Origin of the sequence: Deinococcus malanensis (assembly GCF_014647655.1) — a bacterium.
In the GTDB taxonomy this organism is placed as follows: Bacteria; Deinococcota; Deinococci; order Deinococcales; family Deinococcaceae; genus Deinococcus; species Deinococcus malanensis.
In genome coordinates this window covers 54,468-110,504 of record NZ_BMPP01000012.1, presented here as the reverse complement: position 1 = coordinate 110,504, position 56,037 = coordinate 54,468, and the positions used below count along the sequence as shown (strand labels likewise).

56 protein-coding genes and 1 pseudogene (2 of these 57 running past the window's edge) are annotated in these 56,037 nt (G+C 65.0%); 40 read left to right on the top strand and 17 right to left on the bottom strand.

Annotation, left to right across the window (positions count from 1 at the left end):
- The 6 genes from IEY49_RS14365 to IEY49_RS14340 form a co-directional block, all read left to right on the top strand.
- A protein-coding gene (locus IEY49_RS14365) for a rod shape-determining protein (RefSeq protein ID WP_012693071.1) crosses the window boundary here: on the top strand, positions 1 to 51 show its final stretch. Its footprint begins 993 nt before the window's first position; 51 of the gene's 1,044 nt are visible here — the last part of the coding sequence; its start codon lies off the left edge, out of view; its stop codon occupies positions 49 to 51.
- A 78-nt stretch (positions 52 to 129) separates the two neighbouring features.
- Positions 130 to 558, top strand: coding sequence for a 3-hydroxyacyl-ACP dehydratase FabZ (gene fabZ, locus IEY49_RS14360; RefSeq protein ID WP_189010022.1), 429 nt, complete (start codon positions 130 to 132; stop codon positions 556 to 558).
- Positions 559 to 655: 97 nt separating this feature from the next.
- Entirely contained in the window at positions 656 to 1,801 is a 1,146-nt protein-coding gene (locus IEY49_RS14355) for an LptF/LptG family permease (protein WP_189010021.1), read from the top strand.
- Positions 1,798 to 2,940 carry an MGDG synthase family glycosyltransferase gene (locus IEY49_RS14350; protein ID WP_229780817.1) on the top strand — a complete coding sequence of 381 codons (1,143 nt, stop codon included), beginning with the start codon at positions 1,798 to 1,800 and terminating at the stop codon, positions 2,938 to 2,940. Before IEY49_RS14355 ends, IEY49_RS14350 begins: the two co-directional genes overlap by 4 nt.
- Positions 2,941 to 2,960: 20 nt before the next feature.
- Positions 2,961 to 4,142: a polysaccharide deacetylase family protein gene (locus IEY49_RS14345; protein ID WP_229780816.1), complete on the top strand. Its 1,182-nt coding sequence runs from the start codon at positions 2,961 to 2,963 to the stop codon at positions 4,140 to 4,142.
- A gap of 19 nt (positions 4,143 to 4,161) precedes the next feature.
- Entirely contained in the window at positions 4,162 to 4,902 is a 741-nt protein-coding gene (locus IEY49_RS14340; protein ID WP_189010019.1) for a class I SAM-dependent methyltransferase, read from the top strand.
- A 54-nt stretch (positions 4,903 to 4,956) separates the two neighbouring features.
- Here the strand turns inward: IEY49_RS14340 and IEY49_RS14335 are convergent, their stop codons facing one another.
- Together IEY49_RS14335 and rsmA are read right to left on the bottom strand one after the other, a co-directional pair.
- The gene (locus IEY49_RS14335) at positions 4,957 to 5,889 is read right to left on the bottom strand and encodes a carbohydrate kinase family protein (RefSeq protein ID WP_189010018.1); all 933 of its coding nucleotides are present in this window, start codon (positions 5,887 to 5,889) and stop codon (positions 4,957 to 4,959) included.
- Positions 5,890 to 5,958: 69 nt separating this feature from the next.
- Complete coding sequence (gene rsmA, locus IEY49_RS14330) at positions 5,959 to 6,837, bottom strand: 16S rRNA (adenine(1518)-N(6)/adenine(1519)-N(6))-dimethyltransferase RsmA (RefSeq protein ID WP_189010017.1); 879 nt, start codon at positions 6,835 to 6,837, stop codon at positions 5,959 to 5,961.
- 129 nt (positions 6,838 to 6,966) lie between these two features.
- Here rsmA and IEY49_RS14325 point away from each other — a divergent pair, with 129 nt between their 5' ends.
- From IEY49_RS14325 to IEY49_RS14290, 8 genes are all read left to right on the top strand, one after another.
- Entirely contained in the window at positions 6,967 to 7,845 is an 879-nt protein-coding gene (locus tag IEY49_RS14325) for a tetratricopeptide repeat protein (RefSeq protein ID WP_189010016.1), read from the top strand.
- An 18-nt stretch (positions 7,846 to 7,863) separates the two neighbouring features.
- Positions 7,864 to 9,366: an NAD(P)H-hydrate dehydratase gene (locus IEY49_RS14320; protein WP_189010014.1), complete on the top strand. Its 1,503-nt coding sequence runs from the start codon at positions 7,864 to 7,866 to the stop codon at positions 9,364 to 9,366.
- Positions 9,367 to 9,377: 11 nt separating this feature from the next.
- Positions 9,378 to 10,088: a DUF4388 domain-containing protein gene (locus IEY49_RS14315; protein ID WP_189010012.1), complete on the top strand. Its 711-nt coding sequence runs from the start codon at positions 9,378 to 9,380 to the stop codon at positions 10,086 to 10,088.
- 90 nt (positions 10,089 to 10,178) lie between these two features.
- Positions 10,179 to 11,852: a glycerol-3-phosphate acyltransferase gene (locus IEY49_RS14310; protein WP_189010010.1), complete on the top strand. Its 1,674-nt coding sequence runs from the start codon at positions 10,179 to 10,181 to the stop codon at positions 11,850 to 11,852.
- 182 nt (positions 11,853 to 12,034) lie between these two features.
- Positions 12,035 to 13,039 (top strand): 4-hydroxy-3-methylbut-2-enyl diphosphate reductase, encoded by a 1,005-nt coding sequence (gene ispH, locus IEY49_RS14305; RefSeq protein WP_189010008.1) that lies wholly within the window; start codon positions 12,035 to 12,037, stop codon positions 13,037 to 13,039.
- 32 nt (positions 13,040 to 13,071) lie between these two features.
- The gene (locus IEY49_RS14300; RefSeq protein WP_189010006.1) at positions 13,072 to 13,365 is read left to right on the top strand and encodes a DUF1294 domain-containing protein; all 294 of its coding nucleotides are present in this window, start codon (positions 13,072 to 13,074) and stop codon (positions 13,363 to 13,365) included.
- Between the two features lie 43 nt (positions 13,366 to 13,408).
- On the top strand, positions 13,409 to 14,212 hold the full coding sequence (locus IEY49_RS14295; protein ID WP_189010004.1) for a [LysW]-aminoadipate kinase: 804 nt from the start codon (positions 13,409 to 13,411) through the stop codon (positions 14,210 to 14,212).
- A gap of 83 nt (positions 14,213 to 14,295) precedes the next feature.
- Positions 14,296 to 14,604: a hypothetical protein gene (locus tag IEY49_RS14290; RefSeq protein ID WP_189010002.1), complete on the top strand. Its 309-nt coding sequence runs from the start codon at positions 14,296 to 14,298 to the stop codon at positions 14,602 to 14,604.
- Positions 14,605 to 14,729: 125 nt separating this feature from the next.
- On the opposite strand, the gene IEY49_RS14285 is transcribed toward IEY49_RS14290, so the two are convergent.
- Both IEY49_RS14285 and IEY49_RS14280 read right to left on the bottom strand, forming a co-directional pair.
- The gene (locus IEY49_RS14285; protein ID WP_189010000.1) at positions 14,730 to 16,019 is read right to left on the bottom strand and encodes a S1C family serine protease; all 1,290 of its coding nucleotides are present in this window, start codon (positions 16,017 to 16,019) and stop codon (positions 14,730 to 14,732) included.
- Positions 16,020 to 16,141: 122 nt separating this feature from the next.
- Positions 16,142 to 16,522 (bottom strand): S1 RNA-binding domain-containing protein, encoded by a 381-nt coding sequence (locus tag IEY49_RS14280; protein WP_189009998.1) that lies wholly within the window; start codon positions 16,520 to 16,522, stop codon positions 16,142 to 16,144.
- Between the two features lie 125 nt (positions 16,523 to 16,647).
- On the opposite strand from IEY49_RS14280, the gene IEY49_RS14275 reads away from it, so the two are divergent.
- From IEY49_RS14275 to argC, 8 genes are all read left to right on the top strand, one after another.
- Positions 16,648 to 17,265 (top strand): septum site-determining protein MinC, encoded by a 618-nt coding sequence (locus tag IEY49_RS14275; protein ID WP_189009996.1) that lies wholly within the window; start codon positions 16,648 to 16,650, stop codon positions 17,263 to 17,265.
- A 186-nt stretch (positions 17,266 to 17,451) separates the two neighbouring features.
- A complete protein-coding gene (gene rimP, locus IEY49_RS14270; protein WP_189009994.1) occupies positions 17,452 to 17,916 on the top strand; it encodes a ribosome maturation factor RimP in 465 nt (154 codons plus the stop codon).
- A 37-nt stretch (positions 17,917 to 17,953) separates the two neighbouring features.
- Positions 17,954 to 19,141 carry a transcription termination factor NusA gene (gene nusA / locus IEY49_RS14265; protein WP_189009992.1) on the top strand — a complete coding sequence of 396 codons (1,188 nt, stop codon included), beginning with the start codon at positions 17,954 to 17,956 and terminating at the stop codon, positions 19,139 to 19,141.
- Positions 19,142 to 19,147: 6 nt separating this feature from the next.
- The gene (locus tag IEY49_RS14260) at positions 19,148 to 19,444 is read left to right on the top strand and encodes a YlxR family protein (protein WP_189009991.1); all 297 of its coding nucleotides are present in this window, start codon (positions 19,148 to 19,150) and stop codon (positions 19,442 to 19,444) included.
- A gap of 68 nt (positions 19,445 to 19,512) precedes the next feature.
- A complete protein-coding gene (gene infB / locus IEY49_RS14255) occupies positions 19,513 to 21,426 on the top strand; it encodes a translation initiation factor IF-2 (protein ID WP_189009990.1) in 1,914 nt (637 codons plus the stop codon).
- A gap of 337 nt (positions 21,427 to 21,763) precedes the next feature.
- Entirely contained in the window at positions 21,764 to 22,108 is a 345-nt protein-coding gene (locus IEY49_RS14250; protein ID WP_189009989.1) for a hypothetical protein, read from the top strand.
- Positions 22,109 to 22,163: 55 nt separating this feature from the next.
- Positions 22,164 to 24,470 (top strand): protein translocase subunit SecD, encoded by a 2,307-nt coding sequence (gene secD / locus IEY49_RS14245; RefSeq protein ID WP_189009988.1) that lies wholly within the window; start codon positions 22,164 to 22,166, stop codon positions 24,468 to 24,470.
- A gap of 129 nt (positions 24,471 to 24,599) precedes the next feature.
- Positions 24,600 to 25,643 (top strand): N-acetyl-gamma-glutamyl-phosphate reductase, encoded by a 1,044-nt coding sequence (gene argC / locus IEY49_RS14240; RefSeq protein ID WP_189009987.1) that lies wholly within the window; start codon positions 24,600 to 24,602, stop codon positions 25,641 to 25,643.
- Between the two features lie 169 nt (positions 25,644 to 25,812).
- On the opposite strand, the gene IEY49_RS14235 is transcribed toward argC, so the two are convergent.
- The 3 genes from IEY49_RS14235 to IEY49_RS14225 all read right to left on the bottom strand — a co-directional run bounded on the left by IEY49_RS14235 (position 25,813) and on the right by IEY49_RS14225 (position 27,574).
- Entirely contained in the window at positions 25,813 to 26,676 is an 864-nt protein-coding gene (locus IEY49_RS14235) for an MBL fold metallo-hydrolase (protein WP_189009986.1), read from the bottom strand.
- A gap of 64 nt (positions 26,677 to 26,740) precedes the next feature.
- Positions 26,741 to 27,052 (bottom strand): GNAT family N-acetyltransferase, encoded by a 312-nt coding sequence (locus tag IEY49_RS14230; RefSeq protein ID WP_189009985.1) that lies wholly within the window; start codon positions 27,050 to 27,052, stop codon positions 26,741 to 26,743.
- A 93-nt stretch (positions 27,053 to 27,145) separates the two neighbouring features.
- Positions 27,146 to 27,574, bottom strand: a complete 429-nt coding sequence (locus tag IEY49_RS14225; protein WP_189009983.1) for a DinB family protein — start codon at positions 27,572 to 27,574, stop codon at positions 27,146 to 27,148.
- A gap of 361 nt (positions 27,575 to 27,935) precedes the next feature.
- On the opposite strand from IEY49_RS14225, the gene IEY49_RS14220 reads away from it, so the two are divergent.
- On the top strand, positions 27,936 to 28,424 hold the full coding sequence (locus IEY49_RS14220) for a response regulator (protein WP_229780815.1): 489 nt from the start codon (positions 27,936 to 27,938) through the stop codon (positions 28,422 to 28,424).
- Between the two features lie 3 nt (positions 28,425 to 28,427).
- Here the strand turns inward: IEY49_RS14220 and IEY49_RS14215 are convergent, their stop codons facing one another.
- Entirely contained in the window at positions 28,428 to 29,603 is a 1,176-nt protein-coding gene (locus IEY49_RS14215) for a hypothetical protein (protein WP_189009981.1), read from the bottom strand.
- A complete protein-coding gene (locus IEY49_RS14210) occupies positions 29,600 to 30,412 on the bottom strand; it encodes a TrmH family RNA methyltransferase (protein WP_189009979.1) in 813 nt (270 codons plus the stop codon). The genes IEY49_RS14215 and IEY49_RS14210 overlap by 4 nt, the downstream gene beginning before the upstream one ends.
- A gap of 64 nt (positions 30,413 to 30,476) precedes the next feature.
- On the opposite strand from IEY49_RS14210, the pseudogene IEY49_RS21825 reads away from it, so the two are divergent.
- The 6 genes and pseudogenes from IEY49_RS21825 to IEY49_RS14185 form a co-directional block, all read left to right on the top strand.
- A pseudogene (locus IEY49_RS21825) lies at positions 30,477 to 30,548 on the top strand (SEC-C metal-binding domain-containing protein); the annotation flags it as partial.
- Between the two features lie 42 nt (positions 30,549 to 30,590).
- Positions 30,591 to 30,857, top strand: a complete 267-nt coding sequence (locus IEY49_RS14205) for a YchJ family protein (RefSeq protein ID WP_308424668.1) — start codon at positions 30,591 to 30,593, stop codon at positions 30,855 to 30,857.
- A gap of 119 nt (positions 30,858 to 30,976) precedes the next feature.
- Positions 30,977 to 31,837, top strand: coding sequence for a prohibitin family protein (locus IEY49_RS14200; RefSeq protein ID WP_229780814.1), 861 nt, complete (start codon positions 30,977 to 30,979; stop codon positions 31,835 to 31,837).
- A gap of 19 nt (positions 31,838 to 31,856) precedes the next feature.
- Entirely contained in the window at positions 31,857 to 32,411 is a 555-nt protein-coding gene (locus IEY49_RS14195) for a hypothetical protein (protein ID WP_189009973.1), read from the top strand.
- Positions 32,412 to 32,465: 54 nt separating this feature from the next.
- Entirely contained in the window at positions 32,466 to 33,353 is an 888-nt protein-coding gene (locus tag IEY49_RS14190; RefSeq protein ID WP_189009972.1) for an NAD(P)-dependent oxidoreductase, read from the top strand.
- Positions 33,350 to 34,210: a DegV family protein gene (locus IEY49_RS14185; protein ID WP_189009971.1), complete on the top strand. Its 861-nt coding sequence runs from the start codon at positions 33,350 to 33,352 to the stop codon at positions 34,208 to 34,210. The genes IEY49_RS14190 and IEY49_RS14185 overlap by 4 nt, the downstream gene beginning before the upstream one ends.
- 68 nt (positions 34,211 to 34,278) lie before the next feature.
- Here IEY49_RS14185 and nagZ read toward each other — a convergent pair whose 3' ends face one another.
- Complete coding sequence (gene nagZ, locus IEY49_RS14180; protein WP_308424663.1) at positions 34,279 to 35,745, bottom strand: beta-N-acetylhexosaminidase; 1,467 nt, start codon at positions 35,743 to 35,745, stop codon at positions 34,279 to 34,281.
- Between the two features lie 218 nt (positions 35,746 to 35,963).
- On the opposite strand from nagZ, the gene IEY49_RS14175 reads away from it, so the two are divergent.
- The 5 genes from IEY49_RS14175 to IEY49_RS14155 all read left to right on the top strand — a co-directional run bounded on the left by IEY49_RS14175 (position 35,964) and on the right by IEY49_RS14155 (position 43,327).
- Entirely contained in the window at positions 35,964 to 37,193 is a 1,230-nt protein-coding gene (locus IEY49_RS14175) for an ABC transporter substrate-binding protein (RefSeq protein ID WP_189009970.1), read from the top strand.
- 145 nt (positions 37,194 to 37,338) lie between these two features.
- Positions 37,339 to 39,432, top strand: coding sequence for a beta-N-acetylhexosaminidase (locus IEY49_RS14170; protein WP_189009969.1), 2,094 nt, complete (start codon positions 37,339 to 37,341; stop codon positions 39,430 to 39,432).
- 123 nt (positions 39,433 to 39,555) lie between these two features.
- A complete protein-coding gene (locus IEY49_RS14165) occupies positions 39,556 to 41,133 on the top strand; it encodes an ABC transporter substrate-binding protein (protein WP_189009968.1) in 1,578 nt (525 codons plus the stop codon).
- A 159-nt stretch (positions 41,134 to 41,292) separates the two neighbouring features.
- Positions 41,293 to 42,321, top strand: a complete 1,029-nt coding sequence (locus tag IEY49_RS14160) for an ABC transporter permease (protein ID WP_189009967.1) — start codon at positions 41,293 to 41,295, stop codon at positions 42,319 to 42,321.
- Positions 42,322 to 42,325: 4 nt separating this feature from the next.
- A complete protein-coding gene (locus IEY49_RS14155; protein WP_189009966.1) occupies positions 42,326 to 43,327 on the top strand; it encodes an ABC transporter permease in 1,002 nt (333 codons plus the stop codon).
- A 169-nt stretch (positions 43,328 to 43,496) separates the two neighbouring features.
- Here the strand turns inward: IEY49_RS14155 and IEY49_RS14150 are convergent, their stop codons facing one another.
- From IEY49_RS14150 to argJ, 4 genes are all read right to left on the bottom strand, one after another.
- Positions 43,497 to 44,891, bottom strand: a complete 1,395-nt coding sequence (locus tag IEY49_RS14150; protein WP_189009964.1) for an alpha/beta hydrolase family protein — start codon at positions 44,889 to 44,891, stop codon at positions 43,497 to 43,499.
- A gap of 368 nt (positions 44,892 to 45,259) precedes the next feature.
- A complete protein-coding gene (locus IEY49_RS14145; protein WP_189009962.1) occupies positions 45,260 to 46,012 on the bottom strand; it encodes a shikimate dehydrogenase in 753 nt (250 codons plus the stop codon).
- A gap of 80 nt (positions 46,013 to 46,092) precedes the next feature.
- On the bottom strand, positions 46,093 to 46,857 hold the full coding sequence (locus IEY49_RS14140; RefSeq protein WP_189009960.1) for a hypothetical protein: 765 nt from the start codon (positions 46,855 to 46,857) through the stop codon (positions 46,093 to 46,095).
- A 112-nt stretch (positions 46,858 to 46,969) separates the two neighbouring features.
- Positions 46,970 to 48,127 carry a bifunctional glutamate N-acetyltransferase/amino-acid acetyltransferase ArgJ gene (gene argJ / locus IEY49_RS14135; RefSeq protein WP_189009958.1) on the bottom strand — a complete coding sequence of 386 codons (1,158 nt, stop codon included), beginning with the start codon at positions 48,125 to 48,127 and terminating at the stop codon, positions 46,970 to 46,972.
- Between the two features lie 103 nt (positions 48,128 to 48,230).
- Here argJ and IEY49_RS14130 point away from each other — a divergent pair, with 103 nt between their 5' ends.
- The 5 genes from IEY49_RS14130 to IEY49_RS14110 all read left to right on the top strand — a co-directional run bounded on the left by IEY49_RS14130 (position 48,231) and on the right by IEY49_RS14110 (position 53,478).
- The gene (locus IEY49_RS14130) at positions 48,231 to 49,799 is read left to right on the top strand and encodes a GMC family oxidoreductase (protein WP_189009956.1); all 1,569 of its coding nucleotides are present in this window, start codon (positions 48,231 to 48,233) and stop codon (positions 49,797 to 49,799) included.
- A 98-nt stretch (positions 49,800 to 49,897) separates the two neighbouring features.
- Positions 49,898 to 50,422 carry a hypothetical protein gene (locus IEY49_RS14125; RefSeq protein ID WP_189009954.1) on the top strand — a complete coding sequence of 175 codons (525 nt, stop codon included), beginning with the start codon at positions 49,898 to 49,900 and terminating at the stop codon, positions 50,420 to 50,422.
- 42 nt (positions 50,423 to 50,464) lie between these two features.
- Entirely contained in the window at positions 50,465 to 51,295 is an 831-nt protein-coding gene (locus IEY49_RS14120) for a serine/threonine-protein kinase (RefSeq protein WP_229780822.1), read from the top strand.
- 25 nt (positions 51,296 to 51,320) lie between these two features.
- On the top strand, positions 51,321 to 52,223 hold the full coding sequence (holA, locus tag IEY49_RS14115) for a DNA polymerase III subunit delta (protein WP_189009950.1): 903 nt from the start codon (positions 51,321 to 51,323) through the stop codon (positions 52,221 to 52,223).
- Positions 52,224 to 52,341: 118 nt separating this feature from the next.
- A complete protein-coding gene (locus IEY49_RS14110) occupies positions 52,342 to 53,478 on the top strand; it encodes an acyl-CoA dehydrogenase family protein (RefSeq protein WP_189009948.1) in 1,137 nt (378 codons plus the stop codon).
- 209 nt (positions 53,479 to 53,687) lie between these two features.
- Here the strand turns inward: IEY49_RS14110 and IEY49_RS14105 are convergent, their stop codons facing one another.
- Positions 53,688 to 54,440, bottom strand: a complete 753-nt coding sequence (locus tag IEY49_RS14105) for a fumarylacetoacetate hydrolase family protein (RefSeq protein ID WP_189009946.1) — start codon at positions 54,438 to 54,440, stop codon at positions 53,688 to 53,690.
- Positions 54,441 to 54,524: 84 nt separating this feature from the next.
- On the bottom strand, positions 54,525 to 55,220 hold the full coding sequence (locus tag IEY49_RS14100) for a Crp/Fnr family transcriptional regulator (protein WP_189009944.1): 696 nt from the start codon (positions 55,218 to 55,220) through the stop codon (positions 54,525 to 54,527).
- Positions 55,221 to 55,289: 69 nt separating this feature from the next.
- On the opposite strand from IEY49_RS14100, the gene IEY49_RS14095 reads away from it, so the two are divergent.
- Positions 55,290 to 55,979, top strand: coding sequence for an ABC transporter ATP-binding protein (locus IEY49_RS14095; RefSeq protein ID WP_189009942.1), 690 nt, complete (start codon positions 55,290 to 55,292; stop codon positions 55,977 to 55,979).
- 11 nt (positions 55,980 to 55,990) lie between these two features.
- On the opposite strand, the gene IEY49_RS14090 is transcribed toward IEY49_RS14095, so the two are convergent.
- A protein-coding gene (locus IEY49_RS14090) for an NADH:flavin oxidoreductase/NADH oxidase (RefSeq protein WP_189009940.1) crosses the window boundary here: on the bottom strand, positions 55,991 to 56,037 show its 3' end. Its footprint extends 1,054 nt past the window's final position; only the last 47 of its 1,101 coding nucleotides appear in the window; the start codon falls outside the window, past its right edge; the stop codon is at positions 55,991 to 55,993.

The window sequence follows — 56,037 nt, the reverse complement described above, 5'->3', positions numbered from 1 at the left end:
CCGGTGCTGGGCGACAGCCTGGTGTCCAGCGACAACTACCTGCGCCGCTGATCCGCGTCCCACGCGCCGCGTCAGGCCGGGGCCGCTACAGGCTCCGGCCCTTTTCTTTGCCTTTTCAGGAGGACCCCAATGGACCCGATCATGATTCAGGACGTGCTTAAAACCCTGCCTCACCGCTTTCCCTTTATGCTGGTAGACCGCGTGCTGAGCGTCGAGAACGGTGAAGTACACGCCATCAAGAACGTCACCTTCAACGAACCCTTTTTCCCGGGTCACTTTCCGCAGGAGCCGGTGATGCCCGGCGTGCTGATGATCGAGGCCCTGGCCCAGGCGAGCTTTTTCTGCATGCACGAGAGCCTGGAACCCGGCACGGTCGGGTACCTTGCCGGGATCGAGAGCGCCCGGTTCAAGCGCAAGGTGGTTCCGGGTGACCAGCTTCACCTGCACGCCAAACTGGAGTTCGCGCGCCGTGGCCTGGGCAAGACCACCTGCCGCGCCGAGGTGAACGGTGAGCTGGCCGTAGAAGCTACGATCCTGTTTGCCCTGTCCAAAGGGTGAGACGACTGCCTCGACTGGGCGCTAGGGTAAAGGGAATGCTGTTCTCCACTCTTTTCCCAGCGCCTTCCTCGTGTGTGTGCCTGTGTGGGGCTCTCCAGTGACCCGCCTGACCCGCTACGTGACTGCCGAGCTGATTCCGCCGCTGCTGGCGGGCATCATGTTGTTTACGGCCGTGCTGAGCTTCGGTTATTTTTTCATTTCCAGCCAGTGGCTGGCCGGCGTCCCACTGGGGCTGGTCGGCCGGTGGATCGCCTATCAGGTGCCGGACACGCTGGTCAAGGTCTTTCCCATGGCCATCGTGCTGATGACCGTGGTGGCCTTCGGTCGCATGAGCACCGAACGTGAGCTGGTGGCCGTGCAGTCCGGGGGCATCGGGCTGGGGCGGGTGGCCCGGCCCGTGGGGCTGGTGGCCGGGATAGTGACGGCGTTGGCGCTGTGGCTGAGCCTGTGGATCGCGCCCAAGGCCAATGTGGAAACGCGGGGCCTGTACTGGGACGCGCTGACGGGCGCCGGCCTCTCGCAACTGGTCGGGAAGACCGTGGACCTGGGCGGCGGACTGACACTGGCCCTGGGAGCGTACGACGCCAAGAGCCGGGAGTTGCACCGTGTCCGCGTGGAAAAATGGAGTGCAGATGCTCCGCGGCAGGCCACGCTGATCTTTGCCGACAAGGGAACCTTCGAGAACAACGAACTGGCCCTGAGTGGTTATCAGGTCTATACCGTGGATTATGAGGCGGCTGCCCAGTTGACCCGGGTTCCAGAAAACAACCCGCTGGCGTTTCGTGAAGCGGTACAAAATGTCTTCCCCAGCGTGGTGATTCCGGAAAAAACCACCGACACCCTGAAGGTCGATACCGGCCTGAGCCGCAAGCAGACCCTCGCCCAGTACGCCGACGCCATCGGTGCCGACAGCGAAGGCTGGCCCGAACTGATCACCGCCCTGACCGCACCCGGCGTGAAAGCCAGCGAGCGGCAGGCGGCGCGGGTCAACCTCAACCGCAAGCTGGCACTGCCGTTCGCCAACCTCGTGCTGGCCCTTTCCGCCCTGCCCTTTGCGCTGCGCTTCGGTCGCACCCTGGGGGTCAGTCTGGGCATCGCGCTGCTGATCGCGGTGGCGTACTATCTGCTGTTCTTCGTGGGGCTGACCGTGGCGTCGGCCATGCCGGCCCTTCCGGAGGTAGGGGTGTGGCTGGCCAACATCGTATTTGCCCTGGCGGGACTCTGGATGCTGAGGCGGGCGTGACCCGGCCGGAAAAACCTGACCTGCCCGGGCCCCTGCGGACGCTGTTCGTCACGGCGTCCATCGGCTCGGGGCATCATCAGGCGCAGCTGGCCGTACAGCAGGCGCTGCAGGAGCGCGGCGTGCCCCTTGAAACCCGGCAGGGTGACGCGGTCGCCTACCTGGGGCCGACCGAGCGGATATGGACCGTGGATCTGTACGCCTTCGAACTGCGCTACGCACCGTGGCTGTACGCGTGGTTCTACCACGGGACGGACCACGACCGGCCCTTCAGCCTGATCGTCAGCTTCTGCCGATGGGTCGGCCTGCGCGGCATGCAGCGCGACCTGGAGCAGACCAGACCAGAACTGGTGGTCAGCAGTTACTGGTCCTCGGTTCCGCTGGCAGACACCGTTCGGCGCAGGACCGGACAGTCGTTCGTCAACGCCCTGGTCGTCACGGATTACCGTGCCCACCGCCACTGGATCAGACCAGAGGCGGAACTGACCATGGTGGCCTCCGACGAAACCGCCCGGCAGATGGTGGCCCGTGGCGCGGACCCGGCGAAGGTGGTGGTTACGGGCATTCCCATCCATGCGCGCTTCCGCGGATTGATCGGGGCGGACAAAGCCGCACTGCGAGCGAAACACGGGCTGCGGTCCGACGTGCCCCTGCTGCTGGTCTCGGGCGGCGGAAATGGCGACTACCGCGCCCTGGGTCCATTGCTGGCGGAGTTGAGCAACCTCGGGCGGCGGGTGCAGGTGCTGCTGCTGGCCGGGGCCCGGGGGCGGGGGGTGAAACAGTCTGGAGGCGCGACCATCCACCATCTGGGACACACCACCGATTTTCCCGAACTGCTGGCGGCGTCCGATCTGGTGGTGGGTAAGGCCGGTGGCCTGACGGTGGCCGAGGCGACGGCATTAGGCGTGCCCATGGTGGTGTTCGGGCCGATTCCGGGTCAGGAGGAGCACAACGCCGACTTTCTGGAGCGGCACGACGCCGGCGTGTGGGTCCGCGAGCGCCGCGACCTGCGCGGCACCGTGCTGCGCGCCCTGGACGCAGAGGAACATGAACGCATGAGCCGGTGCGCCCGCGCCGTGGGCCGACCCGACGCGGCCGACCGGGTGGCGGCCGCGCTGCTGCGGCATCTGGGACGCGCGTGAAACGGCGGGTGTCATTTCTGATGAGCGGTGTCCTGCTTCTCTATGTGGGGCTGCCGTATCTGCTGGTGCAGCTGGCCGGCGCTGGTCTGATCCGCGAAGGCCGCCGGGAGCGGCGTGAACTCGCCCTGACATTCGATGATGGCCCCGATCCGCTGACGACTCCAGCTGTCCTCGACGCCCTGCATGACGCCCAGGCTCAGGCTACTTTTTTTGTCATGGCAGACCGGGCCGAGGCCTACCCGGAGCTGACCCGCCGCATGCTCGATGAGGGGCACGAGGTGGCCGCGCACGCGGCCCGTCACGTACATGCCTGGCTGCGTGCGCCCTGGGACGCGTTCCTGGACCCTGGTCGAGCGGCCCGGCGTATCGCGGCAATTACTGGTCAGCCGGTGAGGTTTCACCGACCCCCACATGGGGCTTACACGCTGGCAACGGTGCTTGGTCAGCGCGCCGCGGGACTGACTGGCGCCCACTGGAGCGTGGAAGCGCGGGACTGGGACCCCGCCCGGACGCCAGCCGGGGTGACCGACCGGGTGCTGGCGCAGGTCACGCCGGGCGCCGTGGTGGTACTGCACGACGCCGGACCAGGAGTGCAGACCACGGTTATGGCCCTTCCCGTGCTGCTCAAGCAATTGCGGGCCCGAGGTTACCGCTGCGTGCCTCTCCGCGAGCTAGACGGCGCGGTTCCTCTCGATGCCGTGGGCCTCAGACGACGGCTGTTTATCACGCTTGACGCGGCGTTCGACCGGTTGCACCGGGTCCAGCCCACCGAAGGGCGCGCGGACAACCTGTTTCGCACAGGTCGTGTGGGCTTTCCGTTGCAGGGTATCCGGCATGCGGACGGTACCCTGATTGAACAGGGCACACCAGCAGCTGAATTTCACGTCAACAACCCCCTCCTGGTGGACCTCGGCTTACGCCGCAGTGTCCGTCTGGCGCGCGAGGATTTCCGGGCAGTGGCCCGGGACCTGCAGACACGCCCTGACCTGCAAGGCACCGAGGTGGTGTTCTGCCTGTCGGCCCTCTCGAGCCTGCTCGCGGCACTGGGTTTCGAGACCGTGGAACTGCCACCTGCCGATACCCGGCGGCTCCAGCGGTGGGCCAACATGCTGCGCCGTGGTTACGGCAGCGTGCCGGGTGCGCCCCAGCCCAAGCTGAGTATCCTGAGCCGGAAGGCCTTCCTGGCCCGGTACGGTGACTGAGCCAGCCATACTGACGCACGTGAATTACGACCAGTTCGCCGACTTGTACGACCACCAGTACGACCTTTACCGGGACGACCTGCACTTCTATGCCGGCGTGGCACAGCGGGCGGGAGGAAAGGTCCTGGAAGTCGGGGCCGGCACCGGACGGGTGACCACGTTCCTGGCCCGAAAAGGGGTGGATGTCGTTGGCCTGGAGCCCAGTGCCCGCATGATCGAGCGCGCCCGGAACCGGGCTGCGCATGACGGGCTCCAGTCACAGTTTGTGCAGGGCGACGTGCGCACTTTCCGGCTGGACGAGCAGTTTTCCCTGCTGATTGCCCCGTTTAATGCCCTGATGCACCTGTACACGCCCAATGAGCAGCTGCAGGCCCTGGAAAACCTGCGGGCCCACGCTGCACCCGGCACCCCCTTCGTGTTTGACCTGTACGTGCCACGCTTCGGGAAGATGAATACCCTGCGCCATGAAGGCGAAACGTTTCACGCCCCGGACGGGTCGCGCCGTGACGTCTTTCTGGTCCAGCGGCACGACAAGGCCCGGCAGCACATCACCACCGAGTACCACGTGGACACCACCCAGCCGGATGGCTGCCTGACCCGGCAGCACTACACCCTGACCCAGCGGTACTACACGCGCTACGAGGTCGAATGGCTGCTGCGCTTCGCGGGATTCGAGTCGCCCAAGGTCACCGGCAGCTTTCAGGGGGGGCCCCTGGACACCCACAGCGAGGTGATGGTGTTTCAGAGCCGGGTCATGTAGCAGCGAGGTGGTCCTGGGCAGGATCACCTCGCTGTCACTGGGGTAGCGCCAACCTTACTTCTTGAGCACCTGAGCCAGGTCCGCCGGGGTAATAGGCCGTTCCTGGGCCCCGAAACTGGTCACCGAAAGGGCGCCGGCCGCGTTAGCTGCGCGCGCCGCTTCGGCCAGCGACGCTCCGGTCATCACGGCGTGGGCAAAGGCCCCGGTGAAGGTGTCGCCGGCTCCGGTGGAATCGACCAGATTTTCCTCCAACGCAACGGCGTCCACCAGTTCCGTTTCGGTAGGGGTCCAGACGATCGAACCCATCTTGCCGACCTTGACAATCACCCGCTGGGCACCCTGGCTGCCGAGCTGGGCCAGGGCCGCGCTGATGCTGTTGGTTCCGGTCAGGGCCAGCAGTTCGTGCTGGTTGAGCATCAGGTAGTCGGCCTGGATCACGCTGCCGAGCAGGCTCGTCCCGGCCCGGTTGACCGCGCCGGCTCCCAGATCGATAAAGACCGGAACCGGGCTCTTGGCGCCCCGGGCCAGGTCAATGGCCTTGCTGGCGTACTCACGCTGGGGACCTTCGGTCAGGCTGTAGGCACTGACGATCAGGGCGTCGGCGCCTTCGACATCCTTTTTCTTGAGCTTGGCCGGATCAAGCAGGCGGTTGGCCGCGCCGTCACTGATCATGGCGCGCTGACCAGTTGCGGTCTGCATGACCGTAATGGTGCTGGTCAGCACTTCCGGGTCGCGCTGAATGGCGCTTTCACTGACGCCGGTCTGGCGAACGTGACTCAGGGCGTACTCGGCAAACGGATCGGCACCCACACGGGCGGCCAGGGTCACGGTGTGCCCAAGTCGCGCCAGGGTCACGCTGATGGTTCCGCCGGCGCCACCCGGCTCCATGCTGGCGCGTAGGGGAGCGACTTCCTCGCCGGGGGCGGGAAGGCGGTCTAGGTGGTACAGGTGGTCGACGGTGACATCACCGATAACGTAGAACTTCACATGGTCCTCCGGGCCGGCGGCGCGGCCCACACATTCAGGGTTAGGCAGGCGGATCGGGATTCTTGGCTGTTACCGTACCACGCCCAGGTGCCGTGCCACGCCTTCAAGTCCGCTCAGCGGCACGTCCTCGGCACGCACATCCGGACGCAGGCCGACCGTGCCCAGGGCCGCGTCAATGGCGGCTCCCTCATGTCCGATCATGCGCAGGTTATTGCGCAGGGTCTTGCGGCGGTGGTGCAGGGCACCTTCCACGAACTTCAGGAGGGCAGCTTCAGGGGCCGGCCGGCTGCGGTCAAAGTCCAGCCGGATCACGCTGCTGGTCACGTCCGGCGCCGGCAAAAACGCGCCTTTGGGAACGTCCCTGACATGCCGGACGCTGCCGTGCAGGGCCGCCAGCGCACTCAGAAAGCCGTACGCATCTTCGCCGGGCCGGGCAGCAAGGCGCTGGCCCACCTCTTTTTGCACCAGCACCGTCGCAGACACGATCCCGGGCGCATGCATGAAGCGCGAGAGCAGCACCCCCGTGATGTAGTACGGGAGATTGGCGATCACGCGGGTGCCCTCGGGCAGGCTGGCATAGTCGAAGTCCAGTGCGTCGCCCCAGACCAGCTCCACATCCAGCCCCGCAAGCGTTTCGGCCAGAGCCGGGCGCAGCCGCTCATCCTTTTCCAGGGCCGTGACATGGGCGCCGCGCGAGGCAATTTCACGGGTCAGCACGCCCAGCCCCGGGCCAACCTCGAGAATATGAGCGCCTGGCTGTGCCCCGCCAGCCTCAGCGATGGCCCGCAGAATGTTCCCATCGATCAGAAAATTCTGCCCCAGGCTTTTGGTGGGTTTCAGCCCATGCCTGTTCAGCAGTTCACGGACCCGCGCAGGCGAGTACAGCGGCGCCTCTTTTGTTTCGGCAGCAGGGTCGGTGGTAGATGAAGCAGGATCAGGCAGGGTCACGGGGTCTCCAGCAGAAGTCAGGGGAAAGGTGTGCCTGGGTAGTCGTGGCATGCACAACGAACCAGAGACACGGCTCACAATGGGCAGGCGGTACGGCGGCCAGTTGGGCGCGTCAGTATACTCTCCGCCATGAGTGACCCCGTCCGTTCCGGGCAGAGCGGGCCCCTTCCCGCTGCCCAGAACTCACCTGAACTGTTGGAATCAGCACCGCCTGCTCCACCCCTGACCCTGGGGGCACTGGTACGGGCCGGTGAATGGGGGCGTGCTGCGCAGGTCGCCCGAGCCCAGCAGATGGACGTGGACGTCCAGGAAGCGCTTGAACTGCTGACCGGGTTTCAGGAACAGATTCGTGCCCGCCGCTATTCCAAGGCCCGAGGCACCCTGGACGGCTACCGCGAGGCCCTGGGCAGAGCTCCCGTTCAGGCCCCGGAGCGCGAGGTGGTCCGTCTCGCCGCGCCGCCAGAGCTTCTGGAAACCGCACTCGCGGGGCTCGACGGCCTGCAGAAGGAGACCGACCCGGCCGCACTGGCCACGGGCCTGGCACCCGCGCTGTCCCATCCGCTGACACGTGCTGAGGCGCTGAATATGCAGGGCATCCTGAGTGCCCTGCTGGGAGACGCCGATCAGGGCCGCATGCGGCTGGAAGAGGCCCTGCAGGCCGATCCCAGGCACTACCGGGCGCTGACCAACCTGGGAAATCTGGACCTGGAAGCTGGCGATCTGGTCAGCGCCGAAAAGCGCTACCGCGAGGTCATAGACCTGAACCCCGACTATGACGGCGGGCACCATAACCTCGGGGTGGCGCTGCGCCGCCAGGGCAAGGTCAGCGAGTCGGTGGCAGCCATCCGGCGGGGACAACGCCTGAGCGTCAGGCGTTCTCAGGAAGACACGCGGGCGGACATGAAAGAGCAGTTTACCCGCAGTCCGGTACTCAGGAACATGCGCTGGGTGTTCCTGGTGGTCCTGGTTCTGGCTGTGGTGCTTCTGATGCGCTCGGCCGGCGGCTGACCGGAGAAGCGGCACAGAATGCCTGCATATGTACTCACGGCCGCGCAGGCCGCCGCAGTGGACCGGCGTCTGGAGAGCGCCGGGCTGCTGGACCTGGCTATGGAAGAAGCCGGGGCAGCTGTAGCCGGTGAGGTTCAGCAGCAGGTTCCTGCCGGTCGCGTGCTGCTGCTGGCCGGCACTGGTGCCAATGGTGGCGACGCGCTGGTGGCCGCCAGACACCTGTATGTACAGGGCCGTGAGGTCGAGGTTCTGGCCTTGCCGGCCCGTCACCGGCTGACACAGCTCAACCGGCGCCGCCTGCAGGCCGTGGGTGTGCAGTGCCGCCCGCTCCGCCCAGCGGCGCTGCACCGGTCCGCCCAAGACGCCGCTGTGCTGGTCGATGGCCTCCTCGGCACCGGATTTGCTCCGCCTCTGCGCGCTCCGCTCGACGAGCTGATCCACATCATCAATGCGGCGCACTGCCCGGTCCTGAGTATCGATATCCCCAGTGGCCTGGATGCCCACAGCGCCCAGGCTGCCGGGCTGTCGGTCCACGCACATCGCACCGTGACCCTGATGGGGTGGAAGCCAGCGCTGATGTTCGGAGAAGCGGCGGCGCGCGCCGGAGCCGTGACCCTCGTGGCCCTGACGGTTCCAGCGCCCTGGGTGCAGGAGCAGGCCCTGGCGGTGCGCCCCAGTGACCGTGAGGTGGGAGCCATGCTGCCGGTGCGCCGCAACGACGCGCACAAAGGAACGGCTGGGCACGTCTGGGTCCTGGGCGGTCATCCGGGAACCGTGGGGGCGGCGTCACTGGCTGGTGCCGGCGCCCTGCGGGCTGGGGCTGGACTGGTCACTGTGCATTCGACCGCCGATGTCCCGCTGGTGATGCCGGAACTGATGATGCACCGACATGAGGCGTGGGACGCGGCGTTCAGGAGCTTCGGCACCCGCCGCCCCGACGCCGTGGCGGTGGGCATGGGTCTGGGTCCGGACGCTGCCAGGGTCGCGCGCGAGGTGCTGGCCTGGAATATTCCCACCGTTCTGGACGCCGACGCCCTGCAACCGGAACTGACTGGCCTGGGGCACGACTTATGCGTGTGGACCCCCCATCCCGGTGAAGCCGCCCGCCTGCTGGACACGTCGACCCCAGAGCTCACCCGCCATCCGCTGGATGCCGCCCGGACCCTGCAGGAGCGGCTCGGCGGAGTGGTCGTGCTCAAGGGCGGGCCCAGCGTGATTGCACATTCAGGCGGCCTGAGTGTCGCCTGCGGGGGGCATCCGGGTATGGCCAGCGCGGGAATGGGAGACACCCTGTCCGGCATCCTGGCATCGTTGCTGGGTCAGGGTCTGGTTCCGGTGCAGGCGGCTGTGGCGGGGGTCCGGTTGCATGCACGGGCTGGCGAGCGAGCCGGTCAGCTTCACGGCTACGGTCTGAGCGCCACGGATGTAGCGTCGCAACTGGGGGGAGCGTGGGCCGATCTGACCCACCCACAGAGTACCCCCGACAGCGACCGGCTTTCCGGGGTCCCTGCCGGGTGCTAGGCTAGGCGGCAATGCAGGGTTTGCTGACTGATCTTCCGCTCCTGGGCGTGCTGGAACTGGTGCATGCCACCCGTCAGACCGGCGTCCTGGACGTGCAGACGAATGTGCCGTTTACGGTGGCCTTCCAGCAGGGCGAGATCGTCGCTGGAGGCATCATCGACTGGATGGGTCGTGAGGCCCTTCAGGCGGCGCCTCTGCTGCCCGAGTCCGGGTCCTTTCAGTTCGTGCCTCGCGAGGTCACGGGCACGCCCATGGGCCCCTATGAGCACTTCACCACCGACTGGGCGCGTGCCAGTGACGAGTGGGAAACGCTGTGTGCCGTGATCGGCAGCCCGAGCCGCTACTTCCGAGGTGAAATGGGCCTGTTCGACCGGGAAGATGGGCTGAGCATCCGCGCCGCGTCGCGCGAGTCCGAAGTTCCTCTCTTCGAGGTGGCCCAGCTCGTCACCGACGCCGTGCGTGAGGGCCGCATGGAGCCGGTTGACCGCTTCGCCTGGTACGGTCTGCGCATGATGCCCGCAGGACAGCGCGCCAACCTGCATCCCGTAGCCCGGGAGCTGGACGGCGAACGCAACCTCGGGGATCTGGTCGAAGCCGGCCTGGACGTGCATGCAGTGCGTGAATACCTGCTCGGGGAACTGCGCCTCGGGCTGCGTTTTCCCGGCAGTGGCTGGGTTCTGCGCGATCTGGTCTGGGAACAGGATCACGCCCACGACCTGTAAACCACCAGACGATGAGCTGTAACCGGTAGACGCGTGCCTACGCTCTGAACACCCGCTGCCTGCCGGCGCAGCTGGTCTAGAATGCCCGGCATGTTGTTTCTGTCCGCGCTTCTCCTGCTGGTGGCTTTTCTTGTGGGGAGCGTTCCCGTAGGTCACGCGCTGCTGACCCGCGCGGGCATCAACGTCCGGCTCAACAACGCCCACAACCTGGGTGTCGAGAACGTACTGAGGCGCGTTGGTCCAGGACTCGCTTTCGCTTCGGCATCACTGGATTTTTTCAAGGGTTTCACTGCCGTACTGATGGCGTCCAGCCTTCAGCGACCGGACCTGACGGTCCTGGCAGCGTTGGCGGCCTATCTGGGTCATCTCAACCCGCCACGGGCTCTGTTCGGCAACACCGCACCCCGCGGTCGGGGCAACCTGGTGCTGCTGGGGACCCTGGCGGCCCTGCCCGTCACGGACGCTGTGCCTTTCTGGGTGGCCCTGCTGCCCGTGCTGGTCTATGCGGGCCTGACCGGCTACTGGGGTTTTGTCAGCACCGCGACGCTGGGTGGGCTGCTGGCCTTTACTTTGGCCATGCTGGTGGTGCCGGTGGGAGTCCCCGCCCGGCTGGCGGCGCTGGGGCTGCTGGTGACGGCCACCTGGCGCTTCAAGGAAAACCTGGGCCGCATCCTGGACGGCACGGAGCCGCGCTTCGGCGACGAGGTGCCGCTGGCCGGCAAACGCAGCGACGAGGTCGTGGCGGCGTTCATGATTCACCCCATGACCCTGGAAAACTTCTGGTCTGCCCAGCGCTTTGCGTGGTTGCGGCCCCTGGTGGAACGTGGCGTGGTCAGTGAGGTCAGTGTCCGGCAGATGGCCGAGAGGCTGCGTCCCATGAAGGTGGGGGAACTGCGCGGCATCCGCACGGCTGATGGCAAGGCCATCCGCTGTTACCTACTGTCGAGCCCGCTGCTCCCCGACGTGTTCCGCGACCAGCCGGAACTGGCGACCCAGCGCGCCATCGAGGGGGCGCGTCTGGCTCATGAACTGGGCGCCGAGGTCTTTGGCCTGGGTGCTTTCTGGTCAGTGGTAGGCAACAAGGGGGTAGACGTACAGGCAGCGGTGCCAGAAATCACCGTCACCAACGGCGGCGCCTACACCTCGGGAACCATCAAGGCCGCTATTCCAGGCATCCTGCTACATTTCCAGGAGACCGGGCGGGACCTCAAGGCTGCCACCGCTGGGATCGTCGGCGCAAACGGGGTCGTTGCCTTCGGGATCGCGCGGACCATCGCGCCCCAGGTCGGTCGCCTGATCATGATCGGACGCGACATGGAGCGCCTAGAACGCAGTGCCGCCACCCTGCGCCGGGCCAACAAAGACACCGAGATCGTCACGACCACCAGCTACGACACCCTCAAGGAAGCGGACCTGATCTTCAGCGCGACCAGCGACCCCAACCCGGTGATTTTTCCGCAGCACGTCAAACCCGGCGCCTGGATTTTCGATGAGGGCCGCCCGGCCGACGTGGATGAGAGCGTCGAAAAGGTCCCTGGTGTGCGCATCATTCCCGGTGGTGTGGTCCGCCCGCCTGGTGGCATGACCAGCAACATCGACCTCCAGTTTGGGGAAGGCGCGGTGCCGGCCTGTCTGGCAGAGACCCTGATCATCGCGGCCACCGGTGAGCACGACCGCAAGAGCCTGGGCCCGCAGACCCTCAGTGAGAACATCAATTTTTTCGTGGATCAGGCCGATAAACTGGGCTTTACCGTCGTGGATTGATCCGCTGAAGGACGCTCACGTCGCTCCAGTCGATATGTGCAGCCAGGGCTTTGTCCAAGGTACAGCCGGGCAAGGGCTCTTCACTACCCATGAAAAGGTAATTCCAACATGGCAGGGCAAAGACCATGCAAGCCCCGCTCCTCTCGCTTTTTAACGGGGGGCTCTCCCCTACACTGTCTGGCATGATCGAGCGCATTCATCTGGCCAAACCTCGCGGCTTTTGCGCGGGCGTGGTCATGGCCATTCAGGCGGTGGAAAAGGCGGCGCGCACCGAGGACAAACCAGTTACGGTGTACCACTCCATCGTCCACAACCACACGGTGGTCGAGCGGCTGCGCGCAGGGGGCGGGGTCCACTTTGTCGAGGACCTCGACACCATAAATGCGCTGCCCGACAGTGGCGAAACGGTCATCTTCAGTGCCCACGGCATCAGTCCGGTGGTCCGTGAACGCGCCCGGCAGCTGGGCCTGGCCACCATCGACGCGACCTGCCCGCTGGTCACCAAGGTTCATACCGAGGCCAAGAAATACGCCCGCGAGGGATATACCATCCTGCTGATTGGCGACAGCGCCCGGCATCAGGAGGTAATCGGGACGCGCGGAGAAGCGCCCAACCACACCATTCTGGTGGGGGTTCTCGGGCAGGCGCACAAGGAAGGTTCGGGGCTCAACGACCCGCACACGGTAGAGGTTCCTGACCCGTCACGCGTGGTTGTGCTCACCCAGACGACCCTCAGCGTGGACGACACACGCCGTACAGTTGACGTGCTGAAGGCCCGCTTTCCGGCGCTGGTGGTTCCTCCCAGCGAGGACCTGTGTTACGCCACCAAGAACCGTCAGGACGCAGTCAAAGCAATCGCGCCAATGGTAGACACCTTCCTGGTACTGACCAGCACGCACAGCAGCAATGGAATGCGGCTGCTGGAGCTGGCGCGCGACCTGTGCGGCCGGGCCGAGCGCCTTGAGACTGTAGCGGATCTGGGCGGGCTGGACCTGAGCGGCGTCTGCTCCGTGGGTATCACCAGCGCGGCCAGCACGCCGGACGATCTGGTGCAGGCCGTGGTCGAGCATTTCCGCGTGCTCAATCCAAATTTGCAGGTGATCGAGGAAGGCGAGTGGGAGAACATCGAATTCCGTGAGCCTCGAAAGATCCTGCCGACCGATCAGCTGCCGCGCACGATGCAGTGACGGACACGGTCTGGAGCACCGGGTTCCTGGATATGGCGGCGCGCCTGTTCGTGGCGTGGCAGGTCGTCTGGGGCCTGGTTGCCTTCGTTGCCATGGGACATGACAAGCGTCTGGCTGCACAGCCGGGCCAGCGTATTCCCGAGAGAAACCTGCACCGGCTGGAAACCTGGGGAGGCTGGGCGGGTTCGCTTGCCGCCCAGCAGATATTTCGCCACAAAACCAGGAAGGCCACGTATCAGCGGACCTTCCGGCGTATCGCGTTGGCATGGATCATGGCCGGGGTCCTGCTTGGAGGGCTCCACTTTGCGATGCAGTTTTACATTTGATAACTAATTGACTTTATTTTTTATCATACGCTAAGATCTCGCCATGATCATCGTGAAAGTCGGCGGAAGCGCCGGAATCGACTACGACGCTGTCTGCGCCGACCTTGCCACCCGCTGGAAGGCCGGTGAGCGCCTCGTGCTGGTACACGGTGGAAGTGGCGAAACCAACCGCATCGCCGAAGCTCTGGGCCATCCCCCGCGCTTTGTGACCAGTCCCAGCGGCTACACTTCCCGGTTTACCGACCGCGAGACACTGGAAATCTTCGAGATGGTGTACTGCGGCAAAATGAACAAGGGCATCGTCGAGCGGTTACAGCGGCTGGGCATCAACGCGGTCGGACTCTCGGGTCTCGACGGGCGGATCTTCGAGGGCCGTCACAAGGACAGCGTGAGGGCCGTTGAAAACGGCAAGGTCAAGGTGCTGCGCGGTGACCATACCGGCACCGTCGAGAAGGTGAACACCGGCCTGATCGAACTTCTCCTGGGTGCGGGCTACCTGCCGGTGCTAACCCCACCTGCGGCCAGCTATGAGGGTGTGGCCATAAACGTGGACGGGGACCGCGCCGCGGCTGCCCTTGCCGTGGCCCTGAAGGCAGACGCGCTGCTGTTGCTCTCGAATGTGCCAGGACTCCTGCGTGCCTATCCGGACGAAAGCAGCCTGATCCGTGAGATTCCGGCTGGCAATGTAGAGGACTACCTGGAATTCGCGCAGGACCGCATGAAGAAAAAGGTTCTGGGGGCTGCCGAGGCAGTCCAGGGAGGTGTGAGGCGGGTCATCTTCGGGGACGCCCGGGCCGGGCAGCCGGTGACGGCCGCGCTTGAGGGTGCCGGAACAGTGGTGTCCTAACCTGACGGGTAAGGAGGCGTGCTGTCCTCACCCGTGCTGGTTGATCGCATCCGGCCCGCCTTCCCTGCTATGCTCCGCGCCGGATGCTGGCGCCCTCTGAACTACTGTCGTTTCTGATGACCCGCGGGGGGCGTGAATACCGCGTGACAGCGCTGCTGTTCTCCGGCCGTGGCCGCAAGGCTACCGTACGTGCACTGGGCGAATACCACCTGACCTCACGGGGCGATCAGGTGCAGGCCACCGGCCCGACTGGCCAGACCCGGGCCCTGTCACACATGGAATTCCTTCAGGTGTTCGGAAGTTACACGCTGAGTTCGCCTGAGCCGACCGGGCGTATGACCGATCTGGGCCCCTTGTTCGCAGAAGGGGTGGGGACTTCCAACCAGCAGTAGAAACGGGGATACACCGATTCCAGGCCGATACGGCACAGGAAGCCGGATTAAGGTCCCCACAGCGCGGGAACACCTTAAGAGAAGCCCCGGGCACCTCCCCGGGGCATTCTTCATCTCAAGCGGTTTTACTCCTGTGCACCCTGCTGCGGGAAATCGAAGGCCTGAAGCTGAACTGTTACCTCACGGGTCCGGCTTCCGCGCCGCACCGTCAGGGTCAGGCTGTCCCCGATCTGCTTGCCGATCACCGCGCGCCGCAAGTCGTCGCCCTCACTGATTGCCTGACCATCGACAGCCGTAATGATGTCGCCGTCCGTGGCAATCCGCTCGCTCCTGTCGCTTTCTCCCGAGACCGTGCCTGCTTCGCTGCCAGCCTTCAGTCCAGCGCGCGCTGCAGGACTGTTCGGGTATACCTGCTGAAGCAGCGCCCCGCTGGGAGGAAGTTGATACTTCTTGCGCTCCTCGTCGGTCAGGGCACTCAGGTCCGTGAACTGAATTCCCAGGGTGGGCGTGCGGATCACGCCTCCTTTTCCGGCCTGCAACTGGGGCAGCAACTTTTTCACCGTGTTGATGGGGATAGCGAACCCGACGCCAGCGCTCTGGCCAATGCCGCCCGTCAGAATCTGGGTATTGACGCCGATAACTTCCCCAGCGCTGTTCAGAAGCGGCCCCCCACTGTTGCCCGGATTGATCGCCGCGTCGGTCTGAATCACCTGCTGGTTGACCTGCTTGGTTCCGACTGGCACGGTGCGCTCCAGGCTGCTGATGATGCCCTCGGAGACACTGAAGTCCAGTCCGAACGGCGCGCCCATGGCAATGGCCTTGAGGCCGACATCGAGCTTTGAGCTGTCCCCCAGCGGCAGGGCCTGAATGTCTTCCTTGGGGACCCCTTCGGCCCGGATAAGGGCCAGGTCAAAGTCCGGGGCACGGGCGATAACTTTGGCATTGTAAGTCTGCTTGCTGCCGTGGAGGCGGACTGTGATCTCACTGGCTCCCTCGACCACATGGTTGTTGGTAATGATGTCGCCCGCAGCACCGACGAAAAATCCGCTCCCTGTGCCGCTCCTTGAGCCGTCCCCCCCAGGAAGGTCCGGCAGGCCGAACTGCTCTTGCAGACGCTGACGAAGCTGAGCCTGCTCGCTTCCCGTGCTGCTTTCGGTGACGCTGATGTACACCAGTCCGTCCTGGCGGTCCTTGACGACCTGTACGGTGTTGGTTTCGGACTCGGTACGGGCACGGGTCTGGTCGAAGGGAGCCTGCCGGCTTGCTGCCGGCACCATCTGGCCCTGCGGCGACGTGCCCGTGGTGACTGATGCGGTCTGCGCAGGACTGTTCTGACGTTCGTTGGCCTGATACCCCACGAAAGATCCCAGGGCAAGGGCACCAGTAACAAGCAGCAGCGAGAGGGAGCGTTTCATGCTGAGCAGTGTGGCGGGCGCGGGTTACGTGACGGTTAAAAACGGCTCCCCGGCCTTGACGCTCCCCCCATATGCCAGAAAAACGCACCCGGCGCAAGCGTCCGGGTGCTGTTGGGGGCTGCTTACTTCTTGCGCTTGGTGGCCGGTTTCTTGCCGCCCCCAGCAGTGGTGCGTTCTTTGGCGTCGCGCATAAAGGAGCGCAGTTTGGCCTCAAACTGAGGGCTCTGACGCCCAATCGCACGCGGACGCGGAATTTCCTCGGGCTCTTCAAGGAGTTCCTTGATCGACAGGTCGAGACGGCCCCGTTCGTCGCGGCCAAGCACCTTGACTTCCACCGTCTCGCCTTCGCGAACGTGGTCGTGGATGTTACGCACAAACGAATGGGCAATCTGCGAGATGTGCACCAGGCCCGTCTCGCCGTTCTCGAACTGAATAAACGCGCCAAAGTCTGTTACGCGCGTGATACGGCCCTCTGCGACCGCACCGGAATCAAGCTGCACCAAGGGTAATCTCCTCAAAAGGCATGACTGGCAGTTTACACCATGACCCAGGCCACTGTTTACGCATCATTTCTTCACCCCTGTCTGGCATGGTCCGGGAGACGGCAGGTGACGCTACAGTGAGGTTCATGAAGCTGCGCGGCACACTGGGTGGTCTGAATCTCCTACTCGAACCGGGTGATACCGCTGAAAGTGTGACCGAGTTGCTGTCAGTCCGTACCGAGTTGCTGGCCTCACACGTCACCCTCGAAGTGCAGGGCGACACCGACCCAGGTGCCCTGGAAGCTGCACTTCAGGCTATCCGTGCGGCAGGCGGCACCCCTGGACGCATCCGGGCGCCACGGGTGACCGTGCCGGGTCCGGCCAGTGAAGTTACTCCTGGCACCCTGGTGGTCAGTTCCCGCACACAGATCGTGCCGCACACGGTCCGTGCCGGTTTCCGTGGCGAGTACCCCGGCAGCGTGATTGTGCTTGGCGACGTGAATCCAGGGGCCGAAATCGTGGCCAGTGGCGACGTGATTGTGGTGGGGGCCCTGCGGGGGATTGCCCACGCCGGCCAGGGCGGTCATGCCAAGGCGATCGTCTGGGCCCGCCCGATCGCCAGCACCCAGATTCGCATCGGAGACGCGGTGGCCCGCGCTCCGGAAGGCAGCAGCCTGAGCAACATGCGCCGCGCCGAAGGCCCACCGGTCGCGGAGATCGCGCGGCTGCACGACGGCCAGATCGTCATCGACGTACAGAAGTAGCCTGGAAGTCGGCTGGGTCAGCTCGAAACGGAACGGGCGCGGCCCTTTGTGAGGCGATCCCCGTCTGATCGGCGCCTTCGGGTATACTGGGGAGCAGAATTCCTCTGGAAGAGGGTGGGCAGGTGTCCCACCTTTTTTCGTGGAGGGGGGTGGTTTAAAGGCCAGCACGACTGTGGCCGAAACAATATGAATAACAACACAACCGACAATTCAACCCTGCAGCAGATCGCCCACGCGGCCGTGGAGCCTCTGGGCTTCGAGGTGCTGGAAGTACAGGTGCAGACACAGGGCGGAGAAAAAATCGTGCTGGTCCGGGTCGACCGGCTTGACGAACAGCCCGTCACCATGGAGGACCTGACCAAAGCCAGCCGCGCCGCCGAGGCCGAGTTCGACCGTCTGGACCCGGTGGCCGGTGAATACCGCCTGGAATTCGAGTCGCCCGGGTCCAAGCGGCCCCTGACGCGCGCCCGGCACTTTGAGCGCATGCTGGGGCTCAAGGCCCGGGTCCGCGGCGAGGGCCACGCCTTTACCGCGCCTATCAAGGCGGTCAGCGGCGATCAGGTGACCTTCGATGTCAGTGGCCAGGACGTGACCGTCTCTGCCAGTGCCGTGCAGGCCAACCTGGCCGAGTTCCCGGACCGGCACCGCTGAGCGGCTGCCCCGACAGACCCCACAAAGGAAGAGTGAGATGACCCAACCCGAGATCAATTTTGCGGACGCGCTGCGTGAAGTCGCGCAGGCCCGCAACATCAACGAACTGCAGCTGATCGAGGCCTTCGAACAGTCTCTGGCCCAGGCCTACACGCGCAACGTGGAGCCCGACAAGCGCATCGAAGTTCACCTTGACCCCCAGAGCGGCGAACTGGAAGTGCTGGTCGTGCGTGAGGTTGTAGAGAAGGTCGAGGACGAGCATCTGCAGATTTCGCTGGCCGACGCACTGGAACTCGACCCCGGCGTCGAGATCGGCATGGAAATGGAGTTCCCGGTGGACCGCGAGAAGTTCTCGCGCATCGCGCTGCAGGCCGCCAAGCAGACCCTGACCCAGAAGATGCGCGAAACCGAGCGCAACGTCGTGTTCAACGAGTACAAGGACCGCGAAGGCCAGGTGCTGACCGCACAGGTTGTCCGCAGCGACAACAAGGGCAACTGGTTCGTGGAACTGGGCGCCGGTGAGGCCATCCTGCCGCCGCGTGAGCAGATCCCCGGCGAGAAGCTCACCCCTGGCAATCGCGTCAAGATCTACCTGAAGGAAGTCCGCAAGACACCCAAGGGACCGACCATCCTGGCCAGCCGCGCCGATGAGCGGCTGCTGGACTACCTGCTCAAGCAGGAAATTCCCGAAGTCGCCAACGGCATCGTTGAGGTCAAGGCCATTTCGCGCGAGGCCGGCCAGCGCAGCAAGGTCGCCGTGTTCTCGCACAACAGCAACGTCGATCCCATCGGCGCGTGCATCGGGCACCGCGGCAACCGCATTCAGGCGGTCACCGGCGAACTGGGCCGCGAGCGCGTGGATGTGATTCTGTGGGACGCCAATACCCGCGAGTTCATCCGCAACGCCCTGTCCCCGGCCAAGGTGGGGCTCATCGAAGTTCAGCCTGACCGCCGTGAGGCGACTGTGACTGTTACGCCCGACCAGCTGTCGCTGGCCATCGGCAAGGGCGGACAGAATGTGCGTCTGGCGGCCAAGCTGACCGGCTTCAAAATCGACCTGCGCGAAACGGCAGCCATCAGCGACCTGGACGCCGCCATGCAGCAGGCTCTGCAGGACGACCAGGATGGTCGTGACACCGACGACACTGCCCGGTCTGCCTTCGACGCGCTGTTCAAGGACAGCAAGTCGGTGGCCACCGCCAGCCCGGACGACACGCAGGAGTAAGGCTACATGAGCGCCGCGCCAGCCGGATACCCACGCGAGCGACACGTTCCCGAACGGACGTGCGTGGCCTGCCGGACCCGACGCCCCCAGGGTGAATTTGTTCGCCTGACGCGGATCGAAGGGCGCTGGCAGGAGCAGACCGGCAACCGGACCGGCCGAGGCGCGTACGTGTGTTCCGACTCTCCCAACTGCTGGCAGGACAAACGCCTTCGACGGGCCTTTGGTCCGCAGGCGCCGGAGGTCTCGGCGCTGCTCGCCAGACGGTTTCAATCCACCCAGACGAATCAGCCCATGACCGACTGATCTTTTTTCCCGCCGCCCGCTGACCCCACATGGGACCAGCCTGGCGCGGGACTCACCGGAGGTGAGCCATGTCGAAAGTCCGTATTTACACCCTAGCCAAGGATCTTGGTGTCGAGAACGCCAGGATGCTCGAAATCCTCGATGGTCTGGGCGTCGCCTACAAGAGCGTCAGCAGCACCATCGAAGAAGAGACCGTTGATCTGATCAAGCAGATTCTGGACGACGAAAGCGCCCCTGCGGCCCAAGCTCCGGACAGCACTCCGGTGACCGAAACGCCTGTAGCGGCTTCCGAGCCCGCAGCACCCCTGGCGGCTTCTACGCAGCCTTCCCCGGCTCAGCCTGCACCAGTTGCCCAGACCCAGGCGGCTCAGCCCCAACCCTCCCAGGCGCAATCGTCCGCTGGGCAGTCGGCACAGGCCGTGGCCGAGCCGGTCGCCAGTCCCGCCGCCACGCCCGAGCCCGCCGCTCGGGAAATCCCCCACCGCGCGCCGGTCGTGACGATCATGGGTCACGTCGACCACGGCAAGACCAGCCTCCTGGACTACATCCGCAAGACCCGCGTGGCAGCCAAGGAAGCCGGCGGCATCACCCAGCACGTCGGGGCCTTCGAAGCCAAGACGAGCAAGGGCAAGATCGTGTTCATCGACACGCCGGGTCACGAGGCCTTCACCACCATCCGCGCACGCGGCGCGAACGTGGCGGATATAGCGATTATCGTCATCGCCGCCGACGACTCGCTGATGCCGCAGACGCGCGAAGCCATTGCGCACGCTCAGGCGGCCAAGGTGCCGATGATCGTGGCCATCAACAAGGTCGACCTTCCCCAGGCCGACGCCGAGCGCGTCAAGACTGACCTGACCCAGCTGAATCTCGTGCCGGAAGAGTACGGCGGTGACCTGGTCGTCGTGCCTGTAAGTGCCAAAACCGGTGAGGGCGTCGAGGACCTGCTGGAGTACATCAGCCTGACCGCCGAGCTTGAGGACCTGCGCGCAGATCCCAAAGGTGCGTTCAGCGGCGTGATTATCGAAGGCAAGGTGGACCGCCAGGCTGGTGTGCTGGCCACGGTAATGGTTCAGGAAGGCACCCTGCACGTGGGGGACTTCCTGGTCGTCGGCGAGAACTACGGCAAGATCAAGGCCATGACCGACTCGGCAGGTGGGCGCATCAAGGAAGCTGGCCCCAGTACCCCAGTACAGGTCCTCGGCTTCAGCGAAGTGCCCTCCAGCGGCGAAAAGGTCCAGAGCGCCAAGAACGAGCACGCCGCCCGCGACGTGATTGCCGCCCGCGCGGATGTCCGCCGTGACGAGGAGAACGCCCGTGACCGTCGCCGGACCCAGCGCACCCTGGAAGACATCATGGGGCCCATCGGTGAGGTGCGGACGGTCAATCTGGTCCTGCGCGCCGACACCCAGGGCAGCGTTGAAGCCCTGCAGGGCATCCTGGCGCGCAAGGAAGGCGAGGACGTCAAGATCAACGTGATGCTCGCCGGCATCGGCGCTCCTACCGAAGGCGACGTCCTGCTGGCCAGCACCGCCGAGGCCACCATCCTGTGCTTCAGCGTCACGCCCTCGGGCAGCGTCACCAAGATGGCCGAGAACAAGGGCGTGGACATCAAGTCCTACCGGATCATCTACGAACTGATCGACGAGGTGGACCGCCTGATCAAGGGCAACGTCGAGCCCGTGTTCGAGGAGCGGTACCTGGGCCGCGCCGAGGTCCGTATGGTCATCCGTCACCCCAAGAGCGGCAATATCGCCGGCTCCTACGTGACCGACGGCATGTTCCGCCGCAACGCCAAGGCCAAGGTTACCCGTGGCAAGCAGACGGTCTACGAAGGCACGATCGTGGGCCTCAAGCGCTTCAAGGATGATGTCCGTGAAGTGCAGACCGGCTACGAGTGCGGTATCAACCTCGACTGGAATGATGTGATGGAAGGCGACATCATCGAAGCCAGCGAGATGGTCGAGGTAGAACAGGCCTGAGGTTCCTGCAGTAGAAGGGGCGGCTCTCCGGAATGGAGAGCCGCCCCTTCTCTGTAATGACGGACTCGGGCTATACGAGATCTGAAGTTTATGGGCTTGCCTGTTAGGTGGAGCGGCACAAGAAGCAACGTTCCGTCCAAGAAGAATGTGTGCCGGCGGACCGTTTAAGCACGGGAAAGATCGAGTCCTGAAAGGACGTGGTGATGTCCCGTTCCTCTGCGAGTCATGGCCCCGAGCTCTTGTTTCCGGCAGCGCAGCGAAGACCACAACGAGTGCACCGCCGAAAGCGACCAAGAGCCGGGATTCAGGCCGGCCCGGTCTGCTATCCTGTGTCGCTTTGAAGGACAGGCTACCCCTCCCGCCGCAGTGGCAGACCCGGCTGATTGCCCTGCCCGGGGTCCTGACCCTGCTGTCGGTCCTGGCGGTGATTCTGGGCACGCCAGTATCCACGGTGGACGCCTCGCAGCGGATGACCACGGGCAGTGTGTCTCCGGGTCTGCCGGAACTGCGCCCTGCTCCACAACCTGTGCCTACAACACCGCTGCCGGCCTCTCCTCCACCTGAACCGTGGCGGCTGAGCCGTGGACAGCACACCCGGACCCAGGTCCGCGTGGCGCCCGTGTCATGGCAGCCTCGTCCGGACCTGACCCGGTGGGGGCGGCAGCAGACCGACGGCGGCTGAGCCCCAGTGGTCCGCCCATGGTCCATACCCATCACCTACAGTTCAGGAGTTCGAAGTGACGTACAGCAACAACCGCAACAACCGCGGCGGCTCCAACCGCCGTCCACCACCCCGCAATGCATCCGCCGGCCGCAAGCCCAACCTGCTGACCGGCCTGTTCCTGCTGCTCACGCTGCTGGGCAGCCTGCTGTTTATCTGGCGGCCCTGGCAGCACCCGGACCAGCCGCTGAGCCTGTGGAACGACAAGTTTCAGTTCATGACCCTGGGGCTGGATCTCAAGGGGGGCCTGCGTATCGAACTGGCGCCAGAATCCGGTCCGGCCACCAAAGAGGAACTCGACCGGGTCAAGACCGTCATTGAGAACCGCATCAACGCGTTGGGCGTTGCAGAGCCGACCGTGACGGTCGCAGGGGGTAAGCGCGTCGTGGTGGAAATCCCGGGCGCCACCCCCGCCGTACAGCAGCAGGCCCGGGAGATCATCCAGCGCACGGCCCGCCTTGAATTCCGCATCGTGCAGGACAACGCGCAGCCCGATCCAGAACTGGCCCAGCAAAACCCGCGTTCGGGCGGATACACCCTGAACCAGCTGGGGCCCGTACAGGCAACCGGCGAGATTATTTCCAACGCTCAGGCTGCCACCGACCCCCAGACCGGACGCTGGGTGGTCTCCTTTACCAACACCGACAAGGGTGCCCAGACCTTCGGCGACTTTACGGGCAAGAACGTGAACAAGCTGATGGCCGTGGTGCTCGACGACCAGATCCAGTCGGTGGCGACCATTCAGCAACGCCTGTTCCGCGACGTGCAGATCAGCGGGAACTTCGACGCTGAGGAAGCCAGTCAGCTCGCACTGGTGCTCAAGTCCGGCGCCCTGCCTATCAAGGTGAAGACCGAGGCCGAGCGGGCCATCGGGCCGACGCTGGGCGCAGACGCCATCCGCAGCGGTGCTATTGCGTCGCTGGTGGGGATTGCGCTGGTGTTCGGGATGCTGTTCCTGTACTACGGCTTCTGGTTCGGTCTGGTGGGCGCTCTGGGGCTGCTATTCAGCGCCGTGATCATCCTGGGGATGCTGGGCGGCTTCGGGGCCACCCTGACGCTGCCGGGCATCGCGGGTCTGGTGCTGACCATAGGTGCGGCCGTCGACGGCAACGTGATCTCGTTTGAGCGCATCAAGGAAGAGCTGCAGCGCGGCAAAGGCATCAAGAACAGCATCGGGGCAGGCTACGAGCACTCCACTGCCGCCATCCTCGACGTGAACGCCGCGCACCTGCTCTCGGCCATGGCGCTATACAACTACTCCACCGGTCCAGTAAAAGGCTTTGCCGTGACCCTGATCATCGGTGTGATCGCCTCGACCTTCTCGAACCTGGTGTTTGCCAAGTGGTTCATGGAGTGGCTGGCCCAGCGCCGGCCCAACATGAACGCCCCGATCCGCATCAAGCAGACCGCCATCGACTTCATCAAGGCCGCTCCGCTGGTGACCACCACTTCGGTGCTGATTGCCCTGGCCGGTGCCGGCATCCTGGCCGCCAAGGGCCTGAACTACGGCGTGGATTTCACCAGTGGAACCACCATGACCGTGCGTGCCCCGACGGCGGTGACCACCGATCAGATCCGCTCGGCCGTGACGGGGGCCGGGGTTGGCAAGGTCTCTCCCCAGAACGCCACCATTCAGCGTGACGTGGTGCCTGGGCAGGCCGGAACCCAGTACACCGTAAAGGTTCCTCAGCTGAATACAGCCGAACTGAACACCATCAGCGCAGCCATCGGACGGGTCGGAGACGCCCAGGTGCTGTCCACCGAGACGGTGGGTCCTGCCGTGGGCCGTGAGCTGACCGACAAGACGGTCGCCGCCGTGCTGCTGGGTCTGGGCCTGATCCTGGTGTACGTGGGCTTCCGCTTCGACTTCGTGATGGGCCTGGGCAGCATCCTGGCCGCCATTCACGACGTGGCCATCGCGCTGGGCCTGTTCAGTCTGCTGGGCCTGGAGTTCACGATTGCCAGTGTGGCGGCCCTGCTGACATTGATCGGTTACTCGCTGAACGACTCGATCATCGTATCGGACCGTATCCGCGAGAACCTGCGCGAAATGCGCGGCAAGTCCTACCGCCAGATCGTCAACACCAGCATCAACCAGACGCTTTCGCGCACGATCATGACTTCCATCAGCACCATGCTGCCACTGATCAGCCTGCTGATTTTCGGTGGACCGGTGCTGCGCGACTTCAGTCTGATTCTGCTGGTCGGCATTCTGGTCGGCACGTACAGCAGCATCTACATCGTGGCGCCCCTGGTGGTGTTCCTGGAGGAATGGACAACCCGCCGGAAGGTCACAGGCGGCGTCGCTGCCCCCAAGGCCTGAACCCGGGCCAACAGTCACCCGCTCCAGCCTCGGCCAGGGCGGGTTTTCAATTGATAGTGTCTCCTGCCTCTGGCCAAGTGACAGTCAGGTTACGTCACCACTTCACTTTATCGCGCAGAGTATGGGGCGATGAGTGAGCACAAGACAGTAGCAATCGTGGGGGGCAGCGGGTATGCCGGCGGAGAATTCCTGCGTCTGGCCCTGGGCCATCCCAACCTGAAGGTCACGCAGGTAACGAGTGAGCGCAGCGCCGGCCTGCCGGTCAGCATGGTCCATCCCAACCTGCGGGGGCGCACCAACCTCAAGTTCATCAAGGCAGGCGCCCTGGAAGACGCCGATATCGTGGTCCTGGCCCTGCCGCACAACTCGGCAGCCAAACGCATTGTTGAATTCGAGGCCAAGGGCCGGGTCATTGTGGACCTATCGGCTGATTTCCGGCTCAAGGACCCGGAGGTCTACCGCGCCACCTACGGCGAGGATCATCCCACGCCGGAAAAACTGGGCGAGTGGGTCTACGGCAACCCTGAACTGCACCGTGAGGAACTGCGCGGCGCTACCCGGATTGCCTGCGCCGGCTGCTTTGCCACCAGTGTGATCCTGGCGCTCTATCCGCTTATCAAACTGGGCGTGCTGCTACCCAGGGACGTCGTGGCCACCGGGTTGGTCGGGTCGAGCGCAGCAGGGGCCAGTGCCAGCGACAGCAGTCACCACCCGGAACGCGCCGGGAGCCTGCGGGTCTACAAGGCGGTTGGGCACCGGCACACGGCCGAGGCCCAGCAGGAGTTGCCCGGGAACTTCCCACTGCACCTGACCGCCATCAGCACGCCCCTCGTGCGCGGCATTCTGACCACTGCCCATGCCTGGATTCCTGATGGCTACAGTGACCGGGATGTCTGGAGCGCCTACCGTGAAGTCTACGGCAACGAGCCTTTTATCCGAATTGTGAAGGTGGCCAAGGGCATCCACCGCTACCCCGACCCCATGCTGCTTGATGGCACCAACTACTGCGACATCGGCTTCGAGATGGACGTGGATACCGGGCGCGTGGTTCTGATGAGCGCCATCGACAATCTGGTCAAGGGCACCGCCGGCCACGCCCTGCAGTGCCTGAACATCGCCCATGGCTGGGAAGAGACCCTGGGGCTGGAATTCGCCGGCCTGCATCCGGCGTAAACTGCTCACAGAACAACGGCGCAGCGGAAAGCAGGGACCGCTGCGCCTCTATGCATCCAGCCTCATGTTTGACAGCGGCCGGTATGGGCGAGAGGAGTGAATTCGCGACCACTCCTTCCTACCGCTGCACGTCGTGGTCACTCGCTCCGCTCGCCCCACAGCAGTCGGCTCAACTGCTGGTGTTACCGCCTTGAGTATCGGCCACCGCCCGGAAGCCCCCCTTGGTATTGGGCTCGAAGCGCGCGAACGGTATCTGCGGATCGTGCGGCGTGCAGATCAGGGCGTTCTGCTCATGCCACTCGGCAAAGTACCGGCGGCGGTTTTCCAGATTGGTGACCGGGTACAGGTCGTACCCGATGACCCACGCTGTGGGACTGTGCATGGTCGTGGGCAGCAGGTCAGCCGTGTAGACCAGGGTCTGTCCGCCGCTGCGCAGCACCACGCCCTGCTGCCCCAGATTGTGGCCGGGCAGCGGCAGCACGCTCAGGCCAGGCAGCAGTTCATGCTCGCCATCCACCACCTCAAACAGCCCCGCGTCGTGAAGCGGCTCGATGTACTCGCGGATATAGCTGGCCCGGCTGCGCTCGTGGGGGTTCAGAGCGTCGTGTAATTCCTGCGCCTGCACCACATAGCGGGCCTTCGGAAAGGTGGGTTCACCCAGCGCGGTCACGTTGCGGCCCGCGTGATCGAAGTGGAGGTGGGTATTGATCACCAGATCAATGTCTTCAGGCACCAGGCCAGCATGGTCCAAACCGCGGAAGACCGTCTCGTCGCGGTCCACCCCGAACATGGCCTCGAACTTCTCCCCGCCTCTGTCCCAGAACCCGGTCTCGACCAGGATATTCTTTCCGCCCAGCCGGATCAGCAGCGGATTGATGCGTAGGGTAATGCGGTTGAGCTCATCCGGGGGCGCCACCTTATCCCACAGCACCCTGGGCACCGTGCCGAACATGGCCCCTCCGTCAAGACGGAACTGACCGTCGGTCAGGCTGATGGCCTCTGCCTCGCCGACCTGCCGCTTTTGCATCCACATCCGCCCAGCCTAACAGACGTTTGTTTGAACCCGGGAAGCAGTTCTGCCACCATCAGGGTGACGCTCAAAGTCCAAAAACACCGCGCTGATCCGGCTGCACAAGATCCACGTATTCGCGGTGCTCGCGGATGAAACTGGCCACAAACGGACACATGGGCACCACCTGGCGCTCCTCCGCACGAAGGGTGTCGAGCATTTCCTGAACAAGTCTGGATCCGAAGCCCTGCCCCTCGAACTCGGGGCGAGTTTCTGTGTGGCTGAGCATGACCGCATTTCCGGCCGGCCGGTACTCGGCAAAAGCCGCCAGTTCACTGCCTTTGTGCAGCTCGTACCGGTTCTGCTCGGCGTTGTGGGTCACCTGAACATCGGAAGTCATGCCCGAGGGTAGACCGCGTGCGCGCGTTGCACGTGGGAAGAACTTCAGCCTGCCTGAAGCCAGCAACTGTGGAGCACTGGCGGGCAAAGCCTCTCAGTCCTGGTGGGCCGGCTCGGGCAACTTTCCCCCCAGCCGCCTGAGAAGGGCCACCTGACCCCAGTGATAGGCACTGTGGGCTGCCAGGTCCATCAGGATTTCGCGTGCCCGCCCGGAGGGGTCCTGCGCCAGGGCCTGTGCCTGCAACAGCCCAAGTTCCAGTTCAATCAGGTGAGCCTTGAAGTCAGCCTCGTTCAGGGCCGATACCGGCCAGACTGGCTGGTCTTCCGGCCAGCTTTCACGGCGCCCGGAGGTAAGGTCAAGGCTTGTACGCTGGGTCATGGCCAGATGTGCGATCACATCGGCCAGCGTGTACGGCAGCCCGTCGTGAACGTGGCTGGCTTCGTCCCAGCCCAAGTCCTGCAGCAGCGTCCGCACGTCCCGGAAGGCCGTGCCGCCAAGCAGGAGGTATTGCAGCAGATTCACGGGGATGCCTTCCGGTCCATGTGGCGTTCAGAACTTGACCCGCCCATATAGACCGGCCAGGCAGCGAGGCACAGAGCGACGAACGCACGTTTCAGCTGCCGAGAGAACAAACCGGTGATTCCCCTGCTTGAGCACGAAACATATGCGAAGCGCACCATTTCAATCAGGCTAGCAGGCGACGCCGGTCCGGTGCCTGCGTGAAGGAAACTCAAGGGCACGTCAAGGGCCAGATACGAAACATTTAAGGACGCGGCCTGTCAATTCATGGGGTGGAACGCGAAACTTTGACAAGGAATTGACCGGCGACCCGGCTCCCTTGTGGTTCCGGGCTGTTTTGCGTTGTTCCTCGAGGCCTGATGTCATGACCATGCTCTTCCCCACTCCACTTTCCGCTTCCCCGATCGAGATCCTTCTGGTCGAGGACAGCGAGCCAGATATTCATCTGACCCGCGAGGCCTTCTCCGAGGCAGGGATCGCCAACACCCTGCACATTGCCCGCGACGGGGTGGAGGCCCTCGAACTGCTCCGGTGCTGCCCTGACCGCCCCAAAATTCCCCGGCCCGACGTCATTCTTCTGGACATCAATATGCCCCGGATGAATGGTCTGGAAGTCCTGGAGGAACTCAAACGCGACCCCGACCTGATGACCATTCCCGTGATCATGCTGACCACCAGCCAGGCGGAGGAGGACGTCCTGCGTTCGTATCAGGCCTACGCGGCCAGCTACGTGGTGAAGCCGGTCGAGTTCGACCGCTTTTACGAAGCGATCCGGGCGCTGGGGCGATACATGTTGACCATCGTGCGTCCCCCGGGCCCCGGAGAGCCGGGAGGGCCCCCGTCCGACCGGTAGGTGCTACCCCCGGCTCGGCTCGCTGTCGGAGACCAGGGCGCCCAGCAGGCTCGCTGCTTCGTGGAGGCGGTGGGCCTGTACCCTCGCGGCGCTGCGGGTCTGCCGCCAGTCGAGAACCACGCGAGCTACGCCGAACTGGTCTCCTCCAGACTGTCGAAGCGACTGAATGCGCTTTTCGAGCAGCGTGACCTGCCGCGCCAGTCGCTCCAGAGCCTGCTGATGTCCCCGGGCGGCGCTCAGGGTGGCGTTCAGCTGACTCTGTGCCTCGTGCTCGGCCTGGGCCAGCGCGGCGCGCGCCTGCTGGACCGCCGGAGCGTCATCGGCCTGATCCCCGGCCTGCCAGCGGGCATAGTTCAGCTGACTGCGGGCCCGCAGCACGGCCGGATGCAGCGGCACCCCCAGCGAGTAGCGGACGCTGGACAGATCGAGCTGCGGGACCACCACCGGAGTGTCGGCATCGTCAAGCCGAATCAGGGGACTGAACGACGCGAGGAAAGCGTCGGTCTGCTGGCTCATCAGCCGGGTATGGGCCAGCCTGGGGCCCACCTGCTGGCCCTGGGCCTCGGCGCGTTCGAGCTCCCAGACCGTCAGGTGCAGCACTTCCGCCTGCGCCGCAGCGGCGGCGACCTGATCGGCGACTTCCATACGGGCGTGGTCAGCGCGCAGCGAGCTCAGTACCTCCTCGGTCTCCCAGCGGCGGACCTCGGCCTGGGTAGCCTGCATGTCCCATTCGGCTGCGTCTTCCAGCGGGCTCAGGTCCGGATTGGCCCGGATGGCTTCCAGACTCCGACCGGCAATCTCGGCATGAGACCGGGCCAGCAGCAGCGGGAGGTCATGTGCCCGGCGGCCCCAGCGGACCGGGCCTGCGCCGGGGACCGGCGCAATCTCGCCGCGCACCGGTTGACTCGGAACCGGCACAGATTGGGCGAAGGTCGCGAGATCCATGGTGGTGGTTTCGACCCAGTGCTCGGCCGCCGTGTCCCCTACCCGGGTCCGGAGCATCGCGTAGATATCCTGAAGCACGCCCACGACGTCCCTAGGCCCCAGCGCCCGCTGGGCAGGCCAGCCCCGGCGCTGCGCAGCCCCCTCGATCACCTGCTCGGCGGCAGCGGCACCCACCTCCGGGCTCAGACGCGCACGCAACCAGTCGCGGTAGGGGTCGCGTGCTGTGGCAGTCATGCCAGGCCTCCGTTCTCCCGAGCCCGGCGCTGGCGGGCACACTCAAACAGCACCAGGGCCGCCGCCGTCGCCACGTTCAGGCTGTCGGCGCCGCTGCCCTCGTGCATCGGAATGCTGACACTGTGATCGGTGTGGCGCCAGCTTTCAGGCAGGCCCGCGTGCTCGGTGCCCAGCAGCAGGGCGATCCGTCCGGTCAGGGTGGCGTCCCAGTAGGTGCGCGGCGCGTCCGGCGTGCACGCGACCGTAATAAAACCCTGCGCCGACAGCCACGCCAGCGCACTGTCCTCGTCCAGCACGGCGACCGGCATGGTAAACACACTGCCCTGACTGGAGCGGATCACGTTGGGTCCATACGGGTCGGCGCCCCGCCCCAGCACCAGCACACCCTGCGCGCCGGCCGCGTCGGCACTGCGGAGGATCGCCCCCACATTGCCGGGTTTCTCCAGGCCGTGCAACACCACCAGGACCGCGTTACTGTCTGGCTCCGGGAGCCGCGGAGCCGGAATGGGAGCGACGCCCAGCAGGCCGTCGGGGTTCTCGCGGCCACTGACCTTCTCGAATGCGGCGCGTGAAAGCTCCAGCCGGTCACCGGGCAGCGTAGCGGCCAGATTGCTCGCCTCCGGGCTGTACAGGTCAGGGCAGCTGTAAAGCGTGTGCGGCGTCACGCCCCCCTGGACGGCCCGGGCCAGTTCACGTGCCCCCTCGATCAGAATGACGCCGTGCTCTTCCCGCTCACGGCGGTTGCGAAGGCGCACCAGTCGTTTGACGTGCGGATTCTGCAGGGAGGTGATGGTCTCGGTGCCGCTCATGCACTGCGCATTATGCCGTGAAGGTTTCGCCTGATCCGGGCGCGGCGGGCGCTACCTTGCGGCCATGGCCCTGGCATATCCCCCGCTCAAACCCTGCCCATGCGGCTCCGGGCGAAGCTACTCGCAATGCTGCGGCGCATTTCACAGCGGAAGCGCCGCACCTCCCAGCCCCGAGGCATTGATGCGTGCGCGCTACAGCGCCTACGCCCTTCAGTACGAGACGTTTGTGCGGGACACCTGGCACCCGGAGACCCGACCCGGAGACCTCGACCTGCACGACGGCACCCGGTATCTGGGTCTGAAGGTACACAGTGCCGTGGGCAACGAGGTGACGTTTACGGCCAGCGTGCGGCTCCCTGATGGACAGCGGACGCACCTGCGTGAACGCAGCACCTTTACGCAGGTGGAAGGCCGCTGGATGTATGTGGACGGTGCCCAGCCCTGACAGGCAACTCCACGACCCCTGAACGCGTACCTAAAAGCATGAGTGACAGCGCACCGAGTCAGCCCCGAACCGCCTTAAACTCCATGCCTCTTCCCAGGCCGGGGTCCAGCCGCAGGGCCTTGGCCATTGGAGGTGTGGTTCTGGCCGGACTGCTGCTGGCCCAGGGCATCAAGGTGATTCCGGCAGGTTACGTGGGGGTGGTTTTCAGCGCCCTGAGCGGCGTCAAGCCCCAGCCTCTGCAGGAAGGAGTGCATTTCGTGGTGCCTTTTGTAGACCGGGTCAACCTGTATGACGGCCGGCTGCAGGAAATCACCCTGGCCCACGGAGTCAATGACGGCGATGAAGGTGCCATCCGGGCGCGCAGCAAAGAAGGTCTGGACATCACGGCCGATGTGACCGTCAACTTCCGCATCGACCGGACCAAGGCGGCCATCATGCATAAGGAACTGGGCCGTAACTACATGGTGACGGTGGTCAGGCCGCAGGTGCGCAGCAAGGTTCGCGACGCGATCGGGCAGTTCAACGCCGCCGACCTGATCAGCACTCAGCGTCAGGAAGTGGAGGCGAGCATCACCCGCTCCTTGACCGAAATCTTCGAAAAAAACAATCTGCTGCTCGACAGCGTGCTACTGCGTGAACTGCGGATTCCCGAGAGTGTGGCCAAGGCTATCGAGCAGAAGCAGACGGCCGAGCAGCAGGTGGCAGTCGAGAAAAACCGCCTGCAGCAGGCCAACATCAGTGCCCAGCGCGCCGTAGTGGAGGCTGAGGGCGCTGCCAAGGCCGCTGTGGCCAAGGCCCGCGGCGAGGCACAGGCGCTGTCGCTGCGTGGGCGCGCCCTGCGTGAAAACCCCCAGCTGATCCAGCTGACGGTCGCCGAAAAACTGTCACCCGGGATCAACACGGTGATGCTGCCGGCGGATGGGAACTTCCTGCTGGATCTGAAATCCCTCAGCGCCGCCACCACAAAAACGTCCAACTAAGGCGGGGTAGCATCGTGTCATGATGGCCGTCCTGATCCTGATCGTGATTTTCAGCGGGATCGCGCTGATCACGTATGTCGACAACACCACCAAGGCCAGCCGGCGTGCCGCAGCGCTGCCCCCACCAGACGCGGAAGCGCTGAGTGCACCTACCCCGACACGGCACGGGGTGGAAACGCTGATCCTGAACCTGCCAGAGCCCGCCCGCAGCCGCGCCTGGACCCTGCTGTGCGTCATCTCCGATGCCCAGCGGCTGGAAGGCAGCAGCGCCGACGCGCGCACCGGTTACCTGCTGGCCCAGACCCGGGTGGCATATCTGCCCGATACCCTGCAGGCGTATCAGGCCCTGACCGACGGAGCCCGCGCGGCCCTGAGCGCCCAGGGTCAGCCTCCCGAACGGCTCCTCGAAGAGCAGCTGTCCCTGATGGAAGACGGGGTCCGGGAGGCCCTGCGCCATGACCATGCGGCGGCGGACCGCCTGCTGACCCAGGGCCGCTTTCTGCGCGAACGCTTCGGCGGCGCAGGACCGGAACTACAGCTGCCGGCAGGCGACACCCGCACGTCTCAAGATTAAACCCGGTTCATAGTTCTCCCGGCCACCGGCCGCCTGAACTAGCCTGGACTCAACATGACGATCACCACTGCATTCATCGGCCTGGGGGCCATGGGCTTCCCGATGGCGGCGCACCTCGCGCGGCACGCGCAGGCCACCGGGGGCCGGGCACTGGTCTGGAACCGCACCCGGGAACGTGCCGTGGCGCACGCGGCGCAGTACGGGACCACGGCGGCCGACCTCCAGGACTGCGCTCAGGCCGAGGTGCTGTTCAGCTGCCTGCCGACCAGCGCCCAGGTGGATGAGGTTATTGACCACATGGGCGCCCATCTTCGTCCCGGCACCGTGTGGGTGGACTGTACCAGCGGACATCCCGACTCTGCCCGGCGGCAGCGTGAACATCTGTCAGCCCGTGGAGTGTCGTTCCTGGACGCTCCTGTCAGCGGCGGCACCAGCGGGGCCCAGGCCGGGACGCTGACGGTCATGGTGGGCGGCCCGACAGCTGAGGTGGACAGCGTCCGCACCCAGCTGGCATTTGCAGGCAAGGTGATCCACGTGGGTAACACCGGCGCGGGCTTTGCTGTCAAAGCAATTAACAACGTGCTGTTGGCCGTCAACCTGTGGGCGGCCGGTGAAGGCCTGGCGGTCCTGGGCCGTCACGGCGTCAACGTGGGGGCGGCGCTGGAAGTGATCAATGCCAGCAGCGGCCGCAGCAACGCCAGCGAGAACCTGATCGGACAGCGGGTGCTGACCCGGGAGTTTCCGGTGACCTTTACGCTGGGCCTGCTGGCCAAGGATGCGGGCATTGCGCTGGACGTGGTCGAAAGCGTCAAGGGCAGTGCCCCGGTGCTGGCACAGACGCTGGGACTGTACCGGGCAGCAGCACAGATCATCGGCGAGAACGAAGACCACTCGGCGGCCCTGCAACTTATCGAGCGCATGAACGCACAGGAGATCAAATGACCCATTCCCCTTTCAGTGTCATCACCGACGGCGGCCTCGACGCGTTTTCCAGCCTGCAGAACGCGGTTCCGGTCGCGCCCTTCGCCCTGAATTTTGGCTCCACGACGTTCCGCATGGACGAGATCACACGCGAGGGCCTGTACGAGCAGCTGCGCACCAATCCTGTGCATCCCACCAGCAGCCAGCCCACGCCGCAGGACTGGGTGACGGCCGCCCAGCAGAGCGGGGCCAAGCAGGTCCTGGCCGTGACCATCAGCGCGGGGCTCAGTGGCAGCCGGAACGCCGCCGAGCAGGCGCGCAGCATGAACCCTGAGCTGACCTGGCACATCCACGACAGCGGCACCTTAAGCGCTGCCCAGGCTTTTCAGGTCCATGCGGCCAGCACGGCGGCGCAGCGCAGTGAGAGTGTCGAGACCGCCCTGGCCTGGATGCAGACGGTTCACCAGGAAACGGAGCTGTACTTCACCATCGAGACGCTCGAATACCTGCGCCGTGGCGGGCGCATCGGTCGGGTCCAGGCCACGCTGGGGGGCCTGCTCAACCTGAAGCCGGTCATCACGGTTGATAAGAGCACTGGCCAGTACACCAACGTGGGTCGGGCGCGCACCTACCGCAGCGCCATCGACGCCGTGGCTGCCCAGGTCACCCAGAAATACGGCGAAGGGGCACCCCTGCGCCTGGGCCTGCTGTACGGTAGCGTGCGCGAGGATGCCGACACTGCCCTGGAGATTCTGCGTGGCCGGCACCCGATCATCAGGTCCGATTTCGCGCCGGTCAACCCGGTGCTGAACATCCACACCGGACCACGGGCGCTGGGGATCGCGGCGGCGGCCGGGGCATGGCCCTGGGAGCGGTGAACTTCTGAAACAGGGGCACACCGGGCCTGGTCGCCCGGTGTGCCCCTGTTCGGTTCAGGCCAGTCCTTTCAGGCCTGAAAAGGCAGGCGGCCGGCCGGGGTCAACTCTCCCAGGAGCCACGCCAGCACAGCGGCGCGGGCCTCGGGACGGAAGCCATAGGTCACGATGGCCGGGGCGTCCACATCCAGCACGGCGTAGGGGTTGTACAGGGCCAGGTGGAGATCCGGGCGAGCGTCCCTCAGCGCGGCGTGGCGATGGCGGGCCGTGGTGGCCAGGATCACCGGAAGGCCTCTTGCCCGCAGGGCAGTCCAGTCGAGTTCATCGGGCGACTGGAAAGGAGCGAGTTCCACCTCGTACACGGCCCCAAGCTCGCGGGCCAGGGTCTCGGCGTCGGCGGCGGCCTCGCTGACATTTTCACGCTCGGGAGTGCGGTGGGCGACCAGCAGGACCCGTGAGCCACGCGCGGGCGCCTTGGGATTGCCGTAAGCCGTCAGCCCCCGTGCCCAGGCCTCTCCAAGGAGGCCCGCATCATCTGCCGCAGCCAAACTCTCGTCCGCCTGAGCCGGATACCGGCGTGCCAGGGTTTCCAGTCGGTCCAGGCTGGCCTGCACCTCCTGGAAGTTCAGCTCGTGTTTCATGGCAGTTGCGATGGCCTGCAGCGTGGCCTCCTGGACCTCACGGCGTCCCAGGGCCATCACCAGGTCCGCACCAGCTTGAAGCGCCAGCACGGCCGCCTCGCCCCGGCCGTAGTTCGCGTCGATGGCCTGCATGCCCATGCTGTCGGTCACGATCACCCCCTGGTAGCCCCATTCCTGACGAATCAGACTGTGAAGCACTGCCCGGCTGAGGGTGGCCGGGTGAACCGGGTCGAGCTCCGGATAGACGATGTGCGCGGTCATGACCGCCGGCGACTCGTCCAGCAATCTCCTGAAGGGCAAAAACTCACCCTGTTCGAGCTCTGCGCGGGTCTTGCGCACTGTGGGCAGGGCGAGATGGCTGTCCAGGTGGGTGTCGCCATGCCCCGGGAAGTGCTTGACACAGGCCGCAACGCCCGCAGCAGCGTGCCCGGCCAGCGCAGCCTGACCGTGCCGGGTCACCAGCGCCGGATCTGCCCCATAGGCCCGCTCACCGATCACCGGGTTGCCCGGGTTCACGTTGACGTCCAGCACCGGCGCAAAGTTCCAGTTGATCCCCAAGCTGCGCAGCTGCCGTGCCAGAGCCGCATTGATGTCGCGGGTCAGGTCCGGATCGTCTGCCGCTCCCAGCGCCATGGCCGAGGGTGCAAAGGGCCAGAAGTCCGGACGCAGAATGGCGCCCCCCTCGTGGTCCAGAGCAATCAGGGCGTGCTCGCCCATGAGGTCTCTCAGGTCGCGGCACAGGGCGCGCAGCTGGGTCTCGGATTGAATGTTCTTGCCAAACAGACAGACACTCCGCACCCCGTAGCGCCGCAGGAAATCAGCAGTTTCAGGGTCCAGGGTGGGTCCAGGGATATCCACCATCGCCAGGGCGCCGGGCAGTAGGTCAGCTTGGGTCACGCCCGACAGCCTAAACGCATTCTGCCCAGCTGGAGCGTTTCTACCTGAGGAGTGGGCCCACAGGTGAGAATGCGGCAATTTCTCTCAGACAGAGGCTGGATTCAGGCGCTACAGTCTGTGCAGCTCATTTATTCCGTCTTCATCCGGCTGCCATTCGTGTGCTGCCCGAGTTCCCGCACGGCCTTTTTTGAGAGGCCCAAATTTTTCAAGGAGTCCGCATGAAAACACTTGCCCTGACCGCCGCCCTGCTCGCCGTGGGGACCGCCAGCGCCCAGAAGACGCAACTGGAGTTCTGGACCATCAGCCTGGCTCCGCTGTTCAACGACGAGATGAACCGTCTGGTCCAGCAGTTCGAGAAGGAAAACCCGAACGTCGAGCTCAAGTGGGTCGATGTGCCCGCCAACGCCATGGAGCAGAAACTGCTCGCCGCTGTGGCCTCGGGCCGGCCCCCGGCAGCTGTCAACCTGTCTTCGGACATGACGGTCAAACTGGTGCAGCAGGGAGCGATTGAACCGCTGAGCCTCACCGCCGCCCAGAAGAAGCTGTACTTCGCTTCTCCGCTCGACACCTTCACCTATGACAACAAGGTCATGGGCGTGCCGTGGTACTGGGCTCCCAAGGTCGTGGCCTACAACGCCGACATCTTCCGCAAGGCTGGTCTGGACCCCGCCAACCCCCCGCGCACCATCCAGACTCTGATGGCGGCAGCCAGGCAGATCAAGGACAAGACCGGCATGTACGGCTTCATGCCCAACATCAACGGCATCAACATGCTGTACCTGTTCCAGGAAGCCGGGCTGCCGGTGCTGGATAAGTCGGGCGGCAGGGCCGTGTTCAACAGCCCCGAGCACGTCAAGCTGGTCCAGAGCTACGTGGACCTGTACCGCAAGGGCTATATCCCCGAAGACACCATGCGCCGCGGCTTTACGGCCGCCACCGAGCTGTACTCGGCCGGCAAGCTGGCCATGCTGATCACCGGCCCGCAGTTCATCCTGCGCGTGCAGAACGACAACAAGGCCATCTATGACGTCACCCGCGTGGCGCCCTACCCCATCAACATCGCCGGCAACGTCATTCACACGCCGCTGATGGGCTTTACCGTGCCCAAGGGCGTCAAGGACAAGGCCCTGGCCCAGAAGCTGGCGCTGTTCCTGACCAACGACGTCAACCAGCTGGCGTTCTCCAAGGTCACCAAGACCACCTTCCCTTCTACCGTGAAGGCCAGCACCGACAAATTCTTCAAGCAGGGCGGCTCGGGCGCTGTGGAGCAGGGCAAGCTGGTCTCCAGCACCCTGCTGAAAAAAGCCCGCGACCTGACACTGGTCTACCCGGATGCCAGCAAGCTCAACAAGGTCTTCAAGGACAACATCGAGTCCGCGATGGCCGGGCAGAAGAGTGTCAAGGCGGCGCTCGACGACATTGTGAAAGCCTGGAACGCCAGCCTGTAATTCAGGCGTGAGGTTCAGGAGGAATGGCATGGCAGCCATTCCTCCTGGCTTTTTTCATGGTCATTTTCATGTCGGGTGGGCATACTTCTCCCAGTCTCAACCCCATGCCTTCACGTGCCTCTTGCCCGAAAGGAGTTTCTGACCTATGCGCCTTCCTTCCAGCTGTGTTTCCATCCCCTTGCGTTCACATGCCTCTGGCGTACGGCGCACCACCCTGCTCCTGCTGGGTGCCTGCCTGCTGGGCTCGGCGCTGCTCGGTGCCGCCTCCGGGGTCGCCGTCAGCGTGACATCGGTCCCTGACGCACGCACCGTGGCGGCCCGTCCCTCCCTGATCCCGACACCACAGAAAGCTGAATTTCCGGCCGGCACCCTGGCCCTCTCCGGACTGGGCCTCCAGCTTTCTGGCAACGCGCCTCAGCTGGGGTGGGTAGCCCGCGACCTGCGCGCGGCCTGGCAATCCCAGCTGGGAGCCAGCCTGGCCGAGGGTGGCAGGACACCGATCGTCATCGGTACCCGGCAGGATCCGGCCCTGGCGGCGAAGGCACGGGCGGCCGGCCTGTACACCGAGGCCCCCGAGGGCTACGCCCTGTGGGTGGACGCCAGCGGTGCCCACGTGGTGGGGGCCGACGCCCAGGGGGCGTACTACGGCGCGCAGACCCTGGCCGGTCTACTGACTCCGCAGGGGCTGCGTTACGCCCGCATCCAGGACGCCCCGGCCCTGAAACAGCGGGTGGCGATGCTGTACCTGGACTCCACCAGCCAGCCGGTCAACGACCGCCTGATCCCGCTGCTGGCCCGGCTGAAGTTCAACACCGTGCTCGTCATGAGCAACTACGTGCAGTGGGACGCTGCCAAAGCCGGCGGCTGGGTTCATGCGGGCGGCGCCACCAAGGCGGAGGCAGCGCGTGTAGCGCGGCTGGCACGTGAACACGGCCTGGAGGTCATCCCACTGCTCGAAACGCTGGGGCACGCCGGCTGGATGTTTCATGGCGGGCGCAACAGGGATCTGGTGCAGGATCCGGACTCACAGCAGCCCTACGCCTATGACACGCTGAACCCGCAGACCTACGACCGGGTGGTCTTTCCGGTCCTGAGCGAAATGATCGACGTGTTCGGGCCCAAGGTCATCCACATCGGCCACGACGAGGTGCGCAACCGCGACCGGTTCCCGGCGCGCGCCAACGGTAAGGCGGCCGGCTTCGAGAAGCTGTTTGTGGACGACACGGTCAAGATTCACGGATTTCTGAAATCGCGCGGTGTGGGCACCATGATCTGGCATGACGCGGCCTTCAGCGATAGCGTGATCGCGACCCTGCCCGCCAAGCTGCCCAAGGATATTCAGGTCGCCTACTGGAACTACACCGCCGACGCCAACACCGGCATGCTGGAGCGCATCAGGGCGCTGGGCTTCCCGGTACTGGGTGCTTCCTGGTACGAGGAAGGCAACCCCGAGGACATGGCCAAAGCAGCAGCCAAGGCCGGCGCCAGCGGCATGATCCAGACCCGCTGGTCCGGATACTTCGGCAATCCCAGCGTCTGGGACGGCATGGCGGAGCAGGGTGTGGCGCTGGTCCGCGCTGGAGCCAGCTTCTGGAACCCCTCGGCACCTGCCCTGAAAGATGCCGCCAGCGCCTACCGGGCGCTGTATCAACCGCAGCGCTTCGGTCAGGCCGCCGGCGTCCTGGTCAACCTGAGTCCGCTGGTCACCCGCAAGCTGACGGACGCAGACGGCAAAGGCTGGATCGGCAAGGGCGCGGAAACAGACCTGAGCCGGCTACCCACCGGCAATGTGGTGCTGGGCGGCTACCGTTTCAACGTCAGCGGCGCCGTGATGCTGCGGGGTGACCGGGCCGCTGCGAGGGGGCTGCCCGAACAGGCGACCGTCGATCTGGGACGCAAGGCCGATGCCCTGGTGTTTCTGCACACCACCGGCTGGCCAGCGCCGACCAACCGTGACCCGGTCGGCAGGTATGAGGTCAGGTATGCCGACGGCACCACGTTGAGCGTGCCGCTGGAATACGGACGCCATCTGCGCGCCTGGACCGACACCCTGCCCAGCAGCATGGTCACCGCTCCAGCCTGGAGCGGCCAGACCCGTGACGGGCTCGACGTCAATGTCACACTGCTGGAGTGGCCCAATCCCAAGCCCGGCGTGACCATTCAGAGCGTGAAGCTGGTCAGTGCGGGCAAAGGTGCCAATCCGACGCTGCTGGGGCTCACCCTGATCGGCGGCCGCTGAGCACCGGTTGTCACGACCGGTTGACACCCTCAGCCTTCCCGCCTAGGCTGGGCGCACATCAACTTGGTAAACCCACGGTCACGGTGCACTCATTCAGGGTGCCCTGACCCTACCGGAGGCTCCATGAAGAAAGTGCTTCTTACCGCCCTGCTCGCCACCCTTCCCTCGGCCACCGCCGCCACCCTGGTGTACGGCGCCAACGGCGACCCCGTAAGCCTGGAACCCGGCAACATTACCGACGGCATCAGCATTCTGGTTCAGCGTCAGGTCTATGACACCCTGGTGCACTTCAAGGACGGCACCACCGACACCGAACCCGGCCTGGCCACCAGCTGGAAGAGCAACGCCAACGCCACCCAGTGGACCTTCACCCTGCGCAAGAATGTCAAGTTCCACGACGGTACGCCTTTCAACGCCGACGCCGTGGTCTTCAACGTCAGTCGCTGGTGGGACAAGTCACATCCCTACGGCTTCCGTGACCAGGGGCGCACCTTCGAGATTGTGGGCGACCTGCTCGGCGGCTACAAGGGTGACGCCACGGCCGTCATCAAGAACATCGTCAAGGTCAACGACTCCACCGTGCGCTTCGACCTCAACAAGTCCAGCAGCGTATTCCCCGACGTGATCGGCTCCGGTTACTTCGGAATTGCCAGCCCCACGGCCATCCGCAAGGACGGCGCCAAGTACGGGACGCCTGCCAGCAAGCCCATCGGTACCGGCCCATTCATCTTCCAGAGCTGGCGTACCGGCGACCGCGTGACGCTCACGCCCAACAAGAACTACTGGGGGCCCAAGGCCCGCGTGGACAGCCTGGTCATTCGTGCCATCAAGGATGCCTCGCAGCGCCTGAACGAACTGAAGGCCGGCACCATCGACTTCACCAGCGACCTCACGCCCGACAGCCTCCGTGCCGTCACTGCTGACCGCAACCTTGTGGCCATCAAGAAACCCAGCTTCAACGTGGGCTTCGTGACCATGAACAACAAGAACCAGTATCTGAAGAACGACAAGGTTCGTCAGGCGATCAGCATGGCCATCAACAAGAAAGAGATTGCACAGGCCTTCTGGAACGGTCTGGGTATCAGCAACGCCAGCTTCGTGCCCCCGGTGCTGGCCTGGTCCAACAGCAAGAATGTGCCGGCCGATTACAAGTACGACCCCGCCGCCGCCAAGAAAATGCTGGCCGACGCCGGTTACCCCAACGGCTTTACCATCGACCTGTGGTACATGCCCGTCAGCCGTCCGTACTTCCCGACCCCCAAACCCATCGCTGAGGCCATTGCTGCCGACCTGAGTGCCATCGGCGTGAAGGTTAACCTGAAGACCGAGGACTGGGCCAAGTACCTGGAAGACCGCAACAAGGAACCCGGCTTTGACATGTACATGATCGGCTGGACCGGTGACTACGGTGACCCGGACAACTTCTACGGTGCCTACTATGGTCCCAACGGCAGCAGCGACATCAACTGGAACCCACCCGAACTCCAGACACTGCTCGAGAAGGGCCGTGCGGCTGTCGGCAAGGCCGAGAAGGCCAAGATCTACTCGCAGATTCACGAGATCACCTACAAGGCCGCCTACCGTGTGCCGATGGTCCACAGCAACCCGCTGGCTGCCCGGCGCACCTATGTGAAGGGCTGGGCACCCAGCCCCCTGGGCAGCGAAGCGTTCAACAAGATCAGCCTGATCGGCAAGAAGTAAGGAGCCACCCGCCTTTACCGGAACGGGCATGACCTCCGTATGCCGGGAAGTCGGGTTCCAGACAGTGGATGTGGCGGGACGGGCCAGCTGGAAGCGGCCCGCCCCGCCTGACCTTGAGCCCCCGGAACGCTCTGACCTGTTTCCCAAGGAGGTCCTATTTTGGGCAGTTATCTGATCCGGCGCCTGTTGAGGACCCTGGTGGTCATGCTGGGCATCAGCCTGGTGGTGTTCGTGTTCGTGCGATCGATTCCCGGTGACCCCGCCACCGCACTGCTGGGTGAGCGCGCCACCCCCGCAGCCGCTGCCGCCCTGCGCGAGCAGCTGGGCCTGAACAAACCGTGGTTCTTCAACCCGGACAATCCGCTTGACGCCCAGTACCCCAAGTACATCCAGGCCCTGCTGCAGGGTGATCTGGGCAGCGGCATCAAGAGCAATATCCCGGTATGGGACGAGTTGCGCTCCCGCTTTCCGGCCACGGCAGAGCTGAGCCTGGCGGCCCTGGCCTTCGCCCTCCTGATCGGCCTGCCCGCGGGCATCATCGCGGCGTTGCGGCGCAACAGTATGTGGGACAACCTGGCCACCACCATCAGTCTGGTGGGGGTCAGCATGCCGGTGTTCTGGCTGGGCCTGCTGCTCTCATACTACTTTGCGGTGAAGCTGGGCTGGCTGCCTCCGAGCGCCCGACTGGGCAACGAATCCACGCTAGAGCCGCTCACTGGATTTTATGTCCTTGATGCCCTGCTGCGTGGACAACCAGCGGCGGCCTGGGACGCCGTGCGCCACCTGATCCTGCCGGCCATCGCGCTGGGCAGCATCCCGCTGGCGATCATCGCGCGGATTACCCGTAGCAGCATGCTGGACGTGCTGGGGCAGGACTACGTGCGTACCGCCCGAGCCAAGGGCCTGACCGGGCGCAGCGTCACCCTGAAACATGCGCTGCGCAACGCGATGCTGCCCGTGGTCACCGTGATCGGGCTACAGGCCGGGGCCCTGCTGGGTGGCGCTGTCCTGACGGAAACCATTTTCTCGTGGCCGGGCATCGGGTCATGGGTATATGAGGCCATCAGCCAGCGTGACTACCCCGTGATCCAGGGTGGCGTGATTTTCGCCGCACTGGTGGTCAGCCTCGTGAACCTGCTGGTTGACCTCAGCTACGCCGCACTTGACCCGCGCATTCAGTACAGGTGACCTCGTGACGACCATCTCCCCCACCCTGACCAAACCCCGCCGCTCCCAGAGTGTCTTCTGGCGCCGCTTCCGCCGCAGCACCCCGGGCAAGGTCGGCGCTGTCATCGTGGCGCTGTTCGTGCTGCTGGCGATTCTGGCCCCGGTCCTCAAGCCCTACGATCCCACCACCGACCGTAACTACCGCATGAACCTCAAGCCGCCCAGCGTCGCGGCGCTGTGGAATAAGGAGGTGGCCGAGACCTACAGGGACCCGGTCACCGGCAAAGTCGACATCTGGGCCGCACCGTTCGGAACTGACAACCTGGGCCGTGGTATCGCCATCCGGGTGATGCACGGCGCCCAGCTGAGTTTGAAGGTCGGGGTCGTCAGCACGGTGCTGGCCCTGGTCGTGGGTTCACTGCTGGGTGTCTTCGCCGGATTCTTTGGCGGCTGGCTGGACAATGCGCTGGGATACTTCTCGGACGTCATGCTGGCGTTTCCAGGAATTCTGCTGGCTATTGGCTTTGCCAGCATTTTCAACGCCAGTGACCCGCCGCCCGCCATAGCCCTGATGGACCGGCTGTTTGCTCTGAACAGTCCGCAGCTGGTGACCGCCATGCTGGCAGTGTCGCTGGTGCAGGTTCCCGTGTACCTGCGCCTGGCCCGTTCGGTGGTACTCAGCGTGCGCGAGCGGGAGTTCGTGCAGGCAGCCGGAGCCCTGGGCGCCTCCCAGGGCCGCACCATTTTCCGGCACGTCCTGCCCAACAGCCTCTCGCCGCTGATTGTGCAGGGAGCACTGAGCATCGCCACCGCGACCATCGAGGTGGCGGCCCTGGGCTTCCTTGGCATCGGGGCTCAGCCGCCCATGCCGGAATGGGGCACCATGATCAGCGACTCGCGTCAGTACTACATCGACGCGCCGTGGACCATGCTGTTTCCGGGGCTGGCCATCTTCCTGACGGTGCTGGGCTTTAACCTGCTAGGTGATGGCCTGCGTGACGTCCTGGACCCGCGCAGTACCCAGTAATCGAGTACCCAGTTGAAGGCGGCCCCTTGAGGCCGCCTTTCTGCGTGGAGTCAGCTGTGTTTTGAGTACCCTCCCTGAGGACGTTTACAGCCACCTTGGAACCAGAAAGGGGCAGCTATAACGCCGCCCCCTTGTACTTTCTCACCCTATTTGCCCACTGAACCGTCCCTCAGGGTTGGGTCGGGCAGGCCTCGACTCCAGGGCGGACTCCACGTGTAAAGCGGCAGCCGTAATTGCGGTCTGCCACCGTCGCTGGAGTCAGAACATCGTCACCCGCAGGCTTCACTCCAGTTTTCTCCCAGACCACCAGATCGTTGAACGCCTGGATCAGTTCGGGGCCAGTGAATTCACAGTGCCCAGCGGCGCGGATAGCCCGCTGGACCAGACGGTCAGCGTTGCCATTGGCCTGCGCCGCCATCCGGTATTTCTGCTGATGAGCGAACGGGACGTAGAAATCTCCCAGGGTATGCAGCGTGAGCACCGGCACGCTGAACTCACCGTTCACGCGGGGAATCCAGCGCAAACCATCAGCGCGGGCCTGGTTGGCCCCGACAGACGCGAAGACGCGCGGAAGAGCTGAGTTGAATGCAAGCTCCTCAGCGGTCGGGGTCGCTCCGCTGGTCCAGCGGTAGGTCACGCCGACATTCCCGTACATGGACTTGTTCAGGATGCCGTTGACCGTGCCGTCCGAGCCTCCCGTGCTGAACACAGCATTCTGCGTTCCAGCCAATCGGAAGCCCAGTTCAAACACCGGTCGGTCACCACCCGTCAGACGCCGGGCCAGTTCGCGCAATCTGGCACCCTGCCCCTCGTTCTCGGTCCAGTGGGTGCCTTCAGTTTCAGTGAACAGCGCCGCCTTGATGGCTGCCAGGCGGGTCTGGTAGTCGGCCTGGGGGAAGGTCCTTGTGCCCTGACCGGCCAGCTGTGCTGCGGCCATGGTGTAGTCGCCCAACCACTGGAACTCGTACTCCTCGTCCATCACACCGCACAGGGGCAAGGAGGCAGCATAGTTCACCTTGTTACGTGCGGTACTCAGTGTCTCTTTTTCGACCGCTGCACCCGCGACGTGGCCGCCCATGGAGAAACCCATGATCAGATACTTGCCCGGCTTGGCATGCTTACCACCGGTCAGGGTGGGAAACGCCAGAGCCAGCGCGTTGGTGTCTTCCACTCCGGCCTGCACGTCGTAGTAGTTGGTCGAGTAACTGCTCGCTGCCCAGGCGTAGCCCTGGCTGAGCAGGTAGGCCCGGATCGAGGGTGGGTCGACGGTCAGGTTCTCACCGGTCCCTCTGTAACCATGAGCGTACATGACCAGGGTGCCGTTCCAGTTGTTGGGCACCTCAATCTGGTAACCCGCCTGACCTTTAAGCCCAGCATAGGTACCCTGATATAACGTCGCGCCCGCCACAGACGCCAGCGTCGGCGTCACGGGTTTGAAAGTGCGGGCGTCGTGCGGGCGGGTCTCGGCCACAGGAACGTTACCGGTCCCGCAACTGGCCAGAAGCAGACTTGCCGCGATCAAGGCCGCAGCGGGACGAACAGAAAAGCGTGGTGCAACAGTCATGAATCCTCCAGGATCAGGGAATGGCAGCTTCGGGACCGACGGAAAACGACAGGATGACGCGGCCCGCGCCGCGCACGTAAAAATTTAATTGTTTTAAACCTTGTGTAATCTACGGCTTTTGGACCACTGTGTGTCAACTCCCCAGATCAGGTGTCAGAGGGGTTCCAGGACCAGCCACCATGGGCCAGCGACGTAAACCCCCCTCCGCCTACGCGTGGTTGCCCACTCCTTGCAACGAAGGAAGAGTTATCAGCGTCCAACCCCGCCCCGTCCGACGGCCTGAATAGTCTGCTAGAGAGTCGAGGGCGCACCTCCAACAAGCAGGCCACATGACGCCGACAGCACGTTGCGTAACCATCAAACAGCAATCAATGCAGTTGCGCGGCGAGTTCGGACAGATCCTGTGCGTGAAAGCGTTGCCCGGTCGCGTGTTCTAACTGCCGGGCCAGCCGGCGGGCGGGCAGGGTTGACAGGTCCAGCGAGGTGGCCCCCGAGGTGCCGACCACGGCGTGTCCGGTCAGGTCTGCCAGCGTGTGATAAGGCTGGAGCAGGCCAGCGGGCAGCGGTCCGCCGGTCAGCACGATCAGATCCGCCCTCTCCGCGAGAGTCGCCAGGGCCGCGTCACGGCGGCTGACCGGAAACGTCCGCACGCCAGCAGGGAGATGACGGGCCGCGCGTTCCGCTTCCGGAAGCGTCTCGGCGGCCACTCCCATGTTTGAAAAGCCCAGCCGCGCCAGCGGAAGCGCCAGCGTGAGATCCACTGCGTCCAGACCAATCAACAGGGCGCCGGCCCCACGCGTGGCATAGCCACTGTCCGTCACTGCGTCACCCAGAGCGTCCGCCAGAGCAAAAATGCCATGGGTCCCCCCTGCAAAGGCCAGGGCGTCCACCCGGCCCACCCGCCGCGCTTCCGCATCCGGGGTGCTGACATCGGGCAGGTGCGACTCCAGGGTAGGGTGCACGATAGCTCCGGTAAAGTGCAGCGACCGACAGGCCTCCAGTGTGGCTCCCAGGTTGTCGGTCGCCACACTCAAAGCCAGCAGACCCAGCCCCCGCAGGGCACGCGCGGCGTCAGGCGGGTAACCGATCAGGGCGAGCGGGGTGTCATAGGGTGCAGGCATTAGCGGAAAGTGTAGCGTGCACCCGCCGGAACGCTGATGCCAGAAACTCCGGACACAGCATGACCGCGCGCTACCGGAATCTACCCTTGACGCCGTAATCCGATAGCAAGTGCCGCTGCGGCGAGTGGCACCAGCGACCGCGTCTGCCCGGTCACTACGCCTCCCAGAATGGTCAGCACGGCGGCCTGCCGGGCCCGCTGAACCCTGATGGGCTGCACCGTCCGGGGAGGATGGTCGCACTCGGCCACAATCAGCTCGGGCTCGATCAGCCGAGGCGCAAGGACCAGCGCCGCGAGCCCTGTCAGCGTGGCTGGCAAAGAAGCACGTGCTCCCCCGCTGACGGCGGGCACCAGGGCGCCAACCATGGGCCACAGGGACGTGGTACCGGGCGTCGTATATGGCGTCACGGCGGGCAACAGCGCGGCTGCCTTCTCGCCGGTTGCCGCAGCCAGCCCGGCCTGCCCGGCCAGAGCTGCCAGATCAACCGTCGTGGGGTCACGCCCAACCGTCCCGGCCATCACGCGAACCGCACTCAGGGCCGCCAGCCCGGGCACGGGATTGCCGGGGCCGCCCATCCACGCGGCTGCCGCTGCCACCGGCAGGGCCACCGTGGCCGTTTCGGGATGGTCGGGGTCCAGCTCACGCGCGGTGGCCCAGGCCAGAAAGGCCGCGCCTCCCACCCCCAACGCGTCGGCCCAGCTTCCGCCCAGCAGCCTTGCCGTGACCGCTGCGGCCAGCGCGCCTCCTGCGGCATACCGGTTGGAGGGATAGCGCAGATCCAGGGGGCGGGCCAGCGCGGACTCCTGGATCAGGGCGGAGGGATTGCTGCTCAGGGCATGGGTCATACGACACGGTATGCCAGCAGCTGTGGGCAGGTGGCCGGCGCTCAAGGTTCGATCAAAGGACGGTGACACACGGCCAAAGGGAGCCCGGAGTCAGCGTGCACAGAGTCCAGCTTCAGGTCGTGTAGTCGGCGTTGATGCTCACATACTCGGCACTCAGGTCACAGCCCCAGGCCTCTCCCGTGGCCTCACCCACGCCCAGGTCAATCTCGAACACAACCTCTTCGACCTTCATGCTCTGGCTGACGGTAGCGTCGTCGTAGGGTAGCGGCCTTCCCGCAAAGACCGGGTGGCCCTGCACGCTGACTTTCATGGCCTCGACCTTCACGGCTGCCCCGCTGCGACCCACCGCCATGATGACGCGGCCCCAGTTGGGGTCGTTGCCATGCACGGCGCTTTTCAGCAGCGGACTGACGCAGCACGTCCGGGCGGCGTTCAGGGCTTCGGCCTCGCTCCGGGCGCCCGACACGCGCACCGTCAGAAGTTTGGTCGCTCCTTCCCCATCGGCGGCAATCTGGCGGGCCAGGTTACGCATGACACCCTCAAGCGCTTCAAGGAATTCGTCCAGAGGGACCGGTCCAGCCTGACCATTGGCCAGCACCAGGGCCATATCGTTCGTGCTGGTGTCTCCGTCCACTGTGACGGCATTGAACGTGCGGGCGACGATGGCCGGAAACGCATCGCGCAGCGCCTGCTGGTCGACCTGAGCGTCAGTGAAGGCAAACGCGAACATGGTCGCCATATCGGGATGAATCATGCCGCTGCCCTTGGCTGTCCCCACGATGCGCGCACCTGTGCTGAGGGTCACCGAGGCCGTCTTGGGGCGGGTATCGGTGGTCATGATGGCCTGCGCGAACAGGTCAGCGCCCCCTCCCAGGTCCTCGGGTAGGTGCTCGATACCGCTGAGCACCCGGTCCATGGGCAGCAGGTGCCCGATGATACCGGTGCTGGCGGTCAGCACACCGTCCTGAGGCACGTTGAGTACGCTGCCCAGCGCGTCGGCCATATCGGCGTTGTCGGCCGCACCACGGGTACCGGTCGCGGCGTTGGCGTTGCCGGCATTGACCAGCAGCGCACGCACCGGCCCGCCCTCACCATACAGGTCGCGGTTGCGGGTCACGCAGGCAGCCGCAGTGGTGCTGCGGGTGCCCGCGAAGGCCCAGGTGCAGTCGGCGTCGGACGCCACAGTGCTCAGGTCGGTCCTGCCGCTGGGCTTGATCCCGGCCGCAAGGGCCGCCGCGCGAAAACCGGTGGGAAGCTGAAGCTCGGTCATGGGAAGAGTCTAGCGGCCGGCCGGCATGGACTCTGGGCCGCAGGGGCGCGGTCAAGCCGAGGCCAACCTTCCTGGACCGGCCTTTCATCGATACTGGGCATTCATGACAGCTGCGGACATGATCATCGTGGGCGCCGGATCGGCCGGGTGTGTGCTGGCCCGCCGGCTGCTTGACGCGGGGCTGAAAGTGCTGCTACTGGAGGCTGGCGGGCGCGACAGCAGTCCCCTGATCCGGGCACCGGGTGCGTTTTCGCGGCTGTTTCGCAGCCGTCACGACTGGGCGTTCGAGACCACCCCGCAACGCCATGCCCATGGCCGGAGGCTGTACTGGCCGCGGGGCAAGGTGCTGGGCGGCAGCAGCGCCATCAACGCGACCATCTGGATCCGTGGCTCACGTCAGGACTTCGACGGCTGGGGTGACGGGTGGACCTGGAACGATGTACTGCCAGCATTCCGCGCGCTGGAGCGCTACCACGGTCTGCCGGACCCGGCGCGTGGCACGGCGGGTGAACTGCCGGTCGGATCCCGCACCGCGTCGCACGAACTGTCTCACGCCTTCGTCCACTCGGCCGCGCAGGCTCTCGGGGTTCCGGAAGTCGGCACCTTCAACTCCGGGACACTCCAGGGTGCCGGTCTGCTGGAAAGCAACCACTGGCGCGGTGAGCGGGTCAGCGCGTTCCAGGCCTTCCTGCGCCCGGTGCTGCATCATCCCAACCTGACGGTCCTGACCGGTGCGCGCGCCCTGGAACTGCTGTGGACCGGTTCCCGGGTCCGGGGCGTGCGCCTGCGCTGGCAGGGCCGGACCATCGACGCTCCGGCCGGAGGTGTGGTCCTGAGCGCAGGGGCGGTCCAGACCCCGCAGCTGCTGATGCTTTCGGGAGTGGGACCGCGCGCGGTCCTGGAGCGTCACGGACTCCGCGTGCAGGTGCACCTGCCGGGCGTTGGCGAAGGGCTGCAGGATCATTTGGCTGTCCCGGTGATCTTCAGTTCCAGCCGCCCTTCCCTGGAAGCCATGCCTGAAGCCGAGGCTGCGCTGCGGTATCTATGGAACCGCAGTGGCCCGCTCAGCAGCAACGTGGCCGAAGCCTGTGCCTTCTGGAACTCAGCGGGTGGGGCTGACCCTTGCGTAGAACCTGATACCCAGTTCCTGTTCGGACCCGCATACTTCCGCGACCATGGCTTGCGCCGCGAACCGGGTCACCACTTTTCGGTCGGTCCTGTTCTGGTCGCTCCGTACAGCCGGGGCCGCATTACCCTGGCGTCGGATAACCCGCTGGTCGCCCCAGTGATTGACCCCGGGTACCTGAGTGATGACCGGGATCTATGCCGGCTGATCGCCGGTGTCCGGCAGGCTCGCGTGATTGCACAGGCAGCCCCGCTGGCCCACTCCTGCCGGCACGAGGTTCTTCCTGGAACCGACGCTCAGGACGACCCCGCATTGGAGGCCTTCGTGCGCGAGGAGTGCTCGACCCTCTATCACCCGGTGGGCACCGCTGCTCTGGGTGAGGGCGACCACACTGTCGTGAACCGGGACCTCGCGGTCCACGGGACCCAGGGCCTGTGGGTCGCGGACGCCAGTGTCATGCCTCAGGTCATCCGGGCCAATACCAATGCGACCAGCATGATGATCGGGGAGCGTGCTGCAGAGTTGATTACCAGATCAACAACGTGAAGCTGGTTGAGGTGGGCTGACTGGCAGATGACGGGTCTTCCACGTTCCTCATACGCGCTTCATGAGCAGGGCAGTAACGGCAGCTAGGGTGAGGCCACATGAAGCGTGCTCTGCTTGTCACCCTGTCCGCCGCCACTGTTCTGTCCGGCATGGCCGCGGCGGTTCCCGTGAAACTCGGCATTCTGCCTGTCACCGTGGAACCCAACGCCAAGCTGCTGACCCTGACCGCCGAGGGGATCCGCAAAGCCTTTCCCTCGGCCGCCGGCCGGCCTGATGTGGTGTTTGTCACGGAAGACCGTAAGGTCAGCGTCGCGTTCGAATGGCGCGAAGGCAAGCTGGCGACCAACGAAGTCGAGAAACTGGTCGCCCAGTTCCCCACCCTGATCCGGGCGCAGGTTCCCAACATCAAATCCCTGAAGGCCAACGTGCTGCAGCAGGGCGGGACTTCGTGGGCACAGTTCGTGTTCACCACCCCCGGGCAGGGTGACGAATTGCGCCGCGAGCTCCTGATGACCAGCCTGAACGGCCGCCTTCTGGTGGTGACAGTTGCGGGCAATGTCAAGGACTACAGCCGCAACGAAGCGGTCATCAAGAACCTGACCGGTAGCGTGCGCCTGAACTGAGACCAGGCGATCCTGGGCGGAAAGCCCAGAAAGTTCACTATGATGGCGGACGTGCAGATTATATCGGCTGTTCAGCCCCTTGAGGACACTGTGCTGGTGTCCCGCCATGGGGGCGTGGTCGCCGAGCGGGCCCGTTGGCAGGGCCAGGATGTCTTTGTCAAAACACTTGAGTCCAGGGACATAGCCACGGCCAGGCGGTTCGAACATGAAGGGGCCGTGGCCTCGCGCCTGAATCATCCCCAGCTGGCGGCGCTGCTGGCCCGCTCACCCACGCAGCTTCTGTTTTCCTGGATCGAGGGCTGCACGCTGCGTGAACGGGTCGAGCAGGGCCCACTGGCGGTGCCGGAAGCCCTGCGGATCACGGCCGGCGTCCTGCGTGGCCTGTGCGAACTGCATATGTATGGAATCACCCACCAGGACTTGAAGCCTGAAAACGTGATTGTAGCTGCAAGCAGGCCGGAGGCCGCTGCGGTGCGCCTGATTGATTTCGGGATGAGCCACGCCCGCGACCTGCCGCTGGATATTCACCGGGGCACCCGCATGGGCACGCCGCATTTCATGGCGCCGGAACAGTTCCGCGGACTGCGGGGAGAGCCGCGCAGCGACCTGTATTCGGCGGGCGTCCTGCTGTTCGACTGTCTGGCAGGACATCCGCCCTACGAGGACGCCATGGGATGGCTGGCGGGGCTCCATGACCAGCGGGCACCGTTGCCTGGCCCCGGGGCGCTGCATCCTCTGATGCTGGCCTCGCTGCAGCGCGAGCCTCAGGACCGCCCGGAGAGTGCGCAGGCCATGCTTGGGTGGCTGTCGCAGGTGGCGGGCAGCCTGGGCGTGGATCTGGACGCCCATGGTGACCCGACCCCGAACAGCTGACTGCGCCCCGGGATACAGTCGGGACGTGGCGCTGCTCGCATTTACCGGAAACCGTTTTCTGGCCGACGAAACCCTGCGTGACTCCCTGCGTGCCCGTGGCCTCAACCCCCGGGAACTGCCCCGACTGGGGGGCGAGGACGTCACTGCCGAGCAGCTGCGGCCACATCTCTCTCCAGGGCTTTTCGGTGATGGCGGCGTCATTGTCGACCTGGAGGGGGTCAAGCCCGACAAGGCGCTACTGGAACTGCTGACGGGCGCAGGGGTGACAGTAGCCCTGCTCGACGAGGCGCCGCCCGCCACCCGCGTCAAGCTGTACGAGAAACATGGCGAAGTCATTCCTTCCCCCGCGCCCAGCAAGCCCAGCGACGTGACCGGGTGGGTCGTGCAGCGTGCCAAGAAGGCCGGACTTCCACTGGAGCGCGACGCCGCCGCCTACCTGGGCGAGGTTTTCGGGCCTGACCTGGCAGGCATCGTGGGTGAGCTCAACAAACTGGCCCTGCTGGACGGCGGCCTGGACCGGGCCACCGTCCAGCGGGTCGTTGGCCGGGAACCGCCCGGCGACAGCTTTGCCATGCTGGGCGCCGCAACAGCGGGACGTCCCGGCGAAGCGGTCACGCAACTGCGCCGCCTGCTGGCCTCTGGAGAGGATCCCTTCAAGCTGATGGGCGCGGTGATCTGGCAGTACAGCCTGGTGGCCCGCTGCGTGGCCCTGCTGCAGGAAGAAGGCCGGGTGACCGAGGCCGTGGCCGCGCAGCGGCTAGGCGTCAAGCCGTACCCAGCCAAAAAGGCCCTGGATGTGGCCCGGCGGCTGAACGAAAGCCGTATGCGTGGACACCTGGGCCGCATCCTGGAGGCGGACCTGGGAATGAAGCGCGGCCTCGACGCCACCATGGTGCTGGAGAGGCTGATTGTGCAACTGAGTGTGTGACGGCTTTCCGGATTGCCTAACGACCGTTAGGCTGTAAGGGTCTGTCTCTACTCTGGTAAATTGTACTCAGTTCAAACTATGGTCTGCTGCGCGGTGCGGCGACCTCACAGGAGCGCACATGGACTTCACCCTGAACGACGAACAACGCCAGTTGCAGCAGCTTGCCCGCGATTTTGCGCGCAGAGAGATCATCCCTATTGCAGCCGAATATGACCAGAAAGAGGAACTGCCGTGGCAGGTCGTGGAAAAAGCGTTCGAGGTCGGGCTGCTCAACCCCACCATCCCCGAACACGCCGGCGGACTGGGCCTGGGTATGTTCGACGAGTGCCTGATCGGTGAGGAGCTGGCCTACGGCTGCATGGGCATCTACACCACTCTGATGGCCAGCGAACTGGGCATTGCGCCCATCCTGATCGGCGGCACCGAGGAGCAGCAGCAGCGCTTCCTGGGCCCCCTGACCGAGAATGCGGGCCTGGCTGCCTTCGCCCTGAGCGAGCCGAACAACGGTTCGGACGCTGCGGCGATGCACACGACCGCCGTACTCGACGGGGACGAGTGGGTCCTCAACGGCACCAAGATGTGGATCAGCAATGGCGGGCTGGCCGAAATAACGGTGGTGTTCGCTACCACCGACCGGCAGGGCGGGCATAAGGCCACGGTTGCCCTGGTTGTTCCCAAGGATGCGCCCGGCTTCTCGTACAACAAGATCAAGCACAAGATGGGCCAGCGGGCGAGTCTGACCTCGGAACTCGTCTTCGAAAACGTCCGTGTTCCCAGAGAAAACCAGCTGGGCGGCCTGGGCGACGGCTTTAAAATCGCCATGAAGACCCTGGACAAGACCCGCATTCCCGTGGCGGCCGGCAGTGTCGGGATTGCCCGCCGTGCGATGGACGAGAGCATCAAGTACGCCAAGGAGCGCGAGGCCTTCGGCAAGCCTATCGCGCAGTTCCAGGCCATTCAGTTCAAGCTGGCCGAGATGGCCATGGGCATCGAAACGGGCCGACTGATGTACCAGAAAGCCGCCTGGCTGGTGGACCAGGGCCTGCCGCACGGCTTTGAAAGTGCCATTGCCAAGGCCTACTGCTCGGAAATGGCCTTCGACTCGGCCAACGAGGCCATTCAGGTTCACGGAGGCTACGGCTACGTCGGGGAATACCCGGTCGAGAAGCTGCTGCGCGACGTCAAACTCAACCAGATCTACGAGGGCACCAACGAGATCCAGCGTGTGGTGATCAGCCGCAACCTGCTGCGCTGAGAACGGTATGTCGTTCCGTCGACGGGATGAGGCACTCCCGTCGACCCCACTCCCCGCCTGTTGCGCTTGGCCGCTCCACTCGCCCCACAGCAGGCGACCGTCGAAACACTCAACTGCTGTGATGATCACGATGAGGGGAAAATCGGCGAAGAGAGATGGGATCTGTACCGGAGAGGGACTGGGGATACCTCAGTCCCTCTCCGGTCTGCTCAGCCGATGGGGGTGGTCAACACGCCCAGGCCCTCGACCTCGACTTCTACCGTGTCGCCGCTCTGCAAGGCGCCCACTCCCTCCGGGGTGCCCGTCAGCACCACATCACCCGGTTCCAGCGTCACGAACCGGGTGATGTATACCAGGATGTCCACCACGGGAAAGATCATCTGGGCTGTGCGTCCATCCTGGCGCGTTTCACCATTGACCCGGGTCTGCACCCGGACGTCGGCCGGATCGAACTCAGTTTCCAGCCACGGCCCCAGCGGACAGAACCGGTCCGCCGCCTTCGCGCGGAACCACTGCAAGTCGGTCTTCTGCAGGTCCCGGGCCGTCAGGTCCAGACCGCAAGTAAAGCCAGCCACGTGGTCCAGGGCCGTGTCCGGGCTCAGGTCCCGCGCCCGCTTCCCAATGACCAGCGCCAGTTCGCCTTCGAAATGAAAGTTGTCGGTCCAGTCAGGACGCATCACCGTTCCGCCGGGTTCCGCCAGGGTGTTGGGTCCCTTGAGGAAGATCCCCGGCTCTTTCGGGAGGTCGCCCGTGTCGTTGCCCAGTTCCCGGATGTGGTCCAGGTAGTTGCGGCCCACGCACACGATCTTGCTGGGCTCTGCGGGAACAAGCAGGGCTGCCGGATCGAAGGGGACGGTCTCTCCGGTCGGCGTCTCCCCCATCCCACCACTGAGAAGTACCGTGTCCTGCTGCAGCTGACCCCAGCGGGCCTGCCCCTGATGAAGAATCCTGACGAGACGCATGCCCGTAAGATACCGGGCATCGGCAGCCTGTGGGCGCGTGCCGCCCGAACACGCCCCAGCTTTCTGAATACCAGGCTGTCAGGCTTACTCGAAGTCCGCTTCGTCCAGGCTGCTCTGCTCCAGGGCCTGGATGTCCAGCAGGACCACATTCTGGCCACTGACTTTCAGCAGACCTTGACGCTCCATCTTGCGCATCACGCGCGACACGGTCTCGCGGCTGGCACTGATGCGCTGCATGATGTCCTGGGTGCCCAGCGGCAGTACCTCCGGCTGGGGAACCCCTGCCTGCACCCGCTGCCGGTGCAGGTGCGTGAAGACATGGGCCAGGGCCGCTTCAGTGTTCAGGCCAAAAGCGATCAGCTCGTCGTTGAGGTAGGTGATGCGCTGGGCCAGCATGGCGCTGAGGTTCCACAGCACCAGCGGATGCCGGCGCAGAATCTGTGAAAAATGGTCGCGGTAGAGCATCAGGGTGCTCACGTCGGTCAGGGCCATGACAGTCGCGCTGCGTTCACCGGCAGCGGCCAGCACAGCAGTTTCACCGATCACGCCCGGGGCGTAGACATCGCCCATGACGCGTTCACGGCTGCCCAGACTGACCCGGCTGACCCGCACGGCACCACTGGTGAGCAGGTAGAGGGCTTCTCCCTGGGCGTCTTGTTCCAGCACGGTGTCGCCCGCCTGGAAATTCCGGGGGGTCACAACACGGGCAGCTTCACGCACAGCGTCTTCAGGCACGCGCTGGAAAAGGGGGGAGCATTTCAGGGTGTCCAGCAGGTCCACGGGCGCAGTGTAGCGTCCCATTGTGCCTAAGGCACAGACGCATACCCCAGGTAGGCCAGATGCCCTAGCATGCGCCGCGTGACGCACTCTCCCGCTACAGCCCACCCGCCGGTCCTGCACGCCCGGGATCTCCGACACGGTTTCGCCGGCACGGAAGTACTGCACGGCGTGACCCTGGAAGTGTGGCCCGGCGAGGTCGTAGCGGTCACCGGTCCCAGCGGCAGTGGCAAAAGTACCCTGCTGCATCTGCTGGGCGGACTGGACACCCCCCAGCTGGGCGAGGTCTGGTGGGCAGATGAACGTGCCGACACACTCGATACCCAGACCCGCGCCCAGCGGCGGGCCGGGCGGGTCGGGCTGGTCTTCCAGCACCACTACCTGCTCGAAGACCTGAGCGTGCTGGACAACGTGCTGATCCCCTGCCGGCTGGCCGGCCAGGACCACCCTGGCCGGGCCCAGGAGCTGATTGCCCGTGTGGGCCTGCAGGGCCGGGAGAACAGCCTGCCTGGCGTGCTGAGTGGCGGGGAGCGGCAGCGCGTGGCGGTCGCCCGGGCCCTGGCCGCCCGACCGGCAGTCGTGCTGGCCGACGAACCGACCGGGAGCCTGGACCGCGCCAACGCTGAATTGGTCGCGGCCCTGCTGGTCAGTCTGGCGCGGGAAGAAGGCGCGGGTGTGCTGCTTGTCACCCACGATGACCGGCTGGCCGCGCACGCTGACCGCACCCTGCACCTGCTTGACGGTCAATTTACGGACGCCTGAGCTTCTGCACCTTACGGCGTGGTACGGGTGCCGCGTTCATAAGCAGGCACGACTGGGG

What these genes read in the sequence shown, in the direction of transcription:
- fabZ (WP_189010022.1), top strand. Translation starts at nt 130, where the DNA reads ATGGACCCGATCATGATTCAGGACGTGCTTAAAACCCTGCCTCACCGC.
- IEY49_RS14345 (WP_229780816.1), top strand. Translation starts at nt 2,961, where the DNA reads ATGAGCGGTGTCCTGCTTCTCTATGTGGGGCTGCCGTATCTGCTGGTG.
- IEY49_RS14325 (WP_189010016.1), top strand. Translation starts at nt 6,967, where the DNA reads ATGAGTGACCCCGTCCGTTCCGGGCAGAGCGGGCCCCTTCCCGCTGCC.
- IEY49_RS14320 (WP_189010014.1), top strand. Translation starts at nt 7,864, where the DNA reads ATGCCTGCATATGTACTCACGGCCGCGCAGGCCGCCGCAGTGGACCGG.
- IEY49_RS14315 (WP_189010012.1), top strand. Translation starts at nt 9,378, where the DNA reads ATGCAGGGTTTGCTGACTGATCTTCCGCTCCTGGGCGTGCTGGAACTG.
- IEY49_RS14310 (WP_189010010.1), top strand. Translation starts at nt 10,179, where the DNA reads ATGTTGTTTCTGTCCGCGCTTCTCCTGCTGGTGGCTTTTCTTGTGGGG.
- ispH (WP_189010008.1), top strand. Translation starts at nt 12,035, where the DNA reads ATGATCGAGCGCATTCATCTGGCCAAACCTCGCGGCTTTTGCGCGGGC.
- IEY49_RS14300 (WP_189010006.1), top strand. Translation starts at nt 13,072, where the DNA reads ATGGCGGCGCGCCTGTTCGTGGCGTGGCAGGTCGTCTGGGGCCTGGTT.
- IEY49_RS14295 (WP_189010004.1), top strand. Translation starts at nt 13,409, where the DNA reads ATGATCATCGTGAAAGTCGGCGGAAGCGCCGGAATCGACTACGACGCT.
- IEY49_RS14290 (WP_189010002.1), top strand. Translation starts at nt 14,296, where the DNA reads ATGCTGGCGCCCTCTGAACTACTGTCGTTTCTGATGACCCGCGGGGGG.
- IEY49_RS14285 (WP_189010000.1), bottom strand. Translation starts at nt 16,019, where the DNA reads ATGAAACGCTCCCTCTCGCTGCTGCTTGTTACTGGTGCCCTTGCCCTG.
- IEY49_RS14275 (WP_189009996.1), top strand. Translation starts at nt 16,648, where the DNA reads ATGAAGCTGCGCGGCACACTGGGTGGTCTGAATCTCCTACTCGAACCG.
- rimP (WP_189009994.1), top strand. Translation starts at nt 17,452, where the DNA reads ATGAATAACAACACAACCGACAATTCAACCCTGCAGCAGATCGCCCAC.
- nusA (WP_189009992.1), top strand. Translation starts at nt 17,954, where the DNA reads ATGACCCAACCCGAGATCAATTTTGCGGACGCGCTGCGTGAAGTCGCG.
- IEY49_RS14260 (WP_189009991.1), top strand. Translation starts at nt 19,148, where the DNA reads ATGAGCGCCGCGCCAGCCGGATACCCACGCGAGCGACACGTTCCCGAA.
- infB (WP_189009990.1), top strand. Translation starts at nt 19,513, where the DNA reads ATGTCGAAAGTCCGTATTTACACCCTAGCCAAGGATCTTGGTGTCGAG.
- argC (WP_189009987.1), top strand. Translation starts at nt 24,600, where the DNA reads ATGAGTGAGCACAAGACAGTAGCAATCGTGGGGGGCAGCGGGTATGCC.
- IEY49_RS14235 (WP_189009986.1), bottom strand. Translation starts at nt 26,676, where the DNA reads ATGTGGATGCAAAAGCGGCAGGTCGGCGAGGCAGAGGCCATCAGCCTG.
- IEY49_RS14230 (WP_189009985.1), bottom strand. Translation starts at nt 27,052, where the DNA reads ATGACTTCCGATGTTCAGGTGACCCACAACGCCGAGCAGAACCGGTAC.
- IEY49_RS14220 (WP_229780815.1), top strand. Translation starts at nt 27,936, where the DNA reads ATGACCATGCTCTTCCCCACTCCACTTTCCGCTTCCCCGATCGAGATC.
- IEY49_RS14215 (WP_189009981.1), bottom strand. Translation starts at nt 29,603, where the DNA reads ATGACTGCCACAGCACGCGACCCCTACCGCGACTGGTTGCGTGCGCGT.
- IEY49_RS14210 (WP_189009979.1), bottom strand. Translation starts at nt 30,412, where the DNA reads ATGAGCGGCACCGAGACCATCACCTCCCTGCAGAATCCGCACGTCAAA.
- IEY49_RS14195 (WP_189009973.1), top strand. Translation starts at nt 31,857, where the DNA reads ATGATGGCCGTCCTGATCCTGATCGTGATTTTCAGCGGGATCGCGCTG.
- IEY49_RS14190 (WP_189009972.1), top strand. Translation starts at nt 32,466, where the DNA reads ATGACGATCACCACTGCATTCATCGGCCTGGGGGCCATGGGCTTCCCG.
- IEY49_RS14185 (WP_189009971.1), top strand. Translation starts at nt 33,350, where the DNA reads ATGACCCATTCCCCTTTCAGTGTCATCACCGACGGCGGCCTCGACGCG.
- IEY49_RS14175 (WP_189009970.1), top strand. Translation starts at nt 35,964, where the DNA reads ATGAAAACACTTGCCCTGACCGCCGCCCTGCTCGCCGTGGGGACCGCC.
- IEY49_RS14170 (WP_189009969.1), top strand. Translation starts at nt 37,339, where the DNA reads ATGCGCCTTCCTTCCAGCTGTGTTTCCATCCCCTTGCGTTCACATGCC.
- IEY49_RS14165 (WP_189009968.1), top strand. Translation starts at nt 39,556, where the DNA reads ATGAAGAAAGTGCTTCTTACCGCCCTGCTCGCCACCCTTCCCTCGGCC.
- IEY49_RS14150 (WP_189009964.1), bottom strand. Translation starts at nt 44,891, where the DNA reads ATGACTGTTGCACCACGCTTTTCTGTTCGTCCCGCTGCGGCCTTGATC.
- IEY49_RS14145 (WP_189009962.1), bottom strand. Translation starts at nt 46,012, where the DNA reads ATGCCTGCACCCTATGACACCCCGCTCGCCCTGATCGGTTACCCGCCT.
- IEY49_RS14140 (WP_189009960.1), bottom strand. Translation starts at nt 46,857, where the DNA reads ATGACCCATGCCCTGAGCAGCAATCCCTCCGCCCTGATCCAGGAGTCC.
- argJ (WP_189009958.1), bottom strand. Translation starts at nt 48,127, where the DNA reads ATGACCGAGCTTCAGCTTCCCACCGGTTTTCGCGCGGCGGCCCTTGCG.
- IEY49_RS14130 (WP_189009956.1), top strand. Translation starts at nt 48,231, where the DNA reads ATGACAGCTGCGGACATGATCATCGTGGGCGCCGGATCGGCCGGGTGT.
- IEY49_RS14125 (WP_189009954.1), top strand. Translation starts at nt 49,898, where the DNA reads ATGAAGCGTGCTCTGCTTGTCACCCTGTCCGCCGCCACTGTTCTGTCC.
- IEY49_RS14120 (WP_229780822.1), top strand. Translation starts at nt 50,465, where the DNA reads ATGGCGGACGTGCAGATTATATCGGCTGTTCAGCCCCTTGAGGACACT.
- IEY49_RS14110 (WP_189009948.1), top strand. Translation starts at nt 52,342, where the DNA reads ATGGACTTCACCCTGAACGACGAACAACGCCAGTTGCAGCAGCTTGCC.
- IEY49_RS14105 (WP_189009946.1), bottom strand. Translation starts at nt 54,440, where the DNA reads ATGCGTCTCGTCAGGATTCTTCATCAGGGGCAGGCCCGCTGGGGTCAG.
- IEY49_RS14095 (WP_189009942.1), top strand. Translation starts at nt 55,290, where the DNA reads ATGCGCCGCGTGACGCACTCTCCCGCTACAGCCCACCCGCCGGTCCTG.